A 56,905-nucleotide genomic window follows, 5' to 3' on the forward strand; every position below is an offset into this window, starting at 1 on the left:
CGAAGATCGATTCGCGCACGATCCTGGGCGAGATGGGCGCCGAGCAGCTGCTCGGTCAGGGCGACATGCTGTTCATGGCGGGTGGTGGCCGCACCACCCGCGTCCACGGCCCGTTCTGCTCGGATTCGGAAGTCGAGAGCGTGGTCGCCCATCTCAAGCGCCAGGGCCGGCCCTCGTATCTCGAAGCCGTCACCGCGGACGAGAGCGAACTGCCTTCGGGCGGTGCGGCGGCGGCCTCCGCGGACGGCGCGGTGTTCGATGCCGGCCAGTTCGGCGGCTCCGAGGGCGGCGATCTCTACGAGCAGGCGGTCGCAGTGGTGATGCGCGACAAGAAGGCCTCGACCTCCTACATCCAGCGCCGCCTCCAGATCGGCTACAACCGCGCCGCCTCGCTGATGGAGCGGATGGAGACCGAAGGCCTCGTCGGCCCCGCCAACCACGCGGGCAAGCGCGAGATCCTGGTCGAGCCGGAGGCGCAGGACTACTGACGCCGCATCGCGGCGAGCCCGAACACGAGAGCGACGCCGCAGGCCGTGGCGGCGGGGGAGGCCCAGCGCTCGGCGGCGCCCGCCAGCGCGGCGCCCGCGACGTCGCCGAGATTCATCGCCGCCATGAAGATCTGGAACTGCGTCGCCGACACGCCCTCCGCCCGGCTCGCCAGCACCACGGTGGGCTGGAGCGCGACGTAGAGGAGCGCCGGCACCACGCTCGCCAGCCCGAGGATGACCGGCCCGCCCCGCGCCTCGAACCCGCCCACGACGATCAGCGCGATGACGGCGAAGGCTGCGGCGCAGGCAAGGCACAGTCGTCGCAGGGCCGGGGCGGGGCCGATCCGATCGACGGCGAACCCGACGAGCCCGGCCCCCAGGGTGCCGCCGAGGAACGCCAGCAGCGCCTGCACCTGCGACAGCGCCCCGGCCTCCCAGCCATGGTCGCGCACCATCGCCACCGCGAAGGGCACCTGAAAGAGCGCCAGGACGAAATCGATCCCGAAGCACAGGGCCAGCAGCAGAAGCGCCGCGCGATGGCGGAAGGCGGCGAGGACCCGGACGACGCCCCGCCCATGCGCGGCCAGCACGCGGGGCGCTTCGGAGACGATCGAGCGCGGGGGCGGCCCGACCCACAGCAGCGCGTCGCCCGGCCGCTCGCGCACGAGGCCGGCGGCGAGCACGAGGGTGCTGGTGAGGGCCAGCAGCAAGCCGGCGGTGCCGGGGAGGCCGATCTCCGGCAGCAGCCAGCCGAACAGCGCCGCGCCGAGGGCGGAACCGGTGACGAAGCCGGCGCGGGTGCAGGCGCTGACGCGGCCGAGTTCGCCCTCCGGCACGTTGGCCACGATCATCCGGTCGGTCGCCGTGTCCGCGAGCGAGGCGCAGAGGCTGTGGAGCAGGAGCACCGCGCCGAGCACGCTCGGGTCCGGCCGCACGCCGAGGAACGGCAGCAGGCACAGCGCGATCTGGCCGCCGAACAGGCCGCGCACGAGCCAGACGCGGTGCGCCCCCATCGGATGCGGCGCGGCCCGGTCGAGCAGCGGCCCCCACAGCAGCGGCTGCAGCACCCAGGGCAGGCCGATCAGCGCCAGCAGCGAACCGACCGCGCCCGCGCCGTGACCGTCTGCGGCCAGATGGTTGGCGAGCGCCAGCGTCGCGAAGCCCGCTACCGTGCCCTGGTAGAGGTAGAGGCCGGCGAACAGCCCGACGCGCCAGCGCCGGGTCAGCAGGCTCGGTGCGCGCCCGAGTTGACCGGGCGCTTCACGGGACGACATTCGGGCGCTCTCCACCCGCACAGGGTGGCGGCGGGCCGCGCGCGCGGCAATGGGCGTTAAGCTGCCAGCACCGCCAGCACGCTGCGCCCGACTTCGCTCGCGGTGTAGCGGGTGCGCTGGGTCCGGGCGTCGCGCCCGGTCACGCTCACCAGCGTCTCGCCCGCGAGCGTCTCGACCGCCCGCAGCACCAGGGCGTGCTCGACGCCGAAGACGCGGGCGAAGCTCCGGCTGTCCTCCGCCAGTCCGAGATGGAGCCCGGCGAGGATGCCGGATTCCAAGAGGCTCAGTTCGGGGCGCAGCGCCGCAATGGTGTCGGTCGTCGCCAGAAACGTCTCGGCGTCGGCGGGAGGCGCGCTCATGCGGCCTGGGCTGCCGTGCCGCGGGCGCGGACCTGCACCAGCACAGATTTCGAGGTCGGGGTGTCCGAGAACTCGCCGAAGGCCGAGAGCGGCACCAGCACGTTGAGTTCCGGATAGTAGCCGGCGAGCGATCCGCGCGGCATGTCGAACGGCACGAGGCGGAAATCCTCCGCCAGACGCTCCACGCCGTCATCGGTGCCGACGCCGACGAGATCGACCCGCTCGCCGAAGCGGTCCTTCAGCGCGGCGAGATCATCCGGATGGGCGAAGACCACGCGCCGCTCGCCGTAGACGCCGCGGTAGCGATCATCCAGGCCGTAGACGGTGGTGTTGTACTGGTCGTGACTGCGGAACGTCTGGAGCACGAAGGTCTCAGCCAACGCGCTCGCGCGCTGGTGCTCGGTCGCCACCGGCAGCGGAAAGCTGGAGAAGTTGGCCCGGCCCGTCGCCGTCTCGAACACGCGCTCGGAGGCGAGGTTGCGCAGCATGAAGCCGCGGGGTTTTCGCACACGCGTGTTGAAGCCGGTGAAGCCCGGGATCGTCCGCTCGATCAGGTCGCGGATGCGGTCGTGATCGTCGGCCAGCGTGAGCCAGTCGATCCGCTCGGAACCGAGCGTGGCGGCGGCCATGCCGGCGATGATGGCGACCTCGGAGCGCAGATGCGGCGAGGCCGGCTTGTTGATGCCGCCCGAGCCGTGGACCATGCTCATCGAATCCTCGACGGTCACGATCTGGACCTTGCCCTGGCTGTTGCGGTCCACCTCGGTGCGGCCGAGGCAGGGCAGTACGTAGGAGACGCGGCCGGGGACGAGGTGCGAGTGGTTCAGCTTCGTCGCGATGTGGACGGTCAACTCGCAGCCGCTCAGTGCCTTGGCGACGAGCGGCGTATCGGGGGTGGCGCGCAAAAAGTTGCCGCCCAGCCCGATGAAGGCCTTCGACGAGCCGTCGAGCATCGCGCCGATGGCGCCGAGCACGTTGTGGCCGTGCTTGCGCGGCATGCCGAGCCCGAACTCGCGCTCCAGCGCCTCGATGAGAGCCAGCGGCGGCTTCTCGTTGATGCCGACGGTGCGGTCGCCCTGCACGTTGGAATGGCCGCGCACCGGGCACAGGCCGGTGCCGGGCCGCCCGACATGGCCGCGCAGGAACAGCACGTTGGCGATCTCGCGGATCGTCGCCACCGAGTGGCGGTGCTGCGTCACGCCCATCGCCCAGGTGGCGATCACCTTGTCGGCGTTGAGATAGACCTCGGCGGCGGCCTCGATCTCCGCGCGGGTCAGGCCGGACTGGTCGAGGATCGCGCTCCATTCCGTCGCCTCGACGGCGGCGCGGTACTCCTCGAAGGCCAGCGTATGGGTGGAGAGGAAGGCGTGATCGAGGAGCGAGGGCTTGCCCTCATTGAGCGCCGCCGCGTCGCGGGCGAAGACCACCTTGGCAATGCCGCGGAAGGCCGCCATGTCGCCGCCGGGCTTGGGCTGGAGATAGTGGCTGGCGATGGGGCGGCTCGCCCCGCGCAGCATCTCGACGCTGTTCTGCGGGTCGGCGAAACGCTCCAGGCCCCGCTCGCGCACGGGATTGAGCACGACGATCTGGGCGCCGCGCTCGGCGGCGCGGCGCAGGTCGCCCAGCATCCGCGGATGGTTGGTGCCGGGATTCTGCCCGACGACGAAGACCGCGTCGGCCTTCTCGAAGTCTTCGAGCAGCACCGTGCCCTTGCCGATGCCGATGGCCTGGACGAGCGCGATGCCGCTGGCCTCGTGGCACATGTTCGAGCAATCGGGGAAGTTGTTGGTGCCGTAGGTTCGGGCGAAGAGCTGGTAGAGGTAAGCCGCCTCGTTCGAGGCGCGGCCGGACGTGTAGAACTCGGCCCGGTCCGGGTTGCCGAGGCTGCGGAGCGTCGCGCCGATCTCGTCGAAGGCTTGCGTCCACTCCACCGGGCGATAGGTGTCGCTGGCCGCGTCGTAGCGCATCGGATGCGTCAGGCGGCCCTCGCTCTCGAGGGCGTAGTCGGTCCAGCCGCGCAGTTCCGAGACGGTGTGCTTGGCAAAGAAGCGCGGGGCGGCGCGCTTGTCGGTGGCCTCCCAGGACACCGCCTTCACGCCGTTCTCGCAGAACTCGAACGAGGAGCCGTGGGCCGGGTCGCCCCAGGCGCAGCCGGGACAGTCGAAGCCATCCGGCTGGTTGGCCGAGAGCAGGGCGCGGGCCCCGGAGAGCGGCGCACGGCTGCCGAGCAGGTGCTTGCCGCAGCTCTTCAGCGCGCCCCAGCCGCCTGCGGCGGAGGAGCGCTTGGGAAGGGATTGCGAACGGTCCATCGAGAGCCCGGTCTTCGCGTTATCGGAGAAATCGCCTCGCCCATCCGGTGCTTCGGCTCCGCACGGCGGAGCGATCTCGAATGTCGATGCCGCAAATTACCATCTCGCATTTGCGAGTGGATGAGCGGCGATTGCCGGGGGAGGCATGCTTCAGGCGCGGGCTAAGCCACCTTGTTCCGATGCATTGTTCATAATTCGAATAGCTAAAGGGCGCGGACGCGAGAAAACGACTGTGAATGGCTCGGCATTTTGCTGCAATGCAGGAAAATGCCGAGTGCGCGGAGCGGGGTCGGCCGCGATGGCCGCCCCTGTGATGAGACGGCTGATCAAGGCTCGACGGTTCCACCGCGCGCCGTCGTTGCGAGGCGGAGCGCGGATCGTCAGAGGCTTCGCGCGATGTCGGCTGCATCCCGCCCGACGGCCGGCGCGAGGCTTGTCAGTCGCTCCGCCCGGAGCCGATCGGCCAGACCGCGCTTGATCGTCCCGACGAGCCCCGGCCCCTCGTAGACGAGTGCCGAGTAGAGCTGGAGCAGGCGCGCGCCTGCGCGGATCTTGGTCCAGGCGGTCTCGGCCGAATCGATGCCGCCGACGCCGATCAGGGGAATGCGGTCGCCGACCCGCAAAAAGGTCTCGGCGAGAAGCCGGGTCGAGGCCGCGAAGAGGGGGCGGCCCGAGAGGCCGCCGGTCTCCTCGGCCAGCACCGTCTCGGCGAGCGTCGGGGGGCGGGCGATCGTGGTGTTGGAGACGACGAGGCCGTCGATGCCGCGGCGCAGAGCCGTGGCGCTCATGGCGTCGAGGCCGTCCAGCGCGATGTCGGGGGCGATCTTGAGGAGGATGGCCGGGCGGGCGCCGGAGGCGTCGCGGGCCGCGACGACGCGGGCCAGCAGGTCGTCGAGGAAGGCCTCGCCCTGGAGGTCGCGCAGGCCTGGCGTGTTGGGCGAGGAGACGTTGACGGTGAGGAAGGCGACGTGGGGCGCGAGCCGTGCGGTGCAGGCGACGTAGTCGGCGATCCGATCCGACGCGTCCTTGTTGGCGCCGATGTTGACGCCGACGATCCCCGGCCGTCCGGCGCGCGCCGCGAGCCGGTCGGCGACCGCGTCGAGGCCCTCGCTGTTGAGGCCGAAGCGGTTGATGACCGCCCGGTCGCGGGTGAGCCGAAACACCCGCGGGCGCGGATTGCCGGGCTGGGGCCGCGGCACCACGCCGCCGACCTCGACGAAGCCGAAGCCGAGGCCGAGCATTGCGTCGGCGACCCGCGCACCCTTGTCGAAGCCTGCCGCCAGCCCGACCGGATTGGGGAAGCGGCGGCCGAACAGCTCGACCGCGAGGGCGGCGTCGTCCGGCGCCGGACTGCGGGGCGGCAGCAGGCTCAGACCCCGCAGGGTGAGGTCGTGGGCGGTCTCGGCGTCCAGGCCGTGCAGGATCGGCCGCGCGAGGGGAAACAGCGCCTCGATCATCGGCCGGCGACCTCTTCGGGAAAAGAATCCGGGAAGATATGGCGCCCGTCCGCGCCGAGGGGCAGTTCCACGACCGAGCGTACGGCGCTCAAGGGCAGGGCGCCGTAGAGATGCGGGAACAGCGCGCCGCCGCGGGACGGCTCGAAGCGCAGGGCCTCGCCGAGATCGTCCGTCTCGACGGCGATGAGGAGCAGGTCGTCCTGGGCCGCGAAGTGGCGTGCGGCGGTCTCGGCCGCTTGGCTCGCGGTGGAGAAATGGATGTAGCCGTCGGCGAGATCGACCGGCGCGCCGCGAAATTCCCCTTGTGCCTCGGCTTCCCGCCAGAGCGGGCGCGGGCAGATCTTGTAGACGAGGGGCATGGGGCTCCTGCCGGATCCTTCGGACGGGGGAGCGATAAGGCGCACCCGCCGGCATCGCAACCGGCCGGAGCGGCGCCTTCACCCGCAGGCCTTGCGGTGCGACAGTGCCGGGTCGCCGCGGCCGTGATTGCAATCGATTCCGGCTGGTTCTAGTTTCCTATTGCTAGGCCGTCTGTCCCATTCGCAGGCGTGCCCGGGGGCCGAGGCCATGCTGTCGCACGAGCAGATCTGGGCTGCCATCGACCGTCTGGCCGAGCGCTACGGCTATTCCGCCTCGGGGCTCGCCCGCCGGGCCGGGCTCGACGCCACGAGCTTCAACCGCTCCAAGCGGATCGGACCGGACGGGCGCAAGCGCTGGCCCTCGACCGAATCGGTCTCGAAAGTGCTCGCCGCCACCGGCGCCAGCCTCGACGATTTTCTGCGCCTGATCGATTCCCGCGAGGGGCCGGTGCGCACCATGGTGCCGTTGATCGGCCTGACCCAGGCGGGCTCCGGCCGCCTCTTCACCGACGAGGGCATGCCGGCGGGTGGACCCGGCTGGGACGAGATCGAGTTCCCCGATCTCGGCGGGGACCGGGCCTTCGCCCTGGAAGTGCAGGGCGATTCGATGAGGCCGCTCTACCGCGACGGCGACGTGTTGATCGTCTCGCCCAGCGCCAGCGTGCGCAAGGGCGACCGGGTGGTGGCGCGGCTCACCAACGGCGAGGTGCTCGCCAAGGAACTGCGCCGCCGCACCGCCCGCACCGTCGAGCTGATCTCGCTCAACCCGGATTACGAGGACCGAACGGTGCCGCTGGCCGAGGTGAGCTGGATGGCCCGGGTGATGTGGGTGCGGCAGTAAGGAGGGCGCAGGTCGGCGCTACTGCCCGGCGATCCGGTGCGCCACGTCGAGGGCGATATGGCCCGAGAGCAGGCCCCAGCCGCAGGCGATCATCGTTGCGATCATCACGAACGGGATCGGGCGGCGCTCCAGCTTCCGCCCGCGCAGGGTGTTGCGCAGGATGATGAAGGGGGCGACGAAGGCCAGCATCGGCAGGGCCGCGAGCGTCGAGACGCCGCCGGCCTCCAGCAGGCGGAAACTCGCCCGCCGGTTGGTGGCGAATTCGAAGGCGCTCGCCATCAGCCCCGACAGCGCGAGACCGATCACGAGCGCCTGGAGGGATTCGATCGAGGACGGGCTCAGGGCCATGACGCGACGCTCCTTCTCAGGATGAGACGCGCACACTGACCGATCGTTTACGTCCTGTTAAGGAATACCTTTCCTCAACGTTAACGCCGCCCACAGCCTCGTGCCGGGGCGGCGCCGAAGCGCCCGTTCAGGCGTCTTCCTCGAGGTCGATGTCGAGGATCGCCATCCGGAAGGTGAAGGAATCGTCGCCGTCCTCCTTGTCGTCGGCGAGCACGCCGATCGACTCGTCGCCGATGAACACCTCGGCGGAATCGCCGGTCTTCATCGCGACCACGCGGATGTTGGCGTTGGCGAACTTGCGGCGCAGGTAACCCTGCAGCTTGGCGATCTCGGTCTTGTTCACGCCGTCGACCTTCTTGTTGGGGGGCGCCGCGCAGGGACGCGCGAGGCGCGGCGCGGGAATGACGGCGGCTTGCCAGATCGCGGGGGGGCAGGCAACCCGGGCGCCGCAGACGGCGGCCCGCGAATCGGCTAAGGCCGCGCGGCGCAGGATGCGCATCCCCGACACGCTTTCATGGAGGCGGAGCATGACCCAGGCAATCCGGCAGACGACCGACCGAGCCGCCGCGCGCCCGCTCCGCGGGTTCTCGGCCACGCCGAGACTTCCCACATGAAAGCACGGACGATTTGACGATCAGAACCATTCACCGCTTCTTCTCGGAAAGCGCATGGATTGAGGGTAGCGCCCTCGCTCAACTCGAAGACCTCACCCGAACCATCCCGGACCTCGTCGCGCTCGCCGCGATGCCCGACCTGCATCCGGGCAAGTACGGTCCCGTCGGCATGGGCCTGCTGGCGACCGATCTCCATCCGCCCCTGGTCGGGTCGGATATCGGCTGCGGCATGGGTCTATTCCGCACCGACCTGAAGCTGAAGAAGCTGCGCGCCGACAAGGTCGCCGAGCGTCTCAAGTCCCTCGACGCGCCTTGGGACGGAGACCGAACCGGGCGCATGGAGGCCGCCGGACTCGCGCCGACGCCCTACGATGTCGGCCTGGGCAGCATCGGCTCCGGCAACCACTTCTGCGAGCTGCAGGCCGTCCACGAGCTGCGGGACGAGGCGGCCTGCCGGGAGGCGGGGATCGATCCCGACCGGGTCCACCTTCTCGTCCATTCCGGCTCACGGGCGCTGGGCGCCTCGATCTTGGAAGCCCTGGTCCGGACGGAGGCCGGACCGCTCGCGCCGGGCTCGGAGGCGGGGCAGCTCTATCGCGCCGCCCACGACCACGCCGTCGCCTGGGCGCGGCTGAACCGGGCGATCATCGCCGAGCGGGCCGGCGAGGCCCTGCGCGGCGCGGTCGAGCCGATGGCCGACCTGCCCCACAACTTCCTGGAACCGACGGCGGGCGGCATCCTCCACCGGAAGGGGGCGGCTCCGGCCGATCGGGGATTGGTGCCGATCCCCGGCTCGCGGGAGACGCTCTCCTATCTCGTGCGCCCGCGCCCCGGAGCGAGCCCGGACGCTCTGGCCTGCCTCGCCCACGGCGCCGGCCGTAAGCACGACCGGGGCTCGATGCACGGCCGCATCGAGCGGGTGCGTTCGGTGCGGGAGGGGTTGAAGCGCAACCCCTTCGGCGGGCTCGTGGTCTGCGAGGACCGCAACCTGCTGATCGAGGAGGCGGGCGATGCCTACAAGGCGATCGACCGGGTGATCGACGACCTCGTTCGCTTCGGCCTGGTCGAAGTGGTGGCGACGTTCCGGCCGCTCGTCACCTTCAAGACGGGCTTGAGCGCGATCGGTCGGCGGGCGGGCGCACAGGAGAGGGGCCGATGAGCCTGCAACTCCTGATCACCAGCGGGCGCGGGCCGGCGGAATGCCGGATCGCGCTGGGCAAGGTCGTGCGGCTGCTGCGCGGCGAGGCGGAGGCGGTGGGCCTCGATCTGTGCGAGATCGCCGGCCCGGTCCATCCCCAGGGACACGGGCCGGCTTCGGTCGTGCTCGTCCTGAACGGGCCGGAGGCGGCGCGCGTCGCCGCCGCTTGGTCCGGGACGATCCAGTGGATCGCCCAGAGTCCCGTGCGCCCGCACCATCGGCGCAAGAACTGGTTCGTCTCGGTCTCGGCCCTGCCGCCGCTCCCGGCGGCCGAGGCGGTGCGGGCGCAGGATGTGCGGTTCGAGGCGTTTCGGGCGGGCGGCCCCGGCGGGCAGCACCAGAACACGACCGACAGCGCCGTGCGCGCCATCCACGGGCCGACGGGCCTGCGGGTCATCGCCCGGGAGGAGCGCTCGCAGCACCGCAACCGGGACATCGCCCTGAAGCGGCTCGCCGAACTCGTCGAGATCCGCGCCGCCCTGGAGCGGGGCGCCCTCCAGGACGAGGCGCAAAGGCGTCACGATGGCCTGGAGCGGGGTAACCCGGTCAGGGTCCTGCGCGGCGCTTGAGGCTGCGGCCCGCGGCCTGAGCGGATCGTGCCGGATGCCGTATCCGGCACGATCCGCCAGGGGCTCGTGCCGCATCGTCCTTTTCCCGAAAGCCGGAAATCACCTTGAGGGACGAGGCTCCGGAGCCGCGGGTCTGCGATCAGATCCCGCCGGCGATGTCCACGAACTCGCTCATTGCCACGAGCTGGTCCATGGAGCGGGCGGGCTCGGCGCAGCCGGCCGCGCCGACGACGCGGGCCGGCACGCCGACGACGGTGGTATGGGGCGGCACCGGGCGCAAAACCACGGAGCCGGCGGCCACACGGGCGCAGGCGCCGACCTCGATGTTGCCCAGGATCTTGGCGCCCGCGCCGATCATCACGCCGCGGCGGATCTTGGGGTGGCGGTCGCCGCCGTGCTTGCCGGTACCGCCGAGCGTCACCGCGTGCAGGATCGACACGTCGTCCTCGATCACCGCGGTCGAGCCGACCACGACGCCGGTGGCGTGGTCGAAGAACACGCCGCGGCCGATGCGGGCGGCGGGGTGGATGTCGGTCTGGAACACCTCCGACGAGCGGCTCTGGAGATAGAGGGCGAGGTCGCGCCGGCCCTGGTGCCAGTACCAATGGGCAAGGCGGTGGGCCTGGAGGGCGTGGAAGCCCTTGAAGTAGAGCAGCGGCTCGATCGCCCGGGTGGTCGCCGGGTCGCGGTCCATCACGGCGAGGATGTCGGCGCGCATGCTCTGGCCGATGGTGGGGTCGTCGTTCACCGCTTCGTAGAAGCCGTGGGCGACGAGTTCGGTCGAGAGCGAGGCGTGGCCGAGGCGCGCGGCGACGCGGTGGCCCACGGCCGCCTCCAGCGTCGGATGGTTGAGGATCGTGGCAACGAAGAAGGAGGCGAGCTGCGGCTCGTCGCGCAGGACCGCTTCGGCCTCGCTCCGGATCCGCGTCCAGACCGGATCGACGATGCCGGCGATCGCCTCGCGCCCGACCGGGCTGAGCGACGGACTGGCGGACATGCATTCCTCCTCGACGGAAGCGGGTTTTCGCGCAGGCGAGATCAAATGGCCTGTTCGGCGACTCGCTGAAGGACGATCGCTCTCGCCCGGACGGCGCCTGAGCGAGATCGATCCCTAACGCGGCGCGGCATGGTCGTACAGCTTGGGTCCGGGGCCGCCCGCATCAAGAGCCCGCGCGTGACAACCCCGCCATCGCTCACAGGAGGCACGGCCGGATATCCGGGGCGAAGGGGCGCCCGGCGCAGCGGCCTCGGTCGTGCCGAGGCCAAGACCGTTGGGACCTCGACTGAGAGCGTCGTCCTGGATATCGGATCCAGGACGATGCTCCCCGTTCTTGGGCCGCATCGTCTTTTTCCGAAAGCCGGAAACCACCTTTCGTGACGGTGCTCTAGGCCGCCGGCCGCTTGCCGCCGTTGTCGGTGCCGCTGAAGCGCGATTCGATCACCTCGATCAGACGCCCGGCCATCACGTCCACGGGCACGTCGGAGGTGTCCACCACGGCGGAGGCGCGGGCGTAGAGCGGCTCGCGGCTGAGCAGCACGGCGCGTAGATCCTCCAGCACCGAGGTCGGGTCGCCCTTGCCCTCGACATGGCCCTGATCGCGCACCCGCTGGAGATGCTCCTCGGGCCGCGCCTTCAGCCAAATGGTGTAGAACGAGGACAGCAGCAGATCGTAGGTCAGCGGCTCGGCGACGATGGAGCCGCCGGTGGCGAGCACCATGGGGCCGGGATGCTCGGCGAGCTGGCGCAGGGCCTTCTGCTCCAGGCGGCGATAGCCTTCCTGGCCGTAGATCGCGAAGATCTCGCCGACGGACAGGCCGTTCTCGCGCTCGATCTCGGTGTTCAGCTCGACGAAGCGCCAGCCGAGATGGGCCGCGGCCATGCGGCCGAGGGTCGACTTGCCGGCTCCGCGCAGGCCCACCACCGCCACGCGGCGGCGCACGACGCGTTTGTCGACGCTGGCCGAACCCGCAAGCGCCGACTTGGCGAGGGCGATCTGGTCGGCACTGGCCTGCTCCAGGAGATCGCGGACCACGCGCCAGTCGGAAGAGGTCTCCTGGGCCGCCACGAGGTCGTCGAGGCGCATGCCCATGGCGTTGGCCACGCGCCGCAGCAGGATGATCGAGACGTTGCCCTGGCCGCCCTCGAGCTGGGCGATGTAGCGCTCGGACAGGCCGGAGGTCTGGGAGAGCAGCTTGCGCGAGAGTCCGCGCACGGTCCGGGCATGGCGCACCCGCCGGCCCAGCTCGTTCAGGAACTCCGCCTCGTGTTGGGCCGCATCGGTCATGGCCTCAACCCACCTCTCGTCCGAATACCCGACTCATGGTCCGCTCCATGCGCCCGTAGACCGTGTGCCCAAACCGGTCGCGAATCCCGTGGCGAGGCCTGCCGCAATGCACAGGCCGAATCTCGCAGATGCAGCAAAGCGAGATTCCCATCTGGCGCGATGGCCATGCCTTCGCAACCCATAGCGCGGGCGTGGCATCCATGCGAACGCGGCGGTGGATAAAATATTTGATGGTTTCTCCCGCCTGACCGGAACCGACGAGGCCGGTCCCGGCGAGGGACCGCAGCCGATCGGAGAGCCCGATGCCTTCGAAGGGTAGCATCCGAAGGGATCCGACGCGAAGGCCCGCGACGGTGCGCCGCGCCGCTATCCAGACCGAGACGGGGGCAAGCGGCCTCCGGAGCAGGGCGCGGCAATAGGGGGCCTGCCCGGCGTCGCGAAGCCGGTGGGGGGCTCCCGCGCATCGGTGCCGGGTGGCCCGGCCGCATCGCCGGGGCGAGGACGGCCGAGTGCGCACGGCGAGCGGTCCGGCCTGAAGGGCAAGAGACAGACGTTTCACGGCGCCCCCGCACCGGCCGGCGCCCGCAGGGGCGGCCGCTCGCCTCCCGGCACGTCGCGGGGGAACTCGACTCGCACCGTCGTGCCCATTCCGGGCTCGCTCTCGACGGCGATGCGGCCCTGCAGCTTCACCGTGACGAGGTTGTGGACGATGTGCATCCCGAGCCCGGTGCTGCCGCGGGAGCGGGCGGTGGTGAAGAACGGATCGAAGATGCGTCCGAGATTCTCCGGCGGGATGCCGGCGCCGTCATCGGCGACCTCGATCCGTACGAGCGCGCCCGCAGCCTGGACCCGCACGACGATGCTGCCGGGAGCGGCGGACTTCCTCTCGGCGAAGCCGTGCACCACGGCGTTGGCGACGAGGTTGGTGACGACCTGCGCCAGCACGCCCGGATAGGTATCGACGGTGAGGCCCGGCGGGCAATCCGGATGGACGCGGTGGCCGCCCTTGCGCAGCATCGGCTGCAGGCTCGTCAGCAACTCGTCGAGCCACACGTCGAGGGCGAAGCTGCGGCGCTCGTCGCTCGCCCGATCCACGGCGACCTGCTTGAAGCCGTGGACGAGGTCGGCTGCACGGGTCAGGTTGGAGGCGAGGAGCTGGGCGCCCTCGCCGACGCGGTCGACGAAGTGGGTCAGGCGCGAGCGCGACAGGGTGCCGGCGGCCACCACCGCCTGGAAGGCTTTCGTCTCGTCGCGCACCAGCGTCGCCGTCGTCAGCGCGATGCCGAGCGGCGTGTTGATCTCGTGCGCCACGCCCGCCACCAGCTGGCCCAGGGAGGCGAGCTTTTCGGCGCGGATCAGGTCGTCCTGGGCCTGGCGCAGGTCCTGGAGCGCCGCGTCGGCCTGATCCTTGGCCCGGCGCAACGCCCGCTCGCGCCGGCCGATCTCGGTGACGAAGAAGTGGGTGGCCCGGGCGATGTCGCCGAGCTCGTCCGCCCTCCGCGTGCCGGAGAGCCCGGCCGCCTTCGGGTCGGCGGCCAGCGCGATCATGTCGCCCTGGAGCTGGCGCAACGGGACCAGGATCGACCGGGCGACGGCGAGGGCCACGACCGCGCCGATCAGCAGGCCGCCCGCCGCCCCGACGAGGAGGAGCTGGCGCAGGAACTCGCCGAAGCGGTCGGCATCCTCCAGGGCGATGTCGTTGAGGGCGTTGGCGCTGTCGCTCATCGCCTGGGCCAGGGCGTCCATCTCGGCGATCATCGCGTTCTGGCGCGTCACGCCCTCGACCGTCGTGGCGAGCCGGGTGCGCCAGCCGTCGATCGCCTCGATCATGTCGCCCTGGATCCGCGGCGGGATCGGCAGATGGGCCGCTCGGCCCGCGAGTCGCTCGCCCTCCGCCAGCAGGGCGCTCGCCTCCTGCGGATCGCGCCGGTTCAGGGCCTCGGCGGTGCGCTGGCCGAGCGTGAGCGCGCTGATGCCGATGTTCTGCGTCGCCTCGCCCGCCTCGTCGGCGGCGATCGCCTGGGCGAGGAGCCGTGTCACCTCGTCGTGCAACGCTCGCTGCTCCGACGAGACGACCGTGAGCAGATGTTCGATGCGCCGCGTCAGCGCTCCGTCCGTGTCCCGTCCATCTGTGCGGGCCGCGAGCAGCGGTGCCAGTGCCGCCGCATCGCCGTCCCGGCCCGACGCTTCCAGGGCTGCTATGAGATCGGCCCCGGCCCGGGCCAGACCGGGAGAGGGCGCATCGGCGGATTGGCCCGCGACGACGCGTGCCTCGGCAAGGTCGAGGCGCGTCAGGACGACCGATAGGGCGTTGATGCGCGCCACCGTCTCGCGGGCGGTGCGCAATCGCTCCACCTGCCGGGCCAGCGTCCGGGCGAGGTCGGCATTCGCATCCTGCTGGCGCAGCCGCGCCTGATCGGCCAACGCGATCAGCCGAGCCGTGCGCCGGACCATCTCGGCGACAAGGTCGTCGTTCTCGCGTGTCACGGCCGCCAGCGCCCGCATCCGCTCGGTCGAGCGGTCGAGCGTCCGTTGCGCCGAGGCGATCCGCTCGGCCTGGCCCCTGGTGCGGACATCGCTCTTCAGCGCGTCGAGGCCGCGCCGCGCATCGCCGGTGAGCGCGAAGAAGCGCGTCTCCCGCGCCGCGCGCTCGTCCGGGCGGGCCGCGACATAGGCCTCGCGCTCGGTCCGGGCGACGGTCAGATCGTGGTAGATGCGGACCGCGAGCAAGGCGCCGCTGCGGGCGCGCTGCTCCTGGGCCAGCAGCACCCAGCCCGCCGCCGCGATGGCCGCGGCGACCAGGATCGGGACACCGCCGACGAGGGCAATCTTCCGCCCGACCCGCATCCTCGACCCGCGCAATGCCCTTCGACGAGCGGTTGACCGATGCGACGGATCGTTGCCGGAAACGCGCGGCGCCACAAGGGCTTCCCGCCGCCCACCCCGAACCGTCATCCGCCGGTTCGTCGTGTGGCGATGGGGCCGCCCGCTCTCATGCCCGGATCGAGGCGGGGGAGCCGCGCCTGCGCACCGGCGCCGCGCGGCCGGCCTTGCCGCCGACGGTGCGGCCTTCCTTGCCGGGCGGCACGGAGGGGGCACGCCCGCCCCGCCGGTTCTCCGCGCCGCTGCCGTGCAGGAGATCGCGCAGGGCCGCCAGGGTCTCGGGGGCGGCGTCGAGGAGGTCCTTCGAGAAATGCGACATCGCTCCCTCCTCAGCGCCGGGAGAGGGCGATGACGCGCACGGGGCGACCCTGCGAGTGGCAGATCGAAGGAAGCGAGGCCCAGGCGTCGGCCGTGCAGGCCGGCCCGATGGCGGCCTCGCCCCTGGCTTCGGCGACCGTCCTGGGCTCGGCCCTGGCCGGCGGTTCGCTCCAGGTCGCCGTGGCGGACGGGGCCGCCTCGACCGAATCTGCCGCGGCGCGGCCGGCCACCAGACCCGCCGAGAGCACGGCGCTCACGGCGACGATCGAAATCCATTCCTGCATGACATCCCCCCGCGGCTCGTGCCGTCGTCGATGGGAGCCTTCTAGGGAGCCCGCATGTCCGGGGTTTTTCGTCGTCCGTCACAGGATCACGGGATCGAGAGCCTTCTGTTGCGTCGCCGGGGCACCGACGTAACAATTCGTTAACAGGTGCCCTCAGTCCCCCTCCGGGCGGAAGACGTAGCCGAGGCCCCGCACCGTGCGGATGAAGCGCGGGTTGGCCGGATCGGGCTCGACCTTCTTGCGGATGCGGTTGATGCGCACGTCGATCGCCCGGTCGAAGGCGTCCGGGTCGCGGGCGTCGGCGAGGTCGAGCAGGCGCTCGCGGGAGAGCGCGCGCTTCGGATGGTCGGCGAAGGCCTTGAGCAGATCGAATTCCGAGCGGGTCAGCGGCTGCTCGACGCCGTGGTCGTCGCGCAGGCGCACGGCATCGAGTTCGAGCCACTTCGTCCCGAACCGCACCCGCCGGGCGGGCGCCTCCGCCGGTTCCGGCGCCTCGGCCCTGGGCGGGGCGGGCGTTCCCTGCGCCCGGCGCAGCACCGAGCGCACCCGGGCGACGAGTTCGCGCAATTCGCAGGGCTTGGGCAGATAGTCGTCGGCGCCGAGTTCGAGCCCGACCACCCGGTCGATCGGGCTTGCGGTGGCGGTGAGCATGATGATCGGGATGCGGCTGCGCGCCTTCAGATCGCGCACGATCGACAGCCCGTCCTCCTCCGGCATGTTGAGGTCGAGCACGATCAGGGCGGGGGCGCGCTCAGAGAGATGCGCCCGCAGGGCGCGGCCGCCGTCGCAGAGCGCCACGTCGAAGCCGTGCAGGCGCAGGTAGTCGCCGACCATGGCGCGGGCGTCGGGCTCGTCGTCCACCACGACGATGTGCGGGCCGGATCCGGCGGTTCCGGTCATCGTGGCGCGGTTCCGTGAGCCGGCAAGGTTTGAGGGGCCGGAGGGACGACCTGCGCCATCGGCGTGAAGCTTTCCTCGGTCGAATGTCGGTGTCGCCCGCCCGTTCGGGGACGGTGTTGCAACTCTTTGGCCACCATGCCCGAAGCCTCGACGCTTGGCGACGCATCCGCGCCGCTCTCGCACAGAAGATCGCTCTCGCATCTCGCGTCCGGCGGACGATCCGGCCGTCTCGACCAATGCTTGGCGCCGCCCTTTGCCGGTGACATCCGAAGAGCCCGCCCCGCTTTCACCACGGTTCCTTCGCTCAATCGCGGCCTGTCCGGCTCGGTGCGGTCGCGAACCGCGCGCGGGGTAGGCTAGGGCGAGACGCGGCGGTGGGCCGGCGCCGTCGGAAGGCGCGGCCGAGGGGCGACCATGGACGACGACCTGCTCGAACTGATGCCCGACGAGGTGCCGCCCGCCGGTCCCCGCGCCGGCCCCTGGACCATCGCGCTGGTCGACGACGACCCGGCGGTGCACGAGGGCACCCGCTACGCCCTGGCCGGCTACGAACTCGACGGGCGGGGCCTCGAGATCCTGTCCGCCCACTCCGCGGCGGAAGCCCGTAACCTGTTGGCGCAGCGGCGAGATATCGCCATCGTCCTGCTCGACGTGGTGATGGAGACGGACGAGGCCGGGCTCGATCTCGTCGAGTATATCCGCCGGGAGCTGAAGGAGGAGACCACCCGCATCATCCTGCGCACCGGGCAGCCGGGGCAGGCGCCGGAGCGGCGGGTGATCGTCGATTACGACATCAACGATTACAAGGCGAAGACCGAGCTGACCGCCGACCGGCTGTTCACCAGCCTGACCGCGGCGCTGAGGGCCTACCAGCAGCTGAAGCGGCTGGACGAGACACGCCGCGGGCTCGAGATCATCATCGACGCGGCCCCGATGCTGCTCGATCAGAAGTCGATGCAACGCCTCGCCGAGGGGGTGCTGACGCAGGTCGCCTCGCTGCTCAACGCCGAATGCGCCGGAATCCTGGTGTTGCGCGAGGGTGACACCGACGCGGGCGCGGGCGGGTTCAGCGTGCTGGCCGGATCGGGGCTCTACGGCGGCGCGGCCGGCGGCGCCCCCGAATCGCTTGACGAAAAAATCCGCACCGTGGTCGAGGCGGCCTTCGCGGCGCGTCAACACCATTTCAGCGAGCGCGGCTCGACGCTCTACGTCCGGACCGCGAGCGGGCGCGAGATCGTGGCGCTGATCGACGCCGACCGCCCGCTCTCCGACACCGACCGGGCGCTGATCACCCTGCTGACCGGGCGGCTCTCCATCGCCTTCGACAACGTGATCCTCTACGAGCAATTGCAGCGGGCCAACGTCACCCTGGAGCAGCGGGTGACGGAGCGCACCGCCGAGCTGATCCGGGCGAACCGGCGGCTGGCCCTGCAGCGCTCGGACCTGCGCCGGGCCAACACCCTCAAGACCGAGATTTTGGGCACCGTCGCCCACGACCTCAAAAACCCCCTGGCGGTCATCCTGGGCCGCTCCGAGATGCTGGCCGACCTGATCGCCCTGGCGCCCGAGGCGGGGCCGCCGGCCAAGGCCGCGATGACGACGCAGGTCGAGCAGGTGCGCGCCTCCGCCACCCGGCTGATCGGCATGATCGACAGCCTGATGGCGGATGCGATGAACGACGCCCTCGACATCACCCTGCGGCGCGAGGCCGTGGACCTCGCGGGGCTGGCCCGCGAGGTGTGCGAGGCCAACCGGCCGCTCGCCGAGGCCAAGGGCCAGCGCCTGACGACGCAGCTCCCCGACGCCCTCCCGCTGAGCGGCGACGCCGAGCGCCTGCGCGAGGCGCTCGACAACCTCGTCTCGAACGCGATCAAGTACTCGCAGCCCGGCGGCGCGATCACGGTGGCGGTGCGCCGCGAGGCCGGCGCCCCCGTCGTCGCCGTCACCGACGAGGGCCCCGGCCTCTCCCCGGAGGACGCCGCCCGCCTGTTCGGCCGCTTCCAACGCCTCTCCGCCAAACCCACCGGCGGCGAGGGCTCGACGGGATTGGGCCTCTCCATCGTCAAACGCATCGCCGAACTGCACGGCGGCCGGGCGGAGGCGTTTTCGGACGGGCCGGGGAGGGGGGCGACGTTTTTGATGCGGTTTCCGGAGGAGGCGGTGGGGGAGGGATCCAATGTTCAGTGATATAATCTCAGCTCAAATATGGATTTTCGAATTTTTCTGAGCTTTACAAAATCGTAACAACGCCTTATGGGGGCGGAACGTACCAAATTTTTAGCAAAAGTTAGCTACTGACGCTTTACCTTTGATCCGTCCATTGAGTAGAGTTGTCATTGTATTCTCAAATATTCGCACCACAGTGGTTGGAGTTTCATCAAGTTTGTGCTCAAACAGCAATGCGTCATGCATCGGCAAGACAATTTTAACATCATCTATGCTCCCAACATCCAGCAGGGTTTGTTTGAAAATAAGTGAAGCTGTGCCCTGTACGACCTGGCTTACTGACGACCTCTGTTCTTTACTTGAAAGCGCACCACTCCTTTCGCGTACATGTCGATTGCCAAGCAACGTTTTTATGCAATTTTTTTCTTGGAAATCGGACCATATTGTCTTTTTCCAGGCCTCATATTGCTTAAATAGGCCAAGGGCATTCTTGGCTTTTGTCCTATCGGCTCCTAATGAGACCGCTGCATCAATGAGGGCTTTTCTGCTCATTCCATAGGCGTACGATAGAAATAGCTGCTTAGCTGCCTTCCTATTATTAATTAACCCTAAATGTTCGGTGGCAAATATATCATACATATCGCCCGCCTCATAAAGTTTTAACAGTTCGGCGTCGTCGGAAAGCGCCGCCATTATACCAACTTCATATTGATCAAAGTCGACGTAGCTCAATTTATTATCTCGATGCGCAGTAATTATGCTGCGATATTTTTTAGGGATATTCTGTAGGCTCGGGCTGCGCAGGTGGATGCGAGATGTTCGTGAGCCGAACACATCAATGACAGGCCTAAGGGTTGCTGTTGATAGGGTGAGAGAGCCAAGTACTCGTCGAGCAGTATCGGCTGCCTGTAGCGCTATGGTGTCGCTGCCGAAGTCATGCTGGTGTGGAACATACTCCAGAAGGTAGTCGATCGAGACGCCGTCTATTTCAAATCCATCCAGGCGCAGTTTTGCTTCTAAGCTTGATTTGCTGGGAGTCTCCAAAGGCATGTTGTGCCTGTCGGAGTACGCTTTAAGCCTTGAAAAGTATTCATGTTCCGCTTCTGCGCGCATACTAGACAAAAGATGCTTGTTGATGGCAATTCCAGCAGTCATTGAGCTTTGAAGAAGACAATATACCGGCAATTCTATATTGAAGAAGCGATCCTTTTCGTCGGCCTCATCGGATTGTTCGATTAATTTCTCATACATTTTGGATAAGGCTTTTGCTGCTTTCAGCACGATCGCCGAGTCAAACGGTATGATTTTGTTCAAAATCTGTTTATAGGCTAAGCAAATATCTTGCTCAGCGCCATATTGTCCTAGCACCGCAGTTACATCATTTTTCTCGCGTTCAAGACGATCGCTTGGTATGCCGCTAATTGATATGCGAAACTCGTCTAAATCTACTATTCTATTTGGCAATTTGCCTGTCTTGTCATATATCTCGTCCCTTATAATCCAAAAATCATGGCAGACCACGATTCCCTGGAAATCAGAAACGCCCTGAGCATTGGTATCAATTAGTTGTTCGCCATCATACCAGTAAAAGATATCCGCCCCCTTTCCGGTGAAATCTTTTAAAAAAATAAAAATCTTCCAGGTTATGTCAGTCATATTCGCTGACCTCGTCAACAAGATTGATCAGGTTGGGCTTTTCCCGTCTTGCGAAAGGGAGGCCCTCTTCATTTGTGTGTCGCTCGGCTCTTGCGGCAGTGCCTTTGAGGTGCGCTGGCACGTGACCATGCAGGGGCTTCAAATCGTCCTTTTGCAGAGCAGCAGAAGCGATCAAAAAATAACGTGCGTTTTGATAGGGTAACGTTCCAAATTTTTCAATGCAACCTCGCACAGAATTAAGTTCTCCGATGCAGCGAAGCCAAATCAGAATGCTCCCAGCCTCTCCTGATCTTACGTCTTCTTTTAGCTTTCGATCAGCAAGTTCAATTAATTGTTTAGAGTGATGCTTTTGTGCTCCTAATAGCATCCATATATTGTAGTTTTGCCAGTCGTGAATTGCGCCCTCTTCCTCTAAGAGAAATGCTTCGAGTGCTGGTAGGCACCGGCCTTCTCGATCGAGAGTAGATATCAACCTACAGTATTGATCGGTAGAAACGGCATGCTCTGATAGGGAGCGCGAAAGCGTATCAAGGAGGGTGTTCGAAAGGGCGTCGCCAATTTCGAAAAGTCCCGATTCTACGATCTGCGCCACACGATTCACAGCAAACCGAAATTGTCGCGACTGAGTATCTCCCGATTCTATGCAGCTAGTTAGCATCTTAAATATATAATCGATGGAACGTGTTACGATCCTGCGGCTTCTAGATTGCCACATTTGATTTATGGCAACCGTCGAGCTGTCTTGTGATGGAAAATATTCGAAAAGCGTGCTCTTGTTAACGTTTGGCGGTAATATTTCCGTCTTACTGGCATTTATGTTTAAGCCAATCTTTCTGAGCTCTCTGATTAGATCTTGCAATGCGCGACGCGCTTGAAGCTCTGTGCTGGCTAGTACACGAATATCATCTACATATCTATAGTAGTCGTAGCCTTTTCTCGTCATTTCCTTGTCGACGGATGAAAGTAAAATATTCGACAAGAAAGCGGATGCATCTCGGTTTTGCGGCAAGCCATGATCGCGGCTGAACATCCATTGTTCAAGTAGGCGCTCTAGCGTCGCAATTGCGTTACGGATGTGAAGTTTTTCTGGTCCTGTCGATATTATTTCTGGGATAGCCTCTTCCAGTGATTTAACAATCTGAACGCGAGATATATTTTCGAAGAAGTTGCTCAGATCTGTTACAAGTAGATATTGATTGGATCGAGCAAACGTGAGTGTCACTCCCTCAAACGTAAACCAGCGGTCGATCTTATTTTTAAATAAGTACTTTTGATTTGGCGGCGCGGGGTCATAGCGGTAGCTAAGAACTCGATGACTAAGGATTTTATCGTAGTATGGAATAAGAAAGCTACAAATTGCCTGATATAGAAATCGATCAAAAAAATCCGTCTCTAATCCATATCTTTCGCCATACCCTTTTTTGGGGATATTTCTCACAACGCTACGGGTTCCGCAGTAAATACCGTTCCAATCCTGCAAAAGAGAAAGTATTATACGCTTTGTTTCGTCTGGATTGTTGAATAAATCTTCGTACTGTAGGCAGTCATAATACCAGTCATCCCTCATGTCCTGTCGCAGATGCTTGAGAACAAGGTTAAAATTGATAGGGAAACCTAGCGCCTGACCCTTTTCCCAGAAGGTTGCTTTGATTGCATAATCAGGATCTTCATCTTGTTGGCTGCGGTTTGGCACCGTACGCGTTCCCAATGGATATCAACATCAACTATCATGGGCTCTTAGCTTAATCGATCTTGAGCGATAGCTCACGCAATAGGGGTTATTGTCACAAATTTTCGCATCCGATTTTAGCTCCAAATCAGATCGTCGCTATTTCATTCTGCGGTTTGTGCGTGCCAACTAGGTTGGAAGCCATGGATGTACCTTCCCAGAGACAGCCGTCGTTCGCAAGTGGTTGCTCGATGGTTGCAGAATGATTTGGGCTGGCACCCGGACAGTCGGCGGTAGTCCTCATCGCGAACGCTACGTCTATCAAAATTCCTTGAATAGGATAATATGCCTTGACAGCGCCCCGCTCCTCCGGCTAACCTCCGTACCATCCCAAAAATCCAAACTCGCAAAAGAGGGCCAAAGCCATGGCCTGGGCTCCCCGTCATGGTCCGGCGGTGCGCCGGGATGTGGCCGATCTTATGCGGGGGAGCGATCTGACCCCGCAGGAGATCGCGGCGCGCACTGGCGTGCCCTATTCCACCGTGTGCCGGTGGAACCTCGTGCAGAACTGGCGGCCGGCGGTGCTGCGGGCGCGGGAGGCGCATCGGCCGCAAAAATGGTCGCAGGCGCGGGTCGCCGCGCTCGCCCGGGTGGCGCGGGTGCCCGGCGTCGATCCGGGGGACCTCGCCGAGGCCTTGGGCGCGCGGCGCGACCGGGCCGAATCGCTGTTTCGCGCCTGCGGCCTGTCGGAGACGATCACGCCGCAATCCGCGGTCGGGCGGGCGCAGCGCCGGGCGGGGCCGGACGGCTCCTTGCGGGCGGCTCTGCGCGTCCACCTCGCCCGGCAGATCGGCGAACTCGACGGGCTGCTCGCCGCCCGCGGGCGCCAGGATATCTTGGTCCGGCTGGAACGGGCCGGAAAGCTCGACACCGCCAAGATGCTGCGCAACCTCGTCGGCCTGAAGAAGCTGCTGGACGAGGTCGAGCCGCCCTCCGAGGGCCGGGGGGCGGGGGACGACGAGGGCGGCGGCGACGGGCGGCTCGACCTCGTGGCCCTGCGCGCCGACCTCGTCCGGCGCTACGCGGCGTTCGCGGCCCGGAATGCGGCGGCGGCGCAAGGGGCATCGCAAGGGGCATTGGAAGGGGCATCGGACACCGGACGGGCGGCCGGGGACGGGACCGGGGCGGCGGGCGATCCGTGGGCCGAGGGGATCGCCGGGGGCGAGCCGGCGGGGCCGGGGGGCCCGCAGGGGGCTCGGCCCGCGGACCCGCACGGCGCGGCGCACGGGACCGCGGCGGCGTTCGCGCCGGGGCGGGCGGCTGGTGCGCCACGGGTCTGGGAGCCCCGCATCCGTGCGCCGTAGCACGCCCCGCGCCGCGCATCCGGATCATCGGCGCCGCCCCACCCGTCAACCCTTCGAAGGCCTCGGCCGGATTCCACGGGCGCCTCAGGCGCGGACGATCGGAGAGAGGGATGACGCGGACGGTTTTGGGTGTGGGCGCGCGGGCGCGGCAGCGGGCGCGGTTGGGAGCGCGGTGGGGGCTGGCGCTGGCCGGGCCGGTCTTCGGGGTGGTCGCCCTCGGATCGGCCGGCGCGGCGCCCATCACCGGCACCGGCGGCGGGCCGGAGACCACGGTCAACGCCCCCTACCGCGCCGGCAGCGGCCAGACCGTGCCGCCGGGCCGCGACGCCGCCCCCGATCACGACCCGACCGCGCGCACCGAGCGCCAGAAGCGGCTCGACGGCGTGCTCGACAGCATCTGCGACTCCTGCGGCGAGAACCGGCCGCGCTAGAGCCCCGTTCCGCAGGGGGATTTCCGGCTTTCGGGAAAAGCCGATGCGGCGCAAGGGGCTAGGGCATCGCCCCGATCCGGTCTCCGGGAGGATGCTCTAGCCGGGAGCGTGCGCGCGGGTTAGACCGTGGACCCGACCGTCCCGAGAGGCGAGGGGCGGGGCGAGAGCAGGGACCTGAGATGGCCGACAAGGGCGTTCCGCACTTCCACAACCAGCCCGGCCTGCGGGTGGTCGCGGTGGGCTCGAAGGAGTTCATGTGCATCGGCGCGCTGCCGCCGTTCGACCATCCGCACGTCTTCCTCGACATGGGCGCCGACACCGAGATCATCTGCCAGTACTGCTCGACGCTGTTCCGCTACGACGCCCGGCTGAAGGCCGGCGCGGCCGAGCCGGCGGCCTGCGTCTGGACCGAGGCGGCCGACGGCATCGGCCGGGGCACGCAGGCCGCCTGACCCCGCCCGTGAGCGGCCTTTCCATCGCGGTCGTGGGCGCCGGCATCGGCGGGCTCACCGCGTCGCTGGCGCTGGCGGGCGCGGGCCATACCGTCACGCTGATCGAGCGGCGCACCGGCTTCTCCGAGGTGGGGGCGGGGCTCCAGCTCTCGCCCAATGCCAGCGCGGTGCTGATCGGCCTCGGCCTTGGCGCGGCCCTGCGCCGGGCCGCCGACGCGCCGCCGGGCGTGCGGGTGCGGGCGCTCACCACCGGCAAGACGATCGGCGGCATCCGGCTGGGGGCCGCGATCCGCGAGCGGCACGGCGCGCCCTATTACGTCATCCACCGGGCCGACCTGCAGACGCTGCTCCTCGACGCCGTGCGCGGGCGCGCGGGCATCCGCCTCGGCGTCGGCCGCGAGATCACCGATTTGTCCGAGGGGCCGGACGGGATCGACCTCACCGTGTCGGGCATCGACGGGGGCAAGAGCGAGCGCCTGCGGGCCGATCTGCTGGTTGGGGCCGATGGGGTGCGCTCGACCCTGCGCGCCCGCTTCGACCAACGGCCGCTGCGGCTGCACCGGCAGGCGGCCTGGCGCGCCCTGATCCCGCGGGAGGCCGCGCCGGACGCCTTCCAGGGCGACGAGACCGGGCTCTGGCTCGGGGCCGGGCGGCACGTGGTCCATTACCCGGTCGGCGGCGGCAAGCGCCTCAACGTCGTCGCCATCGCCCCCGAGCGGGACGGCGACGAGGATTGGGGCCGCATCGGCGACCCGGCGGCCCTGCGCGACCATTTCCCCGATGCCGCCGCCCCGCTCGCCGACTTGCTCCGAACGCCGGATGCCTGGATGGTGTGGTCGCTGGTCGATCGCCCCGCCGCCCGGCCGATGGCGCGGGGCCGGATCGCGCTTCTGGGCGACGCCGCCCATCCGGTCCTGCCGTTCCTGGCGCAGGGGGCGGCCCTCGCCATCGAGGACGCGGCGGTGCTGGCCGCCCAGCTCTCCGCCCAGGCCGACGTGCCGGCCGCGCTCAAGGCCTATGCCGCCGCCCGGGCCGAGCGGGTCGCGGCGGTGCAGCGGGCGGCGCGGCGCAACGGCCGCGTCTACCATGCGGGCCGCCTCGTCGGGCTCGCCCGCGACGCGGTGATGGCCCGGCTCGGCCCCGAGGGCATGGCCGCGCGCTACGCGTGGCTCTACGGCTGGACCCCGCCCGCCGCTTGATCTGGCGCCATCGCCCGGCTACCGCTGGCGGCCGAGCGGACGTGGCGGAACCGGTAGACGCACGAGACTTAAAATCTTGCGGCCCCACGGCCATGCGGGTTCGAGTCCCGCCGTCCGCACCAATCTCTTGAATTTGCGAGTGCCGCCAGTAACATGCTGGCCGCACGGTGTTTTTCGGCGCTCCCTTGCCCCTCCGCCACGCCGCCCGAACGTAGCGAGACCGATCACATCCACCGCCTCGCGCGGGCTGTGGCCGGACGTGACCCTTGGGGCACGCCCGATTGGCCGCGCGCCGGAATATTCAGCGGCGACGGAGCCAGCGCCGCACGCCGATCGCCACGGCGGTCAGGAGGACGAGGAGGCCGAGGACGGGATGCACGAGGGCGCCGGCCTGGAACAGGACGAACACCCCGAGCACGGCCATCCACGGCTTCATGCGCCCGTCCGTGGGATCCGTCTCCGAGAGGGGAGCGGGGGTGTCGCCCGAGCTTCCGCCGTCCGTGGGCCTCGGACGGCCGATCGAGGGCAGGCCGCTGCGGCCCGGGGCAGCGGGGCGGCGCTCGGCGGCTTCGGGTTTCTCGACTTCGACCTCGATGAGGATCGGATCGGGCAGCGGGAGGGGCGGCTCCGCCGGCCTCCACCAGCGGTCGAGGGGGGCGAGCCCTTGCGCGGATCGCTGGCGGAACGCCGGGCGCGGCGGACGACCGGCTTCGCCCTGCGCCATGCCGTGGCGTTCGGCCAGACGGCGTGCCTGCGCCACGAGCGGAGCCCCGGTCTCGGGCGTCACCATCCGGACGAATTGGGCAAAGCCCAGGGCAGCCCTGAACACGCCGTCCCCGGAAGAGCGGCCCCAGCTGCGGCCGGCGGGCCCGTGCCGGTCGAGGGCGTGCAGGAGCGCGCGGAAGCGGCGCAGGGTCTCGCGGGGGACGCCGACCCGCTCGTTCACGGTCAGCCCGGTCACCTCCTGATGGCGGCCCCGCCGCATCACCCGGGTCTTGTCGGGATGGACGGTGAAACCCTCGGCCGCGACGATCGCGCCGACATATTTGAGAAGAGGGCCGACCTTGTCCGCGGCCTCGCCGGAGGCCGAAAAGGTGAGGTCGTCCGCGTAGCGCGTATAGGTGAAGCCTAGGCTCTCCGCGAGGCCGGTGAGGCGCCGGTCGAGACGGGTACAGATCAGGTTGGTCAGGGCCGGGCTCGTCGGCGCGCCCTGCGGCAGGCGGCGGGGGCCGCGCGCGGCATGGAGGCGCTGTCCGTCGATCTCGATGGCGTCGGTGTCCGGCTCGGTGCAGAGGAGCGCCAGCACGGTCGCGACCGGCTCGGCATAGCCGAGGCCCCGGAACTTGCCCTTGACCCGGCGATAGTCGAGCGTCGGGAAGAAGTCCTTGAGGTCGAGGTTGACCACCACGTCGCGCCCGACATGGGCGCTGGCATTCGTCACGATCGAGCGGCCCGGCACGAAACCGTGGGCGGCCCCGTGAACGGGGGCGTGGGCCAGCAGCGCGTCGAGCACCCAGTACTGCGCTCGCTTCAGCCGCGGCATCGGCGCCGAGATCAGGCGGGTGCCGCCGGTCTTCTTCGGGATGGTGAAGCGCCGATAGTGGCTCACCGTCGCGACCGCCCGGTCGTAGGCGAGGAAGCGCAGTTCGCCGAGCGGGATTCCCATGGCCTGCGCCAGCGCCTTCGGGCTCTCCAGCCTCGGCAGGCCCGGTCCCGGCTCGCGTCCCGCCTCGTCCTTCGCGGAGAGCCCGCCGGAGACGCCTTCGCCGAGATGGAGCACGTCCTCGTCGCGCCGCGCGTGCCAAGCCAGCGCCCGCTCGTGACGGGTGCGGGCGTTGCGCAGCTTGGTCTCGCGGCGGCGCTCCAGGGCCGCCTTCTTGCGGCGGCGATGCATCTCCTTCAGCGCCGCGTCGGGATCGCGCCACAGCGCCTCGCGCCGGTGCAGGTCGGCGAGCTCTCGGGAAATCTCGCCGCGGCGGCGGATCAGGTCGTCGGGGAGGTTCGGCTGGTCCGCCCCGTCCGGCCAGAAGCCGAGGCGGATCATCTCCTCGAGGATCACCTCATCCTTCGAGGATTCACGGATGCGGTCGTAGAGCTGCTGGCGGGTCAGCGAGCCGGGCTGCGCGCTCATGGGCAGCCCCCGAAAGCGGGAAGCGGTGCGAGGGACGCCGGCCGGGATGCCTTCGTCAAGTCTCGGGACCGGCGCGCTCCACTCGATGCCGGCACGACCACCCCGCACGGTTTGGGTTCGGCGAACCCAAACCGCGAACCGTGCGGGGTGGTCAGTGCCGGCCCAGTGAAGAGCGGGCCGGTGACGCTTTGCCGGGCAGGGTGCAGGGACGGCGAAACGCCGCCCAGGATGCAAGGTCCGCCCGGCACGGCGCCCCTCGTGGCGGTGAATCTAGACCGGGTGCGCGCCGGCATCAATCGCCGATCCCTCACGCTTGTCGCCCCATCGGCTTGCCCTCGACCTGTGCGTGGAAGAAGCGGCGGAGCGCCAGCATGTGCTCGCAGGGGCCGCGCATCAGCCGGTTGCGGAGGTAGAAGCCGCAAGCACAGGAGCCGCCGACCATGCGGTCGTCGGCATCGATCTCGACGGTGGGGCGCAGCGGCGACCCGTCGTCGAGCACCGTGCCGGTGAGCCAGCGCAGCCCGTCGGCGTGGCGGACGGGATCGAGGGCGACGAGCCCGGCCTCGACGAAGCGGTCGGCCTTGGCCTCCTGCTCCGAGGCGAAGCGCAGCGCGCCCGCATCCAGCGGCTCGCGGGTGAGTTCGCGCAGGCGGTAGACCCGCTTGTCGAGGTCGAACATCGCGCGCCCGGCCTGGACGTATCCGCCGAGCGCCGCCTCGACGGTGGAGCGGGCGAGGCCGGTATCGGCGGCCAGCACCGCGGCGCTGGCGAGATGGCGCCGTCCGAGCGCGGCGAAGACGCGGGCGGCGGTGTCGGCATCGACATCCTTGCGGGGGGCCAGCAGGTCGAACTGCCCGGCGCGCGACCAGTCGTTGGCGGTCCAGCCCGACAGGCCCAGCGTGAAGCGCAAGCCTCCGAAATCCAGAACGGCAAAGGACGGCATCCCGGTGCCGAGCAGGTGCAGCCGCACGGATTTCGCGAGCGGCAGGGCACGCGCCAGAATGGCGAGCCGCCGCCGGCCCCAGAGCCGGATCTCGGCGCCGCCGCCCCGGTAGATCGAGCGGCGGAAGGTCAGGCGCTCGTTCCAGGGCTCGATCACGACGCTGACCGGCCGGTCGGGCTCCAAGAGGAAGCGCAGCGAGCGCGGCCCGTGCCGCTCCCGCCGGGCACCGAGCCGGGTCAGGATCGCGTGCAGGTCCATGGGGTGGAGATCGACCGTGAAGGCGGGCTGGGCCATCGCGCTCGACACCTGAAGGAAGCCGCGCATCCACGAATCGGGCAGCTCGATCTTGTCCTCGCGATAGGCGGCCTCGCCTCCGGTCTGGACCTCGAAGCCGGTCGGATCGATCGACAGCTCGGTGTCGCGGTAGCTGCGGATCTTCTGGAATTCGTCGTAGAGGGCGTGGCTGTAATCGATGTTGGTGGTGCCGTAGGCCATGGCGCCGACGCGCTCGAACGTGTCGTGGTCGCAGGACAGGCGCCCGTAGCTCGATTCGTCGAGGCTGAACGCCTCGAAGAAAATCTCGTCGGGATGCACGGTGATGACCGGATCGAGCACGATCCAGGCGTCGAGGTTCTCCTTGTAGAGGTGGTCGAAGTAGCGCTTCCGGGCTCGGTAGAACGGCCCCATGATGGCGCCGGAGCGCAGATCGATCTGCTGCGCTTCCCGACGCAGGGCCTCGATCTCGGCTCGCACCGCGTCGCGCTCGATCAACGCTTCGGCGAGCAATTGCTGCTCGTTGGCCTGGAGCCACGCGAGGTAGGCCGTGCGGTCCTTCGGCTTGAAGCGCAGGTCCGACACCACGACGTGGTGCAGTGCCGAGATCGCCTCGCGGAACGGCAGGTGGCGGGCGACCTTGCCGGTGAAGAAGGTCGGTGGACGCAACGTATCGGGGGCGAAGTCGAGCCGGGTCGCGCCCGCATCGGACTCGGCCCGGCTCTGCCCGAGATAGCGGTGGACGACGTTCATCGGGCGGCCTCCGGGCGCGCGCCATCGACCCGCTGTTCCGGCGGGCGCCGGGCGAGCGGGGTGTCGAGGCCGGGATGGGCGTCGGCGATGTCGCGGAGCGCCAGGATCGCGGCGGCGCGGTCGCGGGCGGTGCCGCTCAGCGACAGGTCGGAAAAGAGCGGCAGCAGCCGCTCGGCCCGCTCGCGATGTCCCACGGCCTGCGCCCGCAGGAAGGCCGCCATCCGGTCCTTGGCGACCCGGCCCTTCAGCACCTGCAGCATGACGATGCGGGCGAGCGGGATCAGCCGGGCGAAGGCCGCCTCGCTCGCGATCGCCGCCTCGGTCAGCATCTCGGTGACGAGGAGATGCATGGAGGGGGAGGGGTGTTCGAGCAGGCGGAGCAACTGCGCCTCGGCGTCGCCGGGCCGCAGGCGGCTGCGCAGCAGCGTGCGGGCGAAGGCCAGCACCTCCGGCCGGACGCTGTCGGTGACGATCGCCAGCGCGGCGGGCGTCCAGGCCGCTTCGGGCCAGGTCTCGAAATGGGCGCGGGCGAAGGCGGTCACGTCGGGCCAGTCGCTCTCGATCAGCAGCACCGCGTCCTCGGCCTGCGCCTGGAAGCGGGCGGGCTCGGCCTCGTAGGCGGCCATCGCCCAACGCCGCACGGCGACATGCGGATGGCCGCCGAGCCGGGCGATCTGGCGCACGCTGAACAGGCCGGGCGGGCGCTCGACGAGCACGCTCCCCCCGAGCAGCTGAGCGCCCTTGGCCCGTCCTTGCGCGAGCCGCCAGACCGTGCCGGGATCGAGGGCGGCCAGCGGACCCGGCATCGCTTCGGTCAGGAGCGCGACGATGTCGCCCGGATAGGCCTCGTCCGGCGCGGTGCGGAACAGGGTGTCGATCAGGTCCCGCGCGAGGCGCTCGGCCAGGGCCGGATCGAGGCTTGCGAGGCGCACGACCAGGGGACGGGCGGCGACCCTGAGCGCGGGCGACGGGCCGCTCGCCACGGCCAGAACGCGCGCGGCCTGCGCCGCGAGCCGTGCATCGTCGGAGCGCGCCAGCAGCCTGAGGGCCGCCGCCTGAACCGTTTCCGAATCCGATCCGATCAGCGCGTCCCAGAGGTCCGGGGGCAGGCGGTCGGCCTCGGTGCCGGAGCGCGTCAGCAGATCGAGGCCGGCGGCCACCACCTCCGGCGCGGGATGGCGGAGCAGCGGCATGACGCTGTCGGGCGCCAGCGGCCAGTCGTGAGCCGGCCGGAGGGCCGCGAGACCGGCGCGCACGGCCCCGATCGCCGCTTGCGCCGTCGCGTCGGGCACCGGCGGCATCGTGGCGAGCCAGGCCGTCAGCCGTGCGCCGAGCGCGGTGGCCGCCGCGGTCGGGACGCCGCGATCCGCGAGGCGAACCACCGCCGCCGCGACCCCCGGCTCGGGGCTCGTCAGCAAGGCGAAGGCGAGGGATTCGTGCGACCACGGCAGGGTGGGATCGGTCTCGATCCGCTGGAGTGCGAGGTCGCGGGCCTCGGGCAGGCGGGCGGCGATCAGCGCCGCCAGCAGATCGGGCGCGGCCGCGCCGCGGGCGAGCCGGTCGCGGGCGGTGTCGAAGCCGAGGCGTTGCGCGGAGGTGACCGGCGCGGCGAGCAGGCGGCCGAGTTCGGCCGGCGTCAGGGCCTCGCGGGCGGACGCGTCGGCGCGCAGCACCCGCACGCCCAGCATCGCCACGGGCGCGATTTCCGTCTCCACCGCGAGCCGCAGGGCGAGATCGGGCCGGGCGCTCCACAGATCGGGGAAGGCCTCGTCGCGGCTCTCCGGATCGGGCTCGGCCGTCTCGACGAAGCGCAGCGATTTGGGGCGCGGGCTCGCCCCGGGGGCGTTCCGGTACAGGAGTTGGCTCGCGGTCCAGTGATGACCGAGCGGCCCGTAGGCGCGGCGCTCGCGACCCCAGGCCTGACCCGGCCGGCGCACCCAGGAGGTCCAGGCCTGTCGGGGCTTCAGATCCTCCGGGCGCAGGGACAGGAGGTAGTCCGCCGCCATCGCGGCGAAGGCCGGATCGCCGACCTCGCCGCGCTTGCGCAGGGCCCGCCAGATGCGGCGGCGCAGGTAATCGTGCGTCGCCGTCGACAGGCCGAGCGAAGCGTCGGAGCCGTAGCGAAGGCTGTCGCGGGGGAGGGACTGGCGACGCTCCGGCACGTAGACGTGGTTCGGGCCGCGCCAGTACATCGGTTCCGCCGTCTCGAAGCGGTAGGCGGTGGCGGCGAACAGGCCGGAATCGTCGGCCATCTCGGCCTGCTTGAACAGGCGGCGCAGGCCGATGAGGTAGGGCGGCCGGGCCGGCAGGCGGGGGATCGCGGCGCAGAGCGCGGCGTGCAGGCCCGGTTCACGGCGCGCCCGGCGCCCGAGCGCCACCAGGGCGGGCCCGACCCGGGCCGGCTTGCTGAAGGCGAGCGCATCGAGGGCGTCGCACAGACCGTCGACGTCGCCGGCCCCGGCCGCGCGGGCGACCGCGTCGGGCAGGTCCGCATCGGCCTGCGCGGGGGCCTCCGTCGCGAGGGCGAAGCGGGCGAGATCGCGGGTCGCGACGCTGTCGCTGCCGGCGGCGATGTCGTTCAGCGCCGGCCGGGCGGCCTCGCCTCCGGCTCGGGCGAGCGCCCAGACCAGGGTGTAGGGGGCTTGGGCCGGACCGAGTTCCGCGGCCAAGGCGATCAACGCCGGCGTCGCCGCCGCGATCCGCAGCTGACCGATGCGCCAGAGCAGACGGGCGCGGTCGCGCTCGGACCACCGCTCCCGCCGACAGGCCGCGAGCCGGGCCAGCAGCACGCCGTCGCGGCCCTCCGGCATCGCAGCGGCCGGCGGCAGGTCGCCGGCGGGGAGATCGGTGCGGCGGTAGCCGCCGTTGAGCTTCGACACGACGACGCTGTCGAAGATCTTCTGGGCCGCCTCGGCGGAGACGGCCTGCGCGGTCTTCGTGCCCTCGCGCAGCGACGCGCCGCGGCGCCCGTGGCGGGTGTTCACGAGGAAGCGCGCGGGGCCCTCGACCGCGTCGTTCTCGACGAGCTCGACCTCGTAGACCTTGTCGGAGGTGCCCTCGCGCAGGTGGAGGGCGGCTTTGCGGACGAGTCTCATGCCGGCCTCCGGACCGAGGGGCGGGTGGGGGCTTCACTCATCGGACGAGAACACGTCGTTGCCGATGAAGATCATGTCGCGGTCGATCTCGGGCGGCTCCTTCTGCGAGCCATAGGCGAAGAACACGCGCCGGCTGCGCCCGTCCGCCCCCGTCAGGGTTAGGGTGTGGCGGTCGAGGGCGTAGCGCCCGCCCTCCGGCGCGCGGCGCCGGCCGATCGCGGTGCCGACGCCGGTGTCGGCGCCCGAATTGATCGCGCCGACCGAGCCGCCGCGGCCGTAGCTGCCGTCCGGGCGGAAGTCGTAGCGGCTCTCGACCGCGACCGTGACGCTGCCGCCCATGGCGCTGTTGCCGCCGCCCGAGAGCCGCCGGTAGGCCCGCTTCACGGTCTCGCCCGAGGCGGCCGGGAAGGCGCGGAAGAAGCTGCCGTCGCCGAGCGCGTAATCGTTCGAACGGCCCTTGTGATCCGTCAGCACGAAGCCCTTGGCGGTGCGCGTCCAGCGCCCGAACCGGCGCGGCTTGGCGAGTCGCTCGGCCGCGAGATCGACATCTTCGAGCGCCGTGTCGGTGATCTCGTAAGTCGTGCCGTCGCGCAGGAAGATCAGCGGCTCGAAGTCGATGGTCATCATCCCACCGACGCCGAAGCCGGTGGTGGAGCGGAAATATACGCCCTCGACCGCGTCCCAGTTGGCAGCAAAGCGCGGCGGCTGCGCCGCGTCCGGGGGCGGCGCGACGGAGTTCGGCGGCGGTGTCGGACGGGCGTCGGCGACGGGCGGAGGCGCCTCCCTCGGCGGCGGTGCCGACCGGCGGGCGCCTTTGCCCACCAGCCCCTCGTCGGTGAGCGCCAGCGCCTGGAGCTTGGCGGCCGGGATGAATTCGTTCGACAGGGTGGCGAGGAAGCGCGGCAGCACGCCGAGCTGCTTGGCGGCCTTCCAGCCGGCGTGGTGGAGCACCATGCGCAGCTTCACCCGTTCGGCGAAGGCGGCGCGGGCACCCGCCTGCGACAGCGGCGGCTTGCCCGCCAGCGGCGCGACGAAGGTTTGGCGGATCGCTCGGAGCGCCGAGGGGCTCGGCTCGGTCATGGAATCGTTGGCGACCATCCACTGGAGCGCCACGAAGGCCGCGAGCACGTCGCCGGCATCGTCCGGGCGCAGGGGCGTGCCGTCGAGGAAGCCGCGGAAGATCGTGTCGTAGTCGTGCCGCGCCATCTCGCGGGCGGTCTCCGCGGCGGCGATCGGATTCGTCGCGCGCAAGGCCTCGATTTCGCGGGCGAGCGTGGCGGCACGCAGATCCGGCGTCGAGGCGAAGGGCAGCGGCGTGACCGGTCCGGCGTCCTGCGCAAAGGCGGAGCTCGCCGCCAGCACCAGCGCCAGGCCGAGGCACCGGATCGCGCGCCTCGTGAAGGCTCCTCTGCGCCTCATGCCCACCGAGCCCCCGCCAGCGCAGACAGGCCCATCCAGAGCCCGACCAGGATCGTGATCCCCATGAACGGCAGCATCGGGATCATCAGCCAGCCCATGACGTGGAGCGTGTAGAGCAGCCCGCCGAGATCGAGGCCGCAGATCACGCAAGGGTGCCGGTTGCCCTCATCGACATGGCAGCCGGTGAGGACGGCCAGCCCGATGCCGAGCCCGAGCAGCAGCGCGGGCGTCCAGACGATCAGCGTGACGGCGAGCCCCAGGATCAGCATCGTGCGCGACGATTCCCCCCGTCGGCTCAGCGCATCGCCACGGAGGCCGCGACGCGCTCGGCGCGGGCGAGCGCCTCGGCCTTGGCCGGGTCGGCGAAGCCCATCACCCGCAGGTAGCGGTCGTTCTCGAACACCATGGTCTGGGTCGCGGCCATCGGGCGGCCGATCTTCGCGTCGGTGAAGGTCCCGCGCAGCCGCACCACGACGGCCCCGCCGCGGGTCGTGCGCTCCTCGTCCGTGACGACGACGTCCCGTGCATCCTTCTGGCTCGCGAACAGCTTGCGGGCGACGGCGCTTTCCGCGCCGGCCGGCACCGCGGCCTGCCCGAGGGACGGCGTGACGACGATGGCGGGTTGCTCGCGTTCGGGATCGAGATCCTTCGGCCCTTCGGTGAGGATCAGGCCGTTGCCGGCGAACACGAGCGCCGGCCGGAAGCCCGCGGTGTCGCCGATCGTGTAGGGCAGGGCCGCGACCTGATCGGCCAGGCTGGCCTTGCCCCGGAAGGCGATGGTGCGGAGCGCCGCCTCGACCGCCTTGGCGGGCACCTCCTTGCCCGCGCCGTCCGGCACCTGCACCGTGACGAGGCCGGTGCCGGGCTGCCCGCGGACCACCGCCACCCACTTGGCGTAGTTGAGCCCGTTGGCGTTCTGGCTGCCGCGCAGCACGAAGCCCTCGCCGCCCTGGACCGGCAGCGCCGCGCGCCCCCCCTTCACCCGGAAGCCGGTCGCCGCCAGCGCCTCGGGCGTGAACTTGGCGCTGATCTGGTCCCAGGCCTCCGGCGGCATCTCCATCAGGATGATCGAGGCGCCGGAGCGGTGCTCGAAGCCCGAGAACGCCTTGGCCGGGCTCATGCCCGCGGGCGGTTCGAGACCGAGCGAGCCGGCGGGCGGGAAGACCGGCTCGGCCCGTGCCGGGAGGATCGCGGCCAGGCCGCCGGTGAGCCCGGCGACGAAGCCGCGCAGCGAAAGCCGGCGCAAGCGGGCAAACGGGGCCTGCAGGGACGATCCGTCGATCATCGGAACACTCCTTCAAGAGGCAGGTCTAGAGCATCGTCCCGGATATCGGATCCAGGACGATGCTCTACGTTGTTGTGCCGCATCGTCTGTTTCCGAAAGCCGGAAACCACCTTATCGGGACGATGCTCTAGAACCGCGCCCGACCGCGTTGGGTCGAGACCCATCTCCAAGCCTTTGTTGAGCCGCGCTTTCTTTCGACGAACCGGCATCCGCTTCGTCGGAAAGCGCTCGAGCGGGGAAGGGCGGTTCAGCGGGGCGTGACGCGGCTGACGGGCATCGAGCGGTTGCCGGGAATGGCCTCGCCGGACAGCTTTCCCGGGGCGCGCGCGCAGCCGCATGCGGGGCCCGGATCGGGAGCCTCTCATACCAAGCGGCACGGAACCGGACCGATGGTCCTGTTCCGTGTCTCCGGCGGACGCCCGCCGCCCCTCCGTCGCGGGGGCCATCGGCGATGCGTCGGGATCATCGCCGATTGGGATCACAGCGTCTTTTCCAGCACCGCGGTCACGGCCGCCACCCGGTCCTCGAAGTCGGCCACGTTGGCGAACGGACGCCAGTTCACGTCGAGGACGCCGTTCTCGAACCGGAGACCGTTGGCATAGTTCGAGGCCGGGGCCGTCTTCTCGTCGTAGCGGATCCGGATCGCCTTGAGCTTCGCCTGCAGCGCCTCGCGGCCGATCTTGTCCGTGCCGATCGCCTTCAGCCCGGCGGCGAGCGGCTCGAAGATGGTTTTTTCGAAGTAATCGGGATTGGCATAGTATTGCGCGTCGCCGGGCATCGTGAGCTGGTCCCACGCCACCTCGACCGGCACGGCGGACCCCGCCGCCTCCTGGATCGCTTTCTCCTGCGCCGGATAGCGGCTCTCGCGGTAGGCGGCGATCGCCCGGCGCTCGGCGAGCCCGAGGGTGGGCTCGGCCCAGGCCGAGGAAGCCCAGAGCAGGGTCGCGGCGGCGGCGAGAGCGTGTCGGCGTGAGATCATGCAGCGGCGTCTCCTTGCGAAGGCCCTGCCGGGAGGGCCGGGGAACGGATCGCGGCGGGCTCAGCCCGCCGTCACGGAACCGGCCCGCCGGTTGCGCAGCAGCGAGACCAGCGCCCCGACGACGGCCGCCGCGAGCGCGGCCATGATCACCAGCAGGGTGACGGTCCGGTTCCACAGCCGGTCGAGGCCGAGATCGGTGGTGATGCGGTCCGGTCGCGCCGGATCGGCCATGGGGCTGACGCTGAAATCGCCGACCTGCACGCCGGAGAACACGTAGTTCACCCGCCGCGTCACCGTGCCGGCGGGCCGGCGCAGGGTCAGGGTCAGGTCGCAGATGTGGATCACGATCTTGGACTTGCAGGTGGCGTCGCCGATCCGGGCCTCGGCCACCGGCCGGGCGGTCTCGCGGACCTGCCAGTCCGAAATCACGACCGGGGCGGTGTACAGGGCGCAGGCCACCAGCATGCCGCCGAGCGACGCGGCGCCGAACAGGACCCAGAAGACGGCGAGCCAGCCCTGGCGCTGCGGCGGCAGCCGAAGGAGGCGGGCAGGTTCGGGCGATGCGGTCATGGAGCCTCAGGCCGGGACGGTTTCGGAGGAGGCGCGGGCGCCGGTCTCGGCGAGGAGCTGCCGGGCCTGGGCGGCATCCTGGTAGCGCACGATCAGATCGGCGAGACCCGGCGGCTTCATCCCGCGCGGCAGGGCGAGGGCCAGGGTGACGATGCGGTGCTTCGTGTCGAGCTTCACGCCGTGCCGGCCCGGCCGGCGCTGCGGCCAGGGCGCCTCGGGCGGCAGCAGGAGGCGCATGACGAGGCCGTTCTGGCGCAGGGTCATGTCGAGGTCGGCGATCTCGTCCCAGCCGATCGCCCGGTCGAGGCCCGGCGACCGCAGCCCCTCGGGGCTCAGGACCAGGGTCACCGGCTCGCCCTTGCGCAGCACCAGGGCGCCGGCGCCGGCCAGGAGCGCACCGAGGCCGAGCGCGACCGCGAGGAGAAGGCCGTTGTCCCTGGCGTGGATGCCCGGCACCCCGAACAGGGCGATGGCCACGCCGATGGCGGCGAGGAGGCCGCCGCCCACCGCCAGGGCGAGCCCGCGCGGTCGGTGATGCGCCCGCAGGACCCGTTCCTCGCTGCCGACCTCCGCCACCGTCGCTTCCAGATGCGCGTGGAAGGCCGCCTCCCGCGCCCGCAGCACGCCGAGGAAATCCGCACTCGCCGCGCGGCTCAGGCCCGCCGGATCGGCGAAATAGGCCGCGAGGGCCCCCAGTGCGCTCGGCGGCGGCACCGCGCCGGCCGCGGCCAGGAGATCCGCGTCGATCGTCCGGCCGAGGGCGGCGACGCGCTCGCGGGTCGGGGGGTGGGTGTCGGTGGGGTGGGCCTGCTGCTCCTGCCAATGCGCCGCCGGGTCGTCGAGGCCGTGCCGGACGGTGCGGTCGAGGGCGGCGGCCACGAGATCGGCGGGCGCCGCTTCCGGCGCTTCCGAGGCGGCTTGAAGGGTCTCTTGGATGCGGGGCGCCACCGCGCCGGTGCGCAGCAGGGCCCGCGCCGAGGCGTCCGCCGAGGTGGCACCGGCCCCCGCCGCATCCGCCGCGAATTCGCGCGTCCGGCTCCAGTGGCGCACGGCGAGGTGGAAGCGCTCCATCACGAAGAGGCCGAGGCGCAGCGACGGGCCGAGCAGCCCGAGCGCGCCCTGATGGCCTTCGGCCACCGCGCCGAGGGAGCGCTCGACGCCGGCATAGATCGGCAGGAAGCGCTGGCTGTAGGTCGTGTCGTCCCCGGCATAATGGGCGAGTTCGTGGCCGATGATCGCCGCCACCTCGTCGCCCCGCATGAGGGCGAGGTAGGGGAGGGGCAGGTAGAGGATCCGGCCCTCGACCCGCGTTCCGCCGGGCTCCAGCACGGCCGGGCCGGCGCTGACGAAGAAGCCCTCGGTGAGCCCGACCACCACCGCCTCGGGCTTCAGGGCCCCGAGCCGCGCGGCGAGCCCCTCGACGAGGCGCCACAGGCCCGGCGCCTCGGCGGGCGTCACCGTCCGGCCGAGGATCGGCAGCGGATCGGGCTCGAAGGCCCCGAGCGCCCGGCGCAGGCCGAGCACGGTGCTGCCGGCTACGAGAACCGCGGCCCCGACCGCCACGGCGGCGACGACCAGGAGCTTCATCGCCCCGCCGTCGAAGCGCCCCTGGAGGAGGACGGCCGCCTCGAAGGCGATTGCGGCGACGAAGGCCGCGGTCGCCGCCAGGATCTGGAGCGAGAGCGCGACGGGGAGCAGCCGGCGCATCAGGGAGAAGCCGCGCACCAGCGTGTCGCGCGAGGCGCGGCCGAGCCGGCCGAGGACCGCGCCGGCGAGCAGAATGAGGAGGGAGAGCCCGGCGGCCAGGGCGCCGCCCGCGACGACGACCGGCGGCAGCAGGACGCGCCAATCCATCACGGTGGCGAGGTGGGCCGCCTCGTCTCGGGCGCTCCGGGCCTTGGCCAGGGCGAGCGGCCCGCCATAGGTCCGGCCACCGGAGCGGAATTGCTGGCCGGGATCGAAGCGTCCGTCCGGCGGCGCCCGCGCCTCCCACTCGGCCACCACGGCGTCCAACCGCTGTCGCTCGGCGTGGAACAGGGCACGGTCGTCGGCGCCGCGCCGCATCTCCCAGACACCGAGCAGCAGGAGGCCGAGCGGCAGCAGCACGGTGGCGGCGACCAGACGGGCAAGAGCGCGCGTCCGCGCGGGCGCATGCGAGGAACTTGCCTCGGGAATGGTCACCTCCTGAAGCGCAGGGAAGACGTGCCTCGACGCCGTTCGTAACGATCCGGACAGTCGAAAGATCGTCCGGCGCCAGGACAGGCAACGGGCCGGACAAAGTCCCTCGATACGACGAGATAGATTGGGCGCAACCTCGTTTGTCTTCTTCTCGACGAAGGGATGTCTACCGAAACGACCCGCTTCGTCAATGGTCGGGCGGCCTTGTTGCATCGGACGGCTCGGGGCCGGCGGCGGAACTTCCGCGCCCCGGCGGCCGGTCCTCGCGAGCCGATGGGCCCGGCTGGCGGGGACCGGCCGCGGATGCTCCTATTCGCAATCGTCGAGGTTTCTCTTGGCGGCCGAGGACGCCAACCTGATGCCGGCGCTCGCGATTTTCTGCATGTCGGGATCGGTGGCGTCGATGGATTGATGGTAGTGTTTGATTTTGCGCATCATGTTGGTGGCGGCGAGCCGGCAGGACATATCGTGTTCTTGCTGCTTCGCCAGCACGCCGAGCGTCGTGTTCAGCCGGTCGAGCGCGGAGCGGTCTTTCGCCTCGAAGGCGGCTTTGGAAGCCGCCTGGATCTTCGCGAGGCGCTCCTGAATCGGAACGGACGCCTCGCCCGTCTCCGCCGCCTCGGGAGCGGGACGGGTGGCGGCTACGGGCTTGGCCGGGGGGGCGGTCTCGGCCCGCGCCGGCGCCAGGCAGGCGGCGCGCTCCGCCGCGATCTTTCCCTCGGCCTCCGCGCCCTGCGCCTTCAGCGTCGCTTTCATGGCGTCCGGCATGTCGTCCAGGGCCTCGTCCGGGACCGCCGAGGCGGCCGCGCTCTGCATGGAGACGAGCGCGGTCCGGCAGGGCTTCGACAACCCTTCGGTCTGCACGAGGGGCCCGAACGTCTGGAGGAGGGCGGGCCGTTGCGCGGCCGGGGCCGCCTTCGCCTTCGCCCACAACGCCTCCCCTTTCGCGAGGGTCTCACGGTCGATGCGGCTCTGCCCGAAGGCCGCCGTCGCGATCACGCAGAACAGGGCGGTCGCGGCATAGAGCGATTTCGGCACCATCAGATTGGGTTTCCGATTTTATCCGATCCTCGACGAGCGTATTCAAGATTCGAGAATGACACGCCTTTCACTGGGGTTTCTTCCCCTTCGCGATGATCCTGCTCAGCTTGATCTTCAGCTTGTACTGATCGCAGACCTCGCTCACCGGAACGTTGTTGTCGGCCGCCAACTCGGCGAGCGTCTGCTCGTCCCCGTCGAGGTGAACGATCCCGTCACGGCCCTTCTTCTCATGAAGATCGCCCTTCGGGGTCGAGGATTGCTTGCCGAAAAGCGTGTCGATCCCGATCGCGAAGTAATGCGCCGAATCGTCCGGGAGCATGCCCTTGCTGCTGCAATACGCGATGATTCCGAGATCGTTTCTGTGTTCGAGATAATCCCGGTTGCTGTCCTGCGCGAGAGCGCCGGTAGAGGCCGCGAAGGCGAAGAAGAGCGACGACGTCCACTTCATGACGAATTCCCGAGTCGATCGAGTTGTGCGGAATGACAGAACCTGAAGCCGCGCCCGACCGCGCCGGCCTCGGCCGAGGCCGCCGCATGGATCGACGCCGTATCGATCTCAAAATATGATTGGTGTCGTGGGACGATCGTTCAGCGTAGCGACGGCTTGCTGTACATGGTGCATAGGGCGTAATAGGTCTTCTGCCCACATTCCAAGGTCAAGACATCGCATTTCACTTCTCTCGACGGGGTCTTGATTACCAAGGCCGCGCCGACCGTGATGAAAACCGCCGACAAACGGTGCCATTCGTTCTCGACGATCTCGTTCCAGGCGATGGGCGGCTTCCCGGTGACTGTAATGCCATCCTTCGAAAGAGTGAGAACCGGTCTTTTGAGTGTCAGCCACATCGGCAGGACACGCAGGCAGAACAGAACGACGGCAAAGGCGGAAAGACCCGCAATCCAGTAAAACGGCGGGTCCAGGGGAACGCTGGCTCGGTTGAGATAACGCTGAGCCGCGATGAAGCCGAGGATGGCCGCAAAGCCGAGCACGAGGACCGACATGATGGCAATTTTAGTCGGCGAACGAAACAGGTGCTTGACGCCGCCGCCTTGAATTGTTTCGTGCATATTCAGCTCCGAACGATTCCAATCTGGTGTACCGACCGCATTTATCCGGTCATGCTGAAGCTCAAGCTGACCGGGCGGTGCCTTATCCAAATGCGAGCGGAGTCGCAACCAGTTGTTCGTGCCGGATGATCGAGGCGGAGCGGCGCCTAAGGGGCGGCGGCGAGCCCGACGCTCGTGCGGCGATGCTTCGCCGGTGCGCTCGACACGAGCGAAGGCGTCCGGCGGCGGATGGCCGAACTCGGTGTGACCGGCTCGATGAGCCGTTCGGGCAACGTGTGGGACGACGCGGCGGACCGGCCGTACACGGGACGGGACCTGCGCGGAGGTGTTCGATGCCATCGCCCGCGTCGACAGCCGTGCCCCGATTGCCGAGGAGGATGTCCGTCAAGCCGGCAGCAGGCCACCGGTCCGGCGAGGCGATCTCGCCCTCGTTCTCTGTTTTCGAAGGTCGGCGTCCACGTATTGGGGAGCGATCGGCCGGCTGATATTTGAGTTATGTCTCGACAACGAAGCGAACAGCTGGAAGTTGTGGGCCGTGGGCTGTACCATAAGGCGACTTCGGTTGAAGTTTTCAGATTGAAAAACAAATTTTCCGCGCCAAACAAATCCGAGGCGGTTTCGCATTGCCAATTTTCTTGCCCGATGCGATTTGTGTCGAATTCATGCCTATTGGGCGAAGGGCGGTTTGGGCGCGCGATGCTGTACGCAGGGACCTATACGGGTACGATTCATACGTACTGTGCTGATTTCAATTACAGCGACCCGATTACCTTCACCATCAGCCGTAGTGGCGTCATCGATCTGCCCTGGTCTTATCAGGGCAAACTGAGTGACGGGACGATCGATGGTTCCGGTCTGATCTCCGGTCTCTCGATCACGGTCCAGTCGCTGTCGCTCGGCAGCCTCAGGATCGACTACGCGGCGACCAGCGACGGCACCCACTTCTCCGGGTCGGGCAGCTCGATCAACGGTATCGTCAGCACCATCACCGCGACCCGGACCGTGCCGACCTACGAGGCCGCGAGCGATTACGTCGTGGTGACGGAGGACAGCGGCGTCCCGGCGCGCGGCAACCTGCTCGACAACGACAACGACCCGTTGGCCACCGTCACGACCGTCGCGGGCAAGGCGGTGGCTGCCACCGGCACCACCGTCGTCGTCGGCACCTACGGGCGACTCACCATTGGGGCGGACGGTGCCTACAGCTACGCCCTCGACAACACCCATGCGGCGGTCAACGCGCTCAAGGACGGCCAGAGCCTGAGCGATTTCTTCAGCTACCAGGCCGGTAACGCCAAGGGGTCGGACGGTTCCAGTCTATGGATCACCATCAACGGCCGAACCGATCCGAAGGTCCCGGTCAACGGAACCTCGGGCAACGACACGCTGCTGGCGAGCCCGGCCGCCGAAACCTTCTCCGGCGGCAAGGGCTCCGACACGGTGAGCTATGCCCGTGCCAAGGCCGGCGTCGCGGCCGACCTCTCTGCGCAGACGTCCAATTCGGGCGATGCGGTGGACGATACCTATGTCAGCATCGAGAATCTGAAGGGAAGCGCCTTCGCCGACACGCTTCGGGGCGATGCCCATGCCAACATCCTCGACGGATCGGGCGGCGCCGATTGGCTCGTGGGTGGTGCCGGCAACGACACCTACATCGTCGACAACGTCGGCGACACCTGCAGTGAATACAGCAGCACGGGCGGCGTCGATCTCGTCGTCGCCTCGGTCTCGTACAAGCTCGGCCGCTACTACTACTCGAACCTCGAGAACCTGACGCTCGCCGGAAAGGCCCATATCGACGGCACCGGCAACGAGTTGGCCAACACGCTGCACGGCAACGGCGGGAACAACATCCTCGACGGCGATCTGGGGGCCGACAAGCTCTACGGCGGCCTCGGCAACGACACCTATCTCGTCGACAACGCGGGCGACCGGGTGTTCGAGAAGGCCAGCGAGGGCAAAGACACGGTGCGCGCCTCGGTCAGCTACGTGCTCGCCGCCGGTCAGGCCATCGAGACCCTCGAACTCGCCGCCGGCCGCACCAACTTCGACCTGACGGGGAACGGTGAGGCCAATACCCTGCGCGACAATGCCGGCGACAACCGTCTCGACGGCGGGGCCGGGGACGACCTCCTCGTGAGCACGGGCGGGCGCGACGTGCTGATCGGGGGCGCCGGCAGCAACGGTGCCGTGATCGACCGCGCCGGCGCCACCATTGCCCTGAGCTTCGTCATGAAGAGCGTCGGGGCGGTCACGACGCTCGTGGGCGACGGCACGACCGCGACGGGCCTCGCACACGTCACGCTCACGGGCGGCACCGGCAACGACACCTTCGTGACCCTGGGCGGCACCGATGCGCTGAATGGCGGCGCCGGCAACGATCGGCTCGACAGCGGCGCCGGCAACGACCGGCTCGACGGCGGCACCGGGGCCGACAGCCTCGTCGGCGGCCTCGGCAACGATATCTACGTTGTCGACGATGCGGGGGACCGGGTCTTCGAGGCGAGGAAGGGCGGCACCGACACGATCCTGACCTCGACCAGCTACGCGCTCGCGGCGAACCAGGAGATCGAAGCCCTGGAAGTGACCGGCACGGCCAGGCGCACGCTGGTCGGCAACGAGTTCGGCCAGACGCTGACCGGCAACGCCAACGCCAACGTCCTGGACGGCAAGCTGGGGAGCGACCTGCTGATCGGCGGGCGCGGCGGCGACACCTTCGTGTTCTCGACGGCGCTCCAAGCGAGCAACGTCGATCGGATCGCCGACTTCGCGGCCGAGGACACGATCCGGCTCGGCAAGAGCATCGTTTCGGCGCTGGCGCCGGGGGAACTGGCGGAGAGCGCGTTCAAGAACGTTAGCAAGGGCACGGTCGATGCCGACGATCGCATTCTGTACAAGCAGACGACCGGCGAGCTGTTCTACGACGCGGACGGTTCGGGACAGGGGGCGGCGGTGAAGTTCGCCGTGCTCGACAACAAGGCCGCGCTGAATCACACCGATTTTCTGATCCTGTAATACCAAGCGGCACGGAACCGGACCGATGGTCCTGTTCCGTGCGTCCGGCGGACGCCCGCCGCCCCGCCGTCGCGGGGGCAATCGGCAATGAGTCAGGATCATCGCCGATTGGTATAACGCCCCGCGATGGGGCGCCGCCCCGGCGCTCCGTTCGGCTTGTCCTCGACGCGTCGATGCGGCTCACGCCCTCAAGGTTTCGCCGCCGCATCGTCGCTTCGTCTGCCGCTCTCCGGGCGGGAGGTGACAGCCCGCTCGAGCCGCGCCCGACCCCATCGGGTCGAGACGCATCTCCAAACCATTGTTGGGCCGCGCTTTCTTTCGACGAACCGGCATCCACTTCGTCGGAAAGCGCTCCCGCTCCATCCCGCCGGGCGCATCCGCCCGCTTGCGTTGATCCCCCGCTTGTCCTCATATGGAACGAATCAAGAACGAATGGATTGAGCGATTCGGGCGAAGAGGACAGGGAGAACGATGGCTCGCTACCGCTTCCATGCGACCAATGGATACGAGTGCGTGTTCGATGCCCGCGGCCGGGACATCCGGCTGCCGGAGCGTCTGGCGCGGCGGGCCGGCGAGGTCGCCCGCGAGGTGATGCACGCCCTTGAGGACCGCGAGGATTGGGGCGAGTGGCACGTGAGCGTGCACGACCTCACCGGTCGGCGCGTGCTGGTGCAGCCCTTCGTCTCGAGTTCGTGAGGCCGCCCGGGGGCGGCGAACCGCCCCCGGATCGTCCTCATCGCGCGTCGCGCTCGCGCACGGTGCGGCGCTCGATGCGCTCCTCGCGGCGCTCCTCGCGACGGGCGTCGGGATCGACGCCGAGGACGCCGCCGACCGTCCCGGTTGCCGCACCCACGGCACCGCCGACCACGCCGCCGACCGGTCCGGCCGCGCGGTTGCCGTCCTCCGCGCCGCGTTCGGCGCCGCGGATCGTCCCTTGCGCCTGAGCCGAGGCCGACAGGCTCGCCGCCGACAGGGCCAGCGCGCAGGTGAGCACGAGTCGCTTCATGATGGGTCTCCGGGTCGGGCGCGCCGGCACCGGCCGGCGCTTCCCGGAGGAAACCTCCGCTAGGGCCGATTGTGTCCCAGGGCGGCTCTCCCCGCCGAAACCGATCCCGCCTGCACGCCGTTGATCACCGGAGATCGCATCGTCCGCAAAAGGCGTCGCCCCATGAAGAACCCCGCGCTCAGCCTGTGGCTTTCCGCGGCCAACAGCGCGGCCGGCTGGTGGATGGGGCAGGCGATGGGCCACGGCGCGAATGCCGTCCGCCGCCAGCAGCGGGCGATGCTGGCCGAGATGACCAAGGCCGCGACCGGTTCCGCGGGGAAGCCGAAGCGACGCAAGGCGCCGTCCGCGACCAAGCGGGTGAGCCGGCGCAAGCCGGGCTGACGGGCGCCCTCGGCGAAAAAAGGCCAATCTGCCGCACGGCACAGACCATCTCCCGCCCCCGTTGATCTCGACAGCTTCGCGAGATGCCGTGCGGAGGGGAGCCGACATGACACTGGCCGTCGCCATCATGATCGCCGGGGCGGTGGGGGCGATCGCCCTCACCCTGGCGGCACGTCCGAGTTCGGACCGGTTCATCAAATGGTGATCGCGCGCGCTTGAACTTCCGCGGCCCCGCGACGTTTCGTCCGGCAAGGTCGTTCAAGGGATATGCGCGTGGCGGTGGCGGTGATGATGGCGGGCGTGGTCGGCGCGGCCGCGACCCTGATGTGCCTCCTGCCGGGGCTCGACTCGTTCTTCGAGTGGTAGCCTTCGGGGCGTGAGGGGCCGGGCTGCGAGGAAGACCGGTTTCCGGCGCCGGGAAGGGCGCTCGCGTTTCCCCGGTCGGTGCGCTCAGCCGCCGAAGCGCTCGGTGCGGATGGCACTCGGCCGCACACCCGCATCGACCAGGAGGTCGGCGACGGTGCCGACGAAGGCGTTCCCGCCGCAGACGAAGCTGTGGCGCGGCATGCCCAGGCACTCGATGGCGGTGTCGATCATCACCCGGTCGATGCGCCGTCCCGCCGTCGGACCCTCGCGGGTGAGAAGCAGGGTCAGGTCGAAGCCGGTCTCGTCGCGGGAGCGCGCGGAGAGTTCGCCCCGCGCGATGACCTCGGCGGCACGGCGCGCCGAGTAGATCAGCAGCATCGGCACGTCGGGCGCGCGCAGGGCCCGCTCGCGCACCATGGCGAGCAGCGGCACCACGCCCGAGCCGCCGCCGACGAGCAGCACCGGGCCGCCATCCGCGGCCTCCCAGGCGAAGGCGCCGACGGGGCCGCGCATCTCGATCGCGTCGCCGATCTCGGCGACCTCGTCGAAGAAGCCCGAGACCTCGCCGTCCGCCAGCCGCTCGATCATCAGTTCGAGGCCCGCCGGATCGCCGGGGACGGAGGCGATGGAGTAGCTGCGCTGCGCCTGATAGCCGTCCGGCGCGGTCAGCCGCACGTCGACATGCTGGCCGGCCCGGTGGGGGCCGTCGAGCGCGTCGAAGCGGAAGCTCTTCACCCGCGCGGTCGCGGGGGTGATCGCCCGGATCGTCGTGGAGCGCCAGCGGAAGGGATCGGCCACGGCCACCTGCGGAACAGACCTCAATCGCCGGTGAAGCGCTGTTCGCGCCAGGGATCGCCGTACATGTGATAGCCGCGCAGCTCCCAGAACCCCGCCTCGTCGCGCTCGGTGAAGCGCAGGGACTTCACCCACTTGGCGCTCTTCCAGAAATAGAGATGCGGCACGAGGAGGCGCGCCGGGCCGCCGTGGTCGGGCTCGATCGGCTGACCCTCGTAGAGCGTCGCGATCATCGCCTTGCCGCCGAGAAGGTCCGGCACCGGGATGTTGGTGGTGTAGTCGTCGTGGCCCTCCGCCAGGACGAAGCCCGTCGGCGCCTCCAGCCCCGCGGCGGCGAGCAGGTCGTCGATGGTGACGCCCTCCCACGCGGTGTCGAACTTCGACCACTTGGTGACGCAGTGGATGTCGCCGCCCCAGCGGGTGCGCGGCAGCGCCTGCAACTCGTCCCAGCTCCAGCTCGCCAGCGGCTTGGCGCCCTGGCGCAGGGTGAAGCGCCAGCCCTCGGTCGAGACCCGCGGCGTCGGCCCCATCTGCAGCACGGGGAAGTCGTCGGTGAGGTACTGCCCAGGGGGCAGCCGTTCGCGGATCTCCGCCGCCGGGGGGCGCCCCGTAAAACCGCGCGTCGCCATACCCTTCCTCCGCTGAGCGCCGGGTGGCCCCTCAACGCCGTCGGCGGGCCTCCCGATCCGTCGCCGATCACTCGCCGATCCTTCAGACCGTCTGGCACGGTCGCGGGGGCTCTGCAACGCGGGCAAGCCCTCATCGCGGCGGGGGCGAGGCGGGTTGGCGGCGCTGGCGACGAAGCGTAGAACGGGCGTCAGATCGTCCCGCACGCACGAACCCGACAGAGCCGAGCCCCGTGAGCCGAGACCAGACCGCCGAGGCCGGGCGCCGCGCGCCCGAGCCGCCGATCCACGGGCCCGAGGGCTTCGAGGGCATGCGCCGCGCCGGGCGGCTCACGGCCGAGGCGCTCGACCTCCTGATGGAGGCGGCCCAGCCCGGCGTCACCACGGACGAACTCGACAAGCTCGCCTACGAGTTCGGGATGGACAACGGCGCCTATCCGGCCTCGCTGTTCTACCGCGGCTACCGCAAGTCGATCTGCACCTCGATCAACCACGTGGTCTGCCACGGCATCCCCAACGACAAGCCCCTGCGCGAGGGCGACATCGTCAATCTCGACATCTGCCTGATCCTCGACGGCTGGCACGGCGATTCGAGCCGCATGGCCTATATCGGCGAGGTGCCGCGCAAGGCGCAGCGCCTGTGCGAGATCACCTACGAGGCGCTGATGCGCGGCATCCAGGCGGTGCGCCCCGGCGGCTCGACCAACGACATCGGCCGGGCGATCCAGACCTTCGCCGAGGCCGAGCGCTGCTCGGTGGTGCGCGACTTCTGCGGCCATGGCCTGGGCCGCGTCTATCACGACGCGCCCACCATCCTGCACTACGTCGAGGCGAGCTACGACGTGCCGCTCAAGCCCGGCCAGTTCTTCACCGTCGAGCCGATGATCAATCTCGGCCGCCCGGCCGTGAAGGTGCTGGCCGACGGCTGGACCGCCGTGACCCGCGACCGCTCGCTCTCGGCGCAGTTCGAGCACACGGTGGCCGTCACCGAGACCGGCTTCGAGATCTTCACGCTCTCGCCCAAGGGGCTCGACCAGCCGAAACCCCAGGACTGAGGACGGCCTCGACGACGCGCCGACCGCGATGGCCCGCCGGCCGCCCGATCCCGCCGCCGAACTGCCGGGTCTCGCCGAGGCGATGCCCGCGGAGACGCCGCATTACCACGGCCACCGCGAGCGCCTGCGGGCCCGTTTCGCGGAAGCCGGCGCCGATGCTTTGCCGGATTACGAACTGCTCGAACTCGCTCTGTTCCGGGCGATCCCCCGGCGGGACGTGAAGCCCCTCGCCAAGGCGCTGATCCGCCGGTTCGGCTCTTTCGCCGAGGTGCTCGCCGCCGAGCCGGCGCGCCTCGCCGAGGTCGAGGGTGTCAGCGCGGGGGTGATCGGTGATCTCAAGCTGATGGAGGCGGCGGGCCGGCGCCTCGCCAAGGGCGCCATCGCGGCCCGGCCGCTCCTGGCTTCGTGGAGCGCGCTGATCGAATACCTGCGCGCCACCATGGCCTTCTCGCCCCGCGAGGAGTTCCGGGTGCTGTTCCTCGACCGGCGCAACCATCTGATCGCCGACGAGGTGCAGGGCCGCGGCACCGTCGACCACACCCCGGTCTATCCCCGCGAGGTGGCGCGCCGGGCGCTCGAACTCTCCTCCACGGCGATCATCCTGGCGCATAACCACCCGTCCGGCGACCCGACGCCTTCGGGCCCCGACATCCGCATGACCCGCGAGATCGTCACGGTGCTCGATCCGCTCGGCATCGTGGTCCACGACCACGTCATCCTCGGCCGCGACGGCCACGCGAGCTTCAAGGGCCTGAAGCTGATCTGAGCCCTTGGTCATGGGTTTCGAAAGGACGAGTCCTTTCGTGGGTCCAGGGCAAAGCCCTGGTTTGACGGGATGCCGGGGCTCTGCCCCGGCGCCCCGCCAAAGGGATGATCCCTTTGGGAACCCTGACTAGCGCAGCCGTGCCGGGTTGCCGACGGCGGTGGCGCCCGGCGGAACGTCGCGGGTGACGACGCTGCCCGCGCCGATGATGGCGTCGTCGCCGATGGTGACGCCGGGCAGGATCAGGGCGCCGCCGCCGATCCAGACATTGGCCCCGATGGTGATCGGGCGGCCGAATTCCAGCATCTGCCGCCGTTCGGCCGGGTCGCGCGGGTGGTCGGCGGTGAGGATCTGCACGCCGGGACCGATCTGCGTCATGTCGCCGATGGTGACCGCGACCACGTCGAGGATGCAGCAGTTGAAGTTCATGAACACGCCGCGGCCGAGGCTGATGTTGTAGCCGTAATCGCAGGTGAAGGGCGGGCGGATGGTGCAGCCCTCGCCGACGCGGGCGAAGGCCTCTTCCAGGAGCCTCTGTCGCTCCGGCTGGCTCAGCGTCCGGCTCGCGTTGTAACGCTCCATCCAGTCCGAGATGCGCGCGAGGTCGGCGTGGAGTTCCGGATCGTCGGCGAGGTAGAGTTCGCCCGCCAGCATCCGCTGCTTCTGCGTCTTGGTCGTCATTGCGGGCTTTCCCTGCTCGGGGCTTCCGCTCCGGGAAGCGATGTGTACGTATGTACGCATCGCCCGAGAAAGCCAACCGCCCGAGGCCCGCTTGCCCTCCGCCCCGCGCCGCCAAGCCCCGCGCCGCCAAGCCCCGCGCCGTCATGACCCGGACCGCCGCGCCCGCATCCTGCACGCCGCCCTCGACGTGGTGGCCGAGCACGGCGTGGCCGGCGCGACGCACCGCCGGATCGCCGCTGCCGCCGACGTGCCGCTCGGCTCGATGACCTATCATTTCGAGGGGCTGGAGCCGCTGCTCACCGAGGCGTTCACGCTGCTGGCCGATACGGTCGCCGCCCGCTTCACCGAGCGGATGGCCGCCGCCTCGACCTACGAAGAGGCCTGCGAGGCGGTGGTCGATCTCGTGGTGGGCGAGAGCTGGGCGAGCCCGCGCACCATGCTGCTCAGCTACGAGCTCTACGCCTTCGCGGCCCGCCGACCGGCTCTGCAGGAGGTCATGCGCGACTGGATGGACAAGAGCCGCGCCGCGCTCGGGCGCCACTTCCCGCCGGAGACCGCAAAGGCGCTCGACGCGATGATCGAGGGCCTGTCGATCCACCGCTCGGTCGATCGCGCCCCGGCCGGCCGGGAGGCGGTGCGGGCCATCGTCGGGCGGCTGGTGGGCTGAGAGCTACCGCGGCGGCCCGTAGGGCGGGCGCGGGATCGCCCGGTGCGCGGCGCGCAAGGCCGCCGACCAGCGCTCGCGCAGATCGTGAAAATAGCTCTCGCCGGCCTCGATCCGGTAATTCACCTCGAGGTCGAGGGCGTCGCGGCGCAGGACCGCGATGTCGATGGGGAGCCCCACGCCGAGATTCGAGCGCATGGTCGAATCCATCGAGACGAGGCCGACCTTCAACCCGTCATACAGGTCGGTCTCGAAGGTGACGGCGCGGTCGAGGATCGGCTTGCCGTATTTGTGCTCGCCGATCTGCAGGAACGGCGCGTCGCGGCTGCACTCGATGAAGTTGCCCGCCGAGTAGATCATGAACAGCCGCATCGGCTCGGTGCCGATCTGGCCGCCGAACAGGAACGACACCTCCATGCGGAGATTGGCCGCCTCGAAGCCGGCCTTCTCGATCTCGCGCACGCGGCGGATCGCCCGGCCGACGAGCTGGGCGGCCTTGAACATGGTGGGCGCGTCGCGCAGGCGCGGGGGCGGCCCTTCCGATTCCTCGTCGTCCACGCCCTCGTGGAGCATGGAGAGGACCGACTGCGTCATCGACAGGTTGCCGGCCGAGGCCAGCATCATCACCCGCTCGCCCGGCGCATTGAACATGTGGAGCTTGCGGTAGGTCGAGATGTTGTCGAGCCCCGCATTGGTGCGGGTGTCGGCGATCATCACGAGCCCGTCCTCGACGAGCACTCCGACGCAGTAGGTCATGGCGGCACGGGGCCTTGCAGGGACGCTTGAGCTCGCCGGATGACACGGCGCGGCCTCGGCCTGCAAGCCGATCTTTCGGGCAGCGGCGGCCGGACCTACCCGCCCTGCGACTGGCTCTGGCTTTGACCCTGGCTCGCCCCCCGGCTGCGCTGGGGCTGCGCCGCGCCTTCGCCGACCCGCAGCGTCACCGTGAGCGTCTCGGTGCCGCCGCCGGTGCGGCTGCCGCGGATCGGGGCGGCGCCGAGATAATCGAGGCCGGTGGCGACCCGGACATGCGCCTCGGTGGTCGAGAGGCCGTAGGCCGGATCGAACCCGACCCAGCCGAGATCGGGCACCAAAGCCTCGGCCCAGGCATGCGCGGCATCCTCGTGGGCGGCGTCCTCGACAAGGTCGTCGCGGCGGACATAGCCGGAGACGTAGCGGGCCGGGATTTCGAGGTGGCGCGCGGCGGTGACGAAGACGTGGGCGAGGTCCTGGCAGACGCCGCTGCCCGCCGCGAACGCCTGCGCCGCGGTCGTGCTGGCGCTGGCCGGGCCCGGCGTGAAGGCGACGGCCTCCGGCACGGCGGCGAGCAGGCGGTGGAGCACGCTGAGCGGGCTGCCCTCGCCCGCATCCTTGCCCTCTTGGGCGACGCGCTTGGCGAAGGCCTGGATCTCCGGGCTCGCCTCGGTGAGCGGCGTGTCGCGCAGGTAGAACAGATCGGGCAGGCGCTCGACCGCGCCGCGGACGATGCCGTCGGTCTCGAAGGTCTCGACCTCGCCGGTCACCCGCACGGTCAGCGCGTCGGTGGGCTCGTCCGCCGTAAACCAGTGGACGAGGTTGCCGAAGCCGTCCTCCCGCGCGGTCAGCCGGCCGTTGACGGAGGGCTCGATGCGCCATTCGCGCACGTGCTGCCCGTCATGGTCGCGCGGCGTCAGCCGCATCAGCTGGATCAGGCCGCGGGCGGGCTGCTCGTAGGTGTAGACGGTGTCGTGGACGATGCGGATGCGCATGCCGTGAAGTCCTGCCTCGGCGCTTCGGGGCAAGCTAGGGCGGACGGCGCGATTTGGAAATCGCACCGCCTGCCCAAAGCGTTGGCAGGATGAGGCTTAGGCTCGCCTCACACCACCTGCCGCGGCAGGGGGGCGAGCGGCGAAGGCGCCAGGGGCGCGCTCTCGCTCGCGGCGGCGTTGTAGGTCGCCACGAGGTCGCGCGCCTCCGCTTCGCTCGCGGCGGCGGGCGGCGAGCCCCACATGCAGGTGCCGTTCGGCTCGCGGATCGCCAGCACCGAGGCGACGCCGATCGCGCCCGCGATCATCAGGTAATAGGCCGGCCAGTTGAGATCGCCGGTGAAGGCCACCAGCGAGCCGACCACCAGCGAGGTCGTGCCGGCGAACAGCGAGACGGAGACGTTGAAGGCGATCGACAGCCCGGTCGCCCGGATGTTCGTCGGGAACAGGGCCGGCAGAGTCGAGGGCATGGTGGCGGAAAAGCAGATCAGCAGCAGGCCCATCATCAGGAGGCCGAGGAACACGGCCGATTCGCTCTGGCTGCGGATCAGTAGGATCATCGGCAGCGCCAGCACCACGAGGCCGACCGCGCCGGCCAGCGCGAAGGGCTTGCGGCCGAACCGGTCGGACAGGTGGCCGATCAGCGGGATCGCGAGCAGGGCGATCACCATCACGACGATCTGCAGGATCTGCGAGGCCGTGGCCGAGATGCCGCCGGTGCCCTGCATCGTCGGCAGGGTCTGGGTCACGTAGGTCGGCATGTAGGCGGTCAGCATGTAGTTCGGCACGTTCCAGGCCAGCACCAGCCCCATGCAGACCAGCGCGTAGGGCCACAGCACGAACACGTCGCGGTAGGTCTGGGTCGCGCGCTGGGTCTTCTCGCGCTCCTCGGCCTCCTGTTCGAGGGCGGCGAAGGCGGGCGTCTCGGCGAGCTGCGAGCGGAGATACAGGCCGATCAGGCCCAGCGGCAGGGCGAGGAAGAACGGCAGGCGCCAGCCCCAGTCGAGCAGCTGCTCCTCGGTGAGCGCGATATGGGCGGTCGTCACCACGATGGCGCCGAGCAGGTAGCCGGTGAAGGTGCCGAATTCGAGCCAGCTGCCGAGGAAGCCGCGCTTCCGGTCCGGCGCGTACTCGGCGATGAAGGTCATGGCGCTGCCGTACTCGCCGCCGGTGGAGAAGCCCTGGACGAGGCGGGCGAGGAGCAGCAGCAGCGGCGCGAAGAGGCCGATGCTCTCCTGGCTCGGGATGCAGCCGATGGCGAAGGTGCCGACCGCCATCAGGATCATGGTGGCGGCCAGCACCTTGTTGCGGCCGATCCGGTCGGCGAGCGGCCCGAAGAACATGCCGCCGAGGGGCCGGATCAGGAACGCCACCGCGAACAGGCCGAAGGTCGCGATCTCGCCCATCGGATGGGAGAGGTTGGAGAAGAACACCTTCTGGATCACCGGCTCGAAGAACGCGTAGACGCCGAAATCGTACCATTCGGCGACGTTGCCGACGGAGGCCGCCGAGATCGCCCGGTTGACCGTCGCCGGCTCGGTGACGGTGCAATCGGAGGGTTTCCACTCCTTGTCGGACTCGACGTGCTGCGACAGCATCCCTCAGGGCTCTCCGTGGCGTGCCGGGGCGGCGACGGGAGGCGGCGTCACGGGCGCGGGGCCCGGCCATCGCTTCCTCCCGAGGCGCGAAGCCCCGCATTTTCGTTCATGAGGATTGCAGCCCGCGCGAGGCTGGACTGCAGCCATGCGCAGTGTGACCCGTTATGGCCAGGAGAGTTGCCGCTGAGCGACATTCTCTTGCGATTTACAGCGCGGACGGGTGATCGGCGCTGAGCATTATAGGTGCGGTGCAGCAAAGCGCCGTGCCGGTGGACGGACGGCGGGGTCGGCGGCTCCCCCCTGTCCGAGGGATTCCGTTCTCGCCCGACTTCGGGGCGGGGAGAGGGGATGCGTGGGTCGCCCTCGCGATCACGCCGGAGGCATCGTCACACCAGATACTGCTCGCTGATCGCCGCCCCGAGGGCGTTGTTCTCGGCGATGAAGCCCTGGATGAACTCGTGGAGCCCCGAGGCGAAGATGCGCTCGATGTCGGCGCTGCCGAGCTTCGCCCGCATCTTGCTGGCGAGCCGCTGGCTCTCGCCGCGGCGGCCATAGGCGTCGGCGATCAGGTCGAGATGCTCCACCAGCATGCGGTAGCAGCTCGCCAGCGAGCGCGGCATCTCCGGGTTGAGGATCAAGAGGTCGGCCACCAGCAGCGGCTTGATGCTCTCGCGATAGACCCAGTGATAGGCGTTGAAGGCCGAGACCTCGCGCAGGATCGTGGTCCACTGGAAGTAATCGAGCGAGCCGCCGACCCGCTCGGAGGCCGGCAACAGGATCTGGTACTTCACGTCGAGGATGCGGGCGGTGTTGTCGGCCCGCTCGATCGCCGTGCCGGCGCGGGTGAACCAGTAGGCGTCGTTCCTCAGCATCGTCCGGTAGGCCGAGCCGTCGAAGGTGAGCGAGACGCGCTTCACCCAGTCGAGGAACTGCGTGAACTCCTCCCGGCTCAGGTCGCGGCCTTCGTAGGAGCGCAGCTCCAGCCACGCGCCGTTGATCGTGTCCCACATCTCGGTGGTGAGCGCCGTGCGGATCGAGCGGGCGTTTTCCCGCGCGGTGGCGATGCAGGAGCGGATCGAGGACGGGTTCTGGGCCGAGAAGGCCAGGAAGTTGCAGACCGTGTGTTCGTTGACCGTGTCGTAGAGCGTGCGGAACAGCTCAGGGTCGCCCGCCGACGAGAGGGCCGAGGCCCACTCGTTCGATTCGCGCCCGCCATAGCTCGACGGCAGCGCCGCCAGCCGGTGGGCCGCGTCGAGGATGCGGGCGAGGAAGTCGGCCCGCTCGGCGTAGCGCGAGAGCCAGTAAAGGTTGTCGGCGGTCCGGGACAGCATGGGGTGTAGCTCGCAGGCCAACTCTTGGACAATTCGGCGATCGGTGCGGCATCTGCCCATTTTCGGGGCAGATGCCCGGAGCGCCCCGCTTATGGATTGCTCAGCGGGTGGTCGGGATGCTCACGCATCCAGCACCCAGGTGTCCTTGGTGCCGCCGCCCTGGCTCGAATTGACCACGAGCGAGCCCTCCTTGAGGGCGACGCGGGTCAGCCCGCCCGGCACGATGCGGATTTCGTCGGCGCCCGCCAGCACGAAGGGACGGAGATCGACGTGGCGCGGGGCCACGCCCGAGGCCACGAAGGTCGGACAGGTGGAGAGCGACAGCGTCGGCTGGGCGATGAAGTTGTCCGGCGCGTGCCGCAGCTTCTTGGCGAACTCGTCGATCTCGCGCCGGGTCGCGTGCGGGCCCACCAGCATGCCGTAGCCGCCCGAGCCGTTGACCTCCTTCACCACGAGGTCCTTCAGATTATCCATCACGTAGGAGAACGCCTCCCGCTCGCGGCAGCGATAGGTCGGCACGTTGTGCAGGATCGGCTCTTCGCCGGTGAAGAACTTCACGATCTCCGGCATGTAGCTGTAGACGGCCTTGTCGTCGGAGATGCCGGTGCCGACGGCGTTGGACAGCGTCACGTTCCCGCGCTCGTAGGCGTTCATCAGGCCGGGGACACCCAAGACAGAGTCCGGGCGGAAGACGAGGGGATCCAAAAAGTCGTCGTCGAGGCGGCGGTAGATCACGTCGACCCGGCGCGGCCCCTCGGTGGTGCGCATGTAGACCACGTCGTCCTTGGTGAAGAGGTCGCCCGCCTCCACCAGTTCGACGCCGAGTTTGTCGGCCAGGAACGAGTGCTCGTAGAAGGCCGAGTTGTAGCGCCCCGGCGTCAGCAGCACGACCGTCGGATCACGCGTGGCCGATTGCGGCGCGAGGCTGCGCAGCGTCGCCAGCAGGGCATCGGGATAGTTCTCCACCGGCGCGACGCGGTGGCGCGAGAACAGCTCGGGGAAGAGCCGCATCATCACTTCCCGGTTCTCCAGCATGTAGGAGACGCCGGAGGGCGTGCGGGCGTTGTCTTCGAGGACGAAGAAATCGTTCTCGCCGGTCCGCACGATGTCGATGCCGGCGATGTGGACGTAGAGGTCGTGCGGCACGTCGAAGGCGCGCATCTCCATCCGGTAATGCGGGTTGCGGTAGACGAGGTCGGGCGGGATGATCCCGGCCTTGATGCATTCCTCGGCGCCGTAGATGTCGTTGATGAAGGCGTTGAGCGCGGTGACTCGCTGCTTCAGCCCGCGCTCCAAGAAATCCCATTCGGGCTTGGTCAGCACCCGGGGGATGATGTCGAACGGGATCAGCCGCTCGGTCGATTCGTTGGCGCCGTAGACCGCGAACGTGATGCCGATGCGCCGAAACAGCATCTCGGCCTGGCTGCGGCGGGTGTTGAAATGCTCCGGGGAGGTCTTGTCGAGCCAAGCCTTGAGGATGTCGTAGGCCTGCCGCACGGCGGCCGGATCGGCCTGGCCGATCCCACCCCCGTTCATCTCGTCGAACGCCGTGTGCGCCATCCGCGCCACCCCTCCCATCGTCTTCCGCCGGTCCGGAGCAAGAGGCAGGCCACGGCGACGGTTGGGGTCAGGCCCCGCCCGCCGGCCCAGCGCGCGTGTTCCGTGCGGCGACGTTTCGGGGGAACTAGTGGATCGGCCGCCAAGGCCCATCCCCGCGGGAC

General features: G+C 69.3%; 51 protein-coding genes and 1 tRNA gene (1 of these 52 running past the window's edge). 16 read left to right on the forward strand and 36 right to left on the reverse strand.

Annotated elements, in window-relative coordinates; translation table 11 throughout:
- Positions 1–488 carry the end of a DNA translocase FtsK gene (locus BM140_RS04530; protein ID WP_091942415.1) on the forward strand. It extends 2,146 nt beyond the left edge of the window, so the window shows 488 of its 2,634 coding nt (coding positions 2,147–2,634); its start codon lies beyond the left edge, outside the window; it ends in the stop codon at positions 486–488.
- On the opposite strand, the gene BM140_RS04535 is transcribed toward BM140_RS04530, so the two are convergent.
- From BM140_RS04535 to BM140_RS04555, 5 genes are all read right to left on the reverse strand, one after another.
- Positions 482–1,762: an MFS transporter gene (locus tag BM140_RS04535; RefSeq protein ID WP_091942417.1), complete on the reverse strand. Its 1,281-nt coding sequence runs from the start codon at positions 1,760–1,762 to the stop codon at positions 482–484. The two genes, BM140_RS04530 and BM140_RS04535, sit on opposite strands and share 7 nt — an antisense overlap.
- Positions 1,763–1,818: 56 nt before the next feature.
- Positions 1,819–2,121, reverse strand: coding sequence for a hypothetical protein (locus BM140_RS04540; RefSeq protein ID WP_091942419.1), 303 nt, complete (start codon positions 2,119–2,121; stop codon positions 1,819–1,821).
- Positions 2,118–4,430, reverse strand: coding sequence for an FdhF/YdeP family oxidoreductase (locus BM140_RS04545; protein WP_091942421.1), 2,313 nt, complete (start codon positions 4,428–4,430; stop codon positions 2,118–2,120). Before BM140_RS04545 ends, BM140_RS04540 begins: the two co-directional genes overlap by 4 nt.
- Positions 4,431–4,810: 380 nt before the next feature.
- Positions 4,811–5,887 (reverse strand): quinone-dependent dihydroorotate dehydrogenase, encoded by a 1,077-nt coding sequence (locus BM140_RS04550; RefSeq protein ID WP_091942422.1) that lies wholly within the window; start codon positions 5,885–5,887, stop codon positions 4,811–4,813.
- Positions 5,884–6,246 carry a DUF952 domain-containing protein gene (locus BM140_RS04555; RefSeq protein WP_091942424.1) on the reverse strand — a complete coding sequence of 121 codons (363 nt, stop codon included), beginning with the start codon at positions 6,244–6,246 and terminating at the stop codon, positions 5,884–5,886. Before BM140_RS04555 ends, BM140_RS04550 begins: the two co-directional genes overlap by 4 nt.
- 208 nt (positions 6,247–6,454) lie before the next feature.
- Here BM140_RS04555 and BM140_RS04560 point away from each other — a divergent pair, with 208 nt between their 5' ends.
- Entirely contained in the window at positions 6,455–7,087 is a 633-nt protein-coding gene (locus BM140_RS04560) for a S24 family peptidase (RefSeq protein ID WP_091942426.1), read from the forward strand.
- Between the two features lie 18 nt (positions 7,088–7,105).
- Here the strand turns inward: BM140_RS04560 and BM140_RS04565 are convergent, their stop codons facing one another.
- Together BM140_RS04565 and BM140_RS04570 are read right to left on the reverse strand one after the other, a co-directional pair.
- The gene (locus tag BM140_RS04565) at positions 7,106–7,435 is read right to left on the reverse strand and encodes a DUF6949 family protein (protein WP_091942428.1); all 330 of its coding nucleotides are present in this window, start codon (positions 7,433–7,435) and stop codon (positions 7,106–7,108) included.
- Positions 7,436–7,562: 127 nt separating this feature from the next.
- Positions 7,563–7,778, reverse strand: a complete 216-nt coding sequence (locus tag BM140_RS04570; RefSeq protein WP_091942730.1) for a DUF3126 family protein — start codon at positions 7,776–7,778, stop codon at positions 7,563–7,565.
- Between the two features lie 284 nt (positions 7,779–8,062).
- On the opposite strand from BM140_RS04570, the gene BM140_RS04575 reads away from it, so the two are divergent.
- Positions 8,063–9,208 (forward strand): RNA ligase RtcB family protein, encoded by a 1,146-nt coding sequence (locus BM140_RS04575; protein WP_091942430.1) that lies wholly within the window; start codon positions 8,063–8,065, stop codon positions 9,206–9,208.
- The gene (prfH, locus tag BM140_RS04580) at positions 9,205–9,816 is read left to right on the forward strand and encodes a peptide chain release factor H (protein ID WP_091942432.1); all 612 of its coding nucleotides are present in this window, start codon (positions 9,205–9,207) and stop codon (positions 9,814–9,816) included. Before BM140_RS04575 ends, prfH begins: the two co-directional genes overlap by 4 nt.
- A gap of 139 nt (positions 9,817–9,955) precedes the next feature.
- On the opposite strand, the gene cysE is transcribed toward prfH, so the two are convergent.
- The 6 genes from cysE to BM140_RS04610 form a co-directional block, all read right to left on the reverse strand.
- The gene (gene cysE / locus BM140_RS04585; protein WP_091942434.1) at positions 9,956–10,813 is read right to left on the reverse strand and encodes a serine O-acetyltransferase; all 858 of its coding nucleotides are present in this window, start codon (positions 10,811–10,813) and stop codon (positions 9,956–9,958) included.
- Between the two features lie 388 nt (positions 10,814–11,201).
- Positions 11,202–12,101: a helix-turn-helix transcriptional regulator gene (locus BM140_RS04590; protein ID WP_091942436.1), complete on the reverse strand. Its 900-nt coding sequence runs from the start codon at positions 12,099–12,101 to the stop codon at positions 11,202–11,204.
- Positions 12,102–12,656: 555 nt separating this feature from the next.
- The gene (locus BM140_RS04595; protein ID WP_091942438.1) at positions 12,657–14,948 is read right to left on the reverse strand and encodes a sensor histidine kinase; all 2,292 of its coding nucleotides are present in this window, start codon (positions 14,946–14,948) and stop codon (positions 12,657–12,659) included.
- A 145-nt stretch (positions 14,949–15,093) separates the two neighbouring features.
- Entirely contained in the window at positions 15,094–15,303 is a 210-nt protein-coding gene (locus BM140_RS04600) for a hypothetical protein (protein WP_091942440.1), read from the reverse strand.
- Positions 15,304–15,313: 10 nt separating this feature from the next.
- The gene (locus tag BM140_RS04605) at positions 15,314–15,586 is read right to left on the reverse strand and encodes a hypothetical protein (RefSeq protein ID WP_244535287.1); all 273 of its coding nucleotides are present in this window, start codon (positions 15,584–15,586) and stop codon (positions 15,314–15,316) included.
- A gap of 153 nt (positions 15,587–15,739) precedes the next feature.
- On the reverse strand, positions 15,740–16,486 hold the full coding sequence (locus BM140_RS04610) for a response regulator (protein WP_091942442.1): 747 nt from the start codon (positions 16,484–16,486) through the stop codon (positions 15,740–15,742).
- Positions 16,487–16,900: 414 nt separating this feature from the next.
- Here BM140_RS04610 and BM140_RS04615 point away from each other — a divergent pair, with 414 nt between their 5' ends.
- Positions 16,901–18,673 (forward strand): hybrid sensor histidine kinase/response regulator, encoded by a 1,773-nt coding sequence (locus BM140_RS04615; protein WP_091942444.1) that lies wholly within the window; start codon positions 16,901–16,903, stop codon positions 18,671–18,673.
- A gap of 90 nt (positions 18,674–18,763) precedes the next feature.
- Here the strand turns inward: BM140_RS04615 and BM140_RS04620 are convergent, their stop codons facing one another.
- Positions 18,764–20,308 carry a DNA polymerase gene (locus tag BM140_RS04620; RefSeq protein ID WP_091942446.1) on the reverse strand — a complete coding sequence of 515 codons (1,545 nt, stop codon included), beginning with the start codon at positions 20,306–20,308 and terminating at the stop codon, positions 18,764–18,766.
- Complete coding sequence (locus BM140_RS04625; RefSeq protein ID WP_091942734.1) at positions 20,301–22,001, reverse strand: RNA-directed DNA polymerase; 1,701 nt, start codon at positions 21,999–22,001, stop codon at positions 20,301–20,303. Before BM140_RS04625 ends, BM140_RS04620 begins: the two co-directional genes overlap by 8 nt.
- Before the next feature lie 455 nt (positions 22,002–22,456).
- Here BM140_RS04625 and BM140_RS04630 point away from each other — a divergent pair, with 455 nt between their 5' ends.
- The 5 genes from BM140_RS04630 (at position 22,457) to BM140_RS04650 (ending at position 25,545) form a co-directional block, all read left to right on the forward strand.
- Positions 22,457–23,341, forward strand: coding sequence for a hypothetical protein (locus BM140_RS04630; protein WP_091942448.1), 885 nt, complete (start codon positions 22,457–22,459; stop codon positions 23,339–23,341).
- Between the two features lie 110 nt (positions 23,342–23,451).
- Positions 23,452–23,772, forward strand: a complete 321-nt coding sequence (locus tag BM140_RS04635; RefSeq protein WP_244535288.1) for a hypothetical protein — start codon at positions 23,452–23,454, stop codon at positions 23,770–23,772.
- Between the two features lie 179 nt (positions 23,773–23,951).
- A complete protein-coding gene (locus tag BM140_RS04640) occupies positions 23,952–24,224 on the forward strand; it encodes a zinc-finger domain-containing protein (protein ID WP_091942449.1) in 273 nt (90 codons plus the stop codon).
- 8 nt (positions 24,225–24,232) lie between these two features.
- A complete protein-coding gene (locus tag BM140_RS04645) occupies positions 24,233–25,423 on the forward strand; it encodes an FAD-dependent monooxygenase (RefSeq protein WP_091942451.1) in 1,191 nt (396 codons plus the stop codon).
- Between the two features lie 35 nt (positions 25,424–25,458).
- Positions 25,459–25,545 (forward strand) — tRNA-Leu (locus BM140_RS04650).
- 179 nt (positions 25,546–25,724) lie between these two features.
- On the opposite strand, the gene BM140_RS04655 is transcribed toward BM140_RS04650, so the two are convergent.
- The 12 genes from BM140_RS04655 to BM140_RS25340 form a co-directional block, all read right to left on the reverse strand.
- A complete protein-coding gene (locus BM140_RS04655) occupies positions 25,725–27,554 on the reverse strand; it encodes a reverse transcriptase family protein (protein ID WP_091942453.1) in 1,830 nt (609 codons plus the stop codon).
- A 307-nt stretch (positions 27,555–27,861) separates the two neighbouring features.
- Positions 27,862–29,523, reverse strand: a complete 1,662-nt coding sequence (locus tag BM140_RS04660; protein ID WP_091942455.1) for a hypothetical protein — start codon at positions 29,521–29,523, stop codon at positions 27,862–27,864.
- Positions 29,520–32,618: a hypothetical protein gene (locus BM140_RS04665; RefSeq protein WP_091942457.1), complete on the reverse strand. Its 3,099-nt coding sequence runs from the start codon at positions 32,616–32,618 to the stop codon at positions 29,520–29,522. The genes BM140_RS04660 and BM140_RS04665 overlap by 4 nt, the downstream gene beginning before the upstream one ends.
- Before the next feature lie 33 nt (positions 32,619–32,651).
- Positions 32,652–34,037, reverse strand: a complete 1,386-nt coding sequence (locus tag BM140_RS04670; RefSeq protein WP_244535289.1) for a hypothetical protein — start codon at positions 34,035–34,037, stop codon at positions 32,652–32,654.
- Positions 34,034–34,306, reverse strand: a complete 273-nt coding sequence (locus BM140_RS04675) for a hypothetical protein (RefSeq protein ID WP_244535290.1) — start codon at positions 34,304–34,306, stop codon at positions 34,034–34,036. Before BM140_RS04675 ends, BM140_RS04670 begins: the two co-directional genes overlap by 4 nt.
- A gap of 26 nt (positions 34,307–34,332) precedes the next feature.
- Complete coding sequence (locus tag BM140_RS04680) at positions 34,333–35,322, reverse strand: hypothetical protein (RefSeq protein WP_091942459.1); 990 nt, start codon at positions 35,320–35,322, stop codon at positions 34,333–34,335.
- Between the two features lie 478 nt (positions 35,323–35,800).
- Positions 35,801–36,301 (reverse strand): hypothetical protein, encoded by a 501-nt coding sequence (locus tag BM140_RS04685; protein ID WP_091942461.1) that lies wholly within the window; start codon positions 36,299–36,301, stop codon positions 35,801–35,803.
- 60 nt (positions 36,302–36,361) lie between these two features.
- Positions 36,362–36,871, reverse strand: coding sequence for a hypothetical protein (locus tag BM140_RS04690; RefSeq protein ID WP_091942463.1), 510 nt, complete (start codon positions 36,869–36,871; stop codon positions 36,362–36,364).
- 6 nt (positions 36,872–36,877) lie between these two features.
- Positions 36,878–39,052: a M48 family metalloprotease gene (locus BM140_RS04695; protein ID WP_244535291.1), complete on the reverse strand. Its 2,175-nt coding sequence runs from the start codon at positions 39,050–39,052 to the stop codon at positions 36,878–36,880.
- Between the two features lie 306 nt (positions 39,053–39,358).
- Positions 39,359–40,090: a hypothetical protein gene (locus BM140_RS04700; RefSeq protein ID WP_091942467.1), complete on the reverse strand. Its 732-nt coding sequence runs from the start codon at positions 40,088–40,090 to the stop codon at positions 39,359–39,361.
- A gap of 67 nt (positions 40,091–40,157) precedes the next feature.
- Entirely contained in the window at positions 40,158–40,538 is a 381-nt protein-coding gene (locus BM140_RS04705; protein WP_091942469.1) for a hypothetical protein, read from the reverse strand.
- A gap of 140 nt (positions 40,539–40,678) precedes the next feature.
- Entirely contained in the window at positions 40,679–41,497 is an 819-nt protein-coding gene (locus tag BM140_RS25340) for a hypothetical protein (protein WP_131803742.1), read from the reverse strand.
- Positions 41,498–41,653: 156 nt separating this feature from the next.
- Here BM140_RS25340 and BM140_RS04715 point away from each other — a divergent pair, with 156 nt between their 5' ends.
- The gene (locus tag BM140_RS04715; RefSeq protein ID WP_091942473.1) at positions 41,654–44,173 is read left to right on the forward strand and encodes a VCBS domain-containing protein; all 2,520 of its coding nucleotides are present in this window, start codon (positions 41,654–41,656) and stop codon (positions 44,171–44,173) included.
- Positions 44,174–44,644: 471 nt separating this feature from the next.
- Positions 44,645–44,869 (forward strand): DUF6894 family protein, encoded by a 225-nt coding sequence (locus tag BM140_RS04720; RefSeq protein WP_091942475.1) that lies wholly within the window; start codon positions 44,645–44,647, stop codon positions 44,867–44,869.
- Positions 44,870–44,906: 37 nt separating this feature from the next.
- Here BM140_RS04720 and BM140_RS04725 read toward each other — a convergent pair whose 3' ends face one another.
- Positions 44,907–45,179 carry a hypothetical protein gene (locus tag BM140_RS04725; protein WP_091942477.1) on the reverse strand — a complete coding sequence of 91 codons (273 nt, stop codon included), beginning with the start codon at positions 45,177–45,179 and terminating at the stop codon, positions 44,907–44,909.
- 162 nt (positions 45,180–45,341) lie between these two features.
- Here BM140_RS04725 and BM140_RS04730 point away from each other — a divergent pair, with 162 nt between their 5' ends.
- Positions 45,342–45,560, forward strand: coding sequence for a hypothetical protein (locus BM140_RS04730; RefSeq protein WP_091942479.1), 219 nt, complete (start codon positions 45,342–45,344; stop codon positions 45,558–45,560).
- A 450-nt stretch (positions 45,561–46,010) separates the two neighbouring features.
- Here BM140_RS04730 and BM140_RS04735 read toward each other — a convergent pair whose 3' ends face one another.
- Positions 46,011–46,724, reverse strand: coding sequence for an FAD-binding oxidoreductase (locus BM140_RS04735; RefSeq protein WP_244535292.1), 714 nt, complete (start codon positions 46,722–46,724; stop codon positions 46,011–46,013).
- Positions 46,725–46,744: 20 nt separating this feature from the next.
- A complete protein-coding gene (locus tag BM140_RS04740) occupies positions 46,745–47,350 on the reverse strand; it encodes a sulfite oxidase-like oxidoreductase (RefSeq protein WP_091942483.1) in 606 nt (201 codons plus the stop codon).
- Between the two features lie 230 nt (positions 47,351–47,580).
- Between BM140_RS04740 and map the strand changes: the two genes are divergently transcribed.
- Entirely contained in the window at positions 47,581–48,402 is an 822-nt protein-coding gene (map, locus tag BM140_RS04745; RefSeq protein ID WP_091942485.1) for a type I methionyl aminopeptidase, read from the forward strand.
- Between the two features lie 28 nt (positions 48,403–48,430).
- On the forward strand, positions 48,431–49,168 hold the full coding sequence (gene radC, locus BM140_RS04750; RefSeq protein ID WP_091942487.1) for a RadC family protein: 738 nt from the start codon (positions 48,431–48,433) through the stop codon (positions 49,166–49,168).
- A gap of 126 nt (positions 49,169–49,294) precedes the next feature.
- Here the strand turns inward: radC and BM140_RS04755 are convergent, their stop codons facing one another.
- Positions 49,295–49,846, reverse strand: a complete 552-nt coding sequence (locus BM140_RS04755; RefSeq protein WP_091942489.1) for a sugar O-acetyltransferase — start codon at positions 49,844–49,846, stop codon at positions 49,295–49,297.
- Positions 49,847–49,937: 91 nt separating this feature from the next.
- Between BM140_RS04755 and BM140_RS04760 the strand changes: the two genes are divergently transcribed.
- Positions 49,938–50,513 (forward strand): TetR/AcrR family transcriptional regulator, encoded by a 576-nt coding sequence (locus BM140_RS04760; protein WP_244535293.1) that lies wholly within the window; start codon positions 49,938–49,940, stop codon positions 50,511–50,513.
- 3 nt (positions 50,514–50,516) lie between these two features.
- On the opposite strand, the gene BM140_RS04765 is transcribed toward BM140_RS04760, so the two are convergent.
- From BM140_RS04765 to BM140_RS04785, 5 genes are all read right to left on the reverse strand, one after another.
- Positions 50,517–51,266, reverse strand: a complete 750-nt coding sequence (locus BM140_RS04765) for a proteasome-type protease (protein WP_091942492.1) — start codon at positions 51,264–51,266, stop codon at positions 50,517–50,519.
- Positions 51,267–51,361: 95 nt separating this feature from the next.
- Positions 51,362–52,258 carry a transglutaminase family protein gene (locus tag BM140_RS04770; RefSeq protein WP_091942494.1) on the reverse strand — a complete coding sequence of 299 codons (897 nt, stop codon included), beginning with the start codon at positions 52,256–52,258 and terminating at the stop codon, positions 51,362–51,364.
- 107 nt (positions 52,259–52,365) lie between these two features.
- Positions 52,366–53,853, reverse strand: coding sequence for an MFS transporter (locus BM140_RS04775; protein ID WP_091942496.1), 1,488 nt, complete (start codon positions 53,851–53,853; stop codon positions 52,366–52,368).
- 386 nt (positions 53,854–54,239) lie between these two features.
- Entirely contained in the window at positions 54,240–55,184 is a 945-nt protein-coding gene (locus BM140_RS04780; RefSeq protein WP_091942498.1) for an alpha-E domain-containing protein, read from the reverse strand.
- Positions 55,185–55,304: 120 nt separating this feature from the next.
- Positions 55,305–56,744, reverse strand: coding sequence for a circularly permuted type 2 ATP-grasp protein (locus BM140_RS04785; RefSeq protein ID WP_091942500.1), 1,440 nt, complete (start codon positions 56,742–56,744; stop codon positions 55,305–55,307).
- Positions 56,745–56,905: the final 161 nt, after the last annotated feature.

It is taken from the genome of Methylorubrum salsuginis (genome assembly GCF_900114375.1).
Classification (GTDB): domain Bacteria; phylum Pseudomonadota; class Alphaproteobacteria; order Rhizobiales; family Beijerinckiaceae; genus Methylobacterium; species Methylobacterium salsuginis.

Bases quoted from the DNA above. Each gene is read 5' to 3' on its own strand.
- BM140_RS04610 (WP_091942442.1), bottom strand. From the start codon at position 16,486: ATGACCGGAACCGCCGGATCCGGCCCGCACATCGTCGTGGTGGACGAC.
- BM140_RS04660 (WP_091942455.1), bottom strand. From the start codon at position 29,523: ATGAACGTCGTCCACCGCTATCTCGGGCAGAGCCGGGCCGAGTCCGAT.
- BM140_RS04555 (WP_091942424.1), bottom strand. From the start codon at position 6,246: ATGCCCCTCGTCTACAAGATCTGCCCGCGCCCGCTCTGGCGGGAAGCC.
- BM140_RS04730 (WP_091942479.1), top strand. From the start codon at position 45,342: ATGAAGAACCCCGCGCTCAGCCTGTGGCTTTCCGCGGCCAACAGCGCG.
- BM140_RS04675 (WP_244535290.1), bottom strand. From the start codon at position 34,306: ATGCTGATCCTGGGGCTCGCCGTCACGCTGATCGTCTGGACGCCCGCG.
- BM140_RS04665 (WP_091942457.1), bottom strand. From the start codon at position 32,618: ATGAGACTCGTCCGCAAAGCCGCCCTCCACCTGCGCGAGGGCACCTCC.
- BM140_RS04565 (WP_091942428.1), bottom strand. From the start codon at position 7,435: ATGGCCCTGAGCCCGTCCTCGATCGAATCCCTCCAGGCGCTCGTGATC.
- BM140_RS04535 (WP_091942417.1), bottom strand. From the start codon at position 1,762: ATGTCGTCCCGTGAAGCGCCCGGTCAACTCGGGCGCGCACCGAGCCTG.
- BM140_RS04590 (WP_091942436.1), bottom strand. From the start codon at position 12,101: ATGACCGATGCGGCCCAACACGAGGCGGAGTTCCTGAACGAGCTGGGC.
- BM140_RS04595 (WP_091942438.1), bottom strand. From the start codon at position 14,948: ATGCGGGTCGGGCGGAAGATTGCCCTCGTCGGCGGTGTCCCGATCCTG.
- BM140_RS04685 (WP_091942461.1), bottom strand. From the start codon at position 36,301: ATGATCTCACGCCGACACGCTCTCGCCGCCGCCGCGACCCTGCTCTGG.
- BM140_RS04540 (WP_091942419.1), bottom strand. From the start codon at position 2,121: ATGAGCGCGCCTCCCGCCGACGCCGAGACGTTTCTGGCGACGACCGAC.
- BM140_RS04655 (WP_091942453.1), bottom strand. From the start codon at position 27,554: ATGAGCGCGCAGCCCGGCTCGCTGACCCGCCAGCAGCTCTACGACCGC.
- BM140_RS04545 (WP_091942421.1), bottom strand. From the start codon at position 4,430: ATGGACCGTTCGCAATCCCTTCCCAAGCGCTCCTCCGCCGCAGGCGGC.
- BM140_RS04770 (WP_091942494.1), bottom strand. From the start codon at position 52,258: ATGCGCATCCGCATCGTCCACGACACCGTCTACACCTACGAGCAGCCC.
- BM140_RS04560 (WP_091942426.1), top strand. From the start codon at position 6,455: ATGCTGTCGCACGAGCAGATCTGGGCTGCCATCGACCGTCTGGCCGAG.
- BM140_RS04640 (WP_091942449.1), top strand. From the start codon at position 23,952: ATGGCCGACAAGGGCGTTCCGCACTTCCACAACCAGCCCGGCCTGCGG.
- cysE (WP_091942434.1), bottom strand. From the start codon at position 10,813: ATGTCCGCCAGTCCGTCGCTCAGCCCGGTCGGGCGCGAGGCGATCGCC.
- radC (WP_091942487.1), top strand. From the start codon at position 48,431: ATGGCCCGCCGGCCGCCCGATCCCGCCGCCGAACTGCCGGGTCTCGCC.
- BM140_RS04720 (WP_091942475.1), top strand. From the start codon at position 44,645: ATGGCTCGCTACCGCTTCCATGCGACCAATGGATACGAGTGCGTGTTC.
- BM140_RS04670 (WP_244535289.1), bottom strand. From the start codon at position 34,037: ATGAGGCGCAGAGGAGCCTTCACGAGGCGCGCGATCCGGTGCCTCGGC.
- BM140_RS04700 (WP_091942467.1), bottom strand. From the start codon at position 40,090: ATGGTGCCGAAATCGCTCTATGCCGCGACCGCCCTGTTCTGCGTGATC.
- BM140_RS25340 (WP_131803742.1), bottom strand. From the start codon at position 41,497: ATGGCATCGAACACCTCCGCGCAGGTCCCGTCCCGTGTACGGCCGGTC.
- BM140_RS04550 (WP_091942422.1), bottom strand. From the start codon at position 5,887: ATGATCGAGGCGCTGTTTCCCCTCGCGCGGCCGATCCTGCACGGCCTG.
- BM140_RS04765 (WP_091942492.1), bottom strand. From the start codon at position 51,266: ATGACCTACTGCGTCGGAGTGCTCGTCGAGGACGGGCTCGTGATGATC.
- BM140_RS04690 (WP_091942463.1), bottom strand. From the start codon at position 36,871: ATGACCGCATCGCCCGAACCTGCCCGCCTCCTTCGGCTGCCGCCGCAG.
- BM140_RS04785 (WP_091942500.1), bottom strand. From the start codon at position 56,744: ATGGCGCACACGGCGTTCGACGAGATGAACGGGGGTGGGATCGGCCAG.
- BM140_RS04615 (WP_091942444.1), top strand. From the start codon at position 16,901: ATGGACGACGACCTGCTCGAACTGATGCCCGACGAGGTGCCGCCCGCC.
- BM140_RS04725 (WP_091942477.1), bottom strand. From the start codon at position 45,179: ATGAAGCGACTCGTGCTCACCTGCGCGCTGGCCCTGTCGGCGGCGAGC.
- BM140_RS04705 (WP_091942469.1), bottom strand. From the start codon at position 40,538: ATGAAGTGGACGTCGTCGCTCTTCTTCGCCTTCGCGGCCTCTACCGGC.
- BM140_RS04605 (WP_244535287.1), bottom strand. From the start codon at position 15,586: ATGCAGGAATGGATTTCGATCGTCGCCGTGAGCGCCGTGCTCTCGGCG.
- BM140_RS04635 (WP_244535288.1), top strand. From the start codon at position 23,452: ATGACGCGGACGGTTTTGGGTGTGGGCGCGCGGGCGCGGCAGCGGGCG.
- BM140_RS04620 (WP_091942446.1), bottom strand. From the start codon at position 20,308: ATGACTGACATAACCTGGAAGATTTTTATTTTTTTAAAAGATTTCACC.
- prfH (WP_091942432.1), top strand. From the start codon at position 9,205: ATGAGCCTGCAACTCCTGATCACCAGCGGGCGCGGGCCGGCGGAATGC.
- BM140_RS04780 (WP_091942498.1), bottom strand. From the start codon at position 55,184: ATGCTGTCCCGGACCGCCGACAACCTTTACTGGCTCTCGCGCTACGCC.
- BM140_RS04740 (WP_091942483.1), bottom strand. From the start codon at position 47,350: ATGGCGACGCGCGGTTTTACGGGGCGCCCCCCGGCGGCGGAGATCCGC.
- BM140_RS04630 (WP_091942448.1), top strand. From the start codon at position 22,457: ATGCGGGGGAGCGATCTGACCCCGCAGGAGATCGCGGCGCGCACTGGC.
- BM140_RS04715 (WP_091942473.1), top strand. From the start codon at position 41,654: ATGTCTCGACAACGAAGCGAACAGCTGGAAGTTGTGGGCCGTGGGCTG.
- BM140_RS04755 (WP_091942489.1), bottom strand. From the start codon at position 49,846: ATGACGACCAAGACGCAGAAGCAGCGGATGCTGGCGGGCGAACTCTAC.
- BM140_RS04775 (WP_091942496.1), bottom strand. From the start codon at position 53,853: ATGCTGTCGCAGCACGTCGAGTCCGACAAGGAGTGGAAACCCTCCGAT.
- BM140_RS04680 (WP_091942459.1), bottom strand. From the start codon at position 35,322: ATGATCGACGGATCGTCCCTGCAGGCCCCGTTTGCCCGCTTGCGCCGG.
- BM140_RS04600 (WP_091942440.1), bottom strand. From the start codon at position 15,303: ATGTCGCATTTCTCGAAGGACCTCCTCGACGCCGCCCCCGAGACCCTG.